The sequence below is a fragment of the Jiella sonneratiae genome (genome assembly GCF_017353515.1).
GTDB classification, from domain to species: Bacteria; Pseudomonadota; Alphaproteobacteria; order Rhizobiales; family Rhizobiaceae; genus Jiella; species Jiella sonneratiae.
The window spans coordinates 57672-113426 of sequence record NZ_JAFMPY010000012.1 but is presented as its reverse complement, the minus strand read 5'-3'; the positions used below and the strand labels follow the sequence as shown (position 1 = coordinate 113426).

General features: G+C 69.5%; 51 protein-coding genes, 2 pseudogenes and 1 riboswitch (2 of these 54 running past the window's edge). Of the genes and pseudogenes, 29 read left to right on the top strand and 24 right to left on the bottom strand.

What is annotated here, in order from left to right:
* Both J1C47_RS12890 and J1C47_RS12885 read left to right on the top strand, forming a co-directional pair.
* Positions 1-182, top strand: partial view of a response regulator gene (locus tag J1C47_RS12890; RefSeq protein ID WP_207351174.1) — the 3' end only. Its footprint begins 544 nt before the window's first position; only the last 182 of its 726 coding nucleotides appear in the window; its start codon lies beyond the left edge, outside the window; its stop codon occupies positions 180-182.
* A 307-nt stretch (positions 183-489) separates the two neighbouring features.
* Complete coding sequence (locus J1C47_RS12885; protein WP_245396546.1) at positions 490-1785, top strand: ATP-binding protein; 1296 nt, start codon at positions 490-492, stop codon at positions 1783-1785.
* 59 nt (positions 1786-1844) lie between these two features.
* On the opposite strand, the gene J1C47_RS12880 is transcribed toward J1C47_RS12885, so the two are convergent.
* Positions 1845-2861: an LLM class flavin-dependent oxidoreductase gene (locus J1C47_RS12880; RefSeq protein ID WP_207351172.1), complete on the bottom strand. Its 1017-nt coding sequence runs from the start codon at positions 2859-2861 to the stop codon at positions 1845-1847.
* 378 nt (positions 2862-3239) lie between these two features.
* Here J1C47_RS12880 and tkt point away from each other — a divergent pair, with 378 nt between their 5' ends.
* The 3 genes from tkt (at position 3240) to J1C47_RS12865 (ending at position 8512) form a co-directional block, all read left to right on the top strand.
* A complete protein-coding gene (gene tkt / locus J1C47_RS12875; RefSeq protein WP_207351171.1) occupies positions 3240-5252 on the top strand; it encodes a transketolase in 2013 nt (670 codons plus the stop codon).
* 174 nt (positions 5253-5426) lie between these two features.
* Positions 5427-6440, top strand: coding sequence for a type I glyceraldehyde-3-phosphate dehydrogenase (gene gap, locus J1C47_RS12870; RefSeq protein ID WP_207351170.1), 1014 nt, complete (start codon positions 5427-5429; stop codon positions 6438-6440).
* Positions 6441-6667: 227 nt separating this feature from the next.
* Positions 6668-8512: an autotransporter domain-containing protein gene (locus tag J1C47_RS12865; protein ID WP_207351169.1), complete on the top strand. Its 1845-nt coding sequence runs from the start codon at positions 6668-6670 to the stop codon at positions 8510-8512.
* 363 nt (positions 8513-8875) lie between these two features.
* Here the strand turns inward: J1C47_RS12865 and J1C47_RS12860 are convergent, their stop codons facing one another.
* Together J1C47_RS12860 and J1C47_RS12855 are read right to left on the bottom strand one after the other, a co-directional pair.
* Positions 8876-9868, bottom strand: a complete 993-nt coding sequence (locus J1C47_RS12860) for a L,D-transpeptidase family protein (RefSeq protein ID WP_207351168.1) — start codon at positions 9866-9868, stop codon at positions 8876-8878.
* A 303-nt stretch (positions 9869-10171) separates the two neighbouring features.
* The gene (locus J1C47_RS12855; protein WP_207351167.1) at positions 10172-11125 is read right to left on the bottom strand and encodes an acetyl-CoA carboxylase carboxyltransferase subunit alpha; all 954 of its coding nucleotides are present in this window, start codon (positions 11123-11125) and stop codon (positions 10172-10174) included.
* 243 nt (positions 11126-11368) lie between these two features.
* On the opposite strand from J1C47_RS12855, the gene J1C47_RS12850 reads away from it, so the two are divergent.
* Both J1C47_RS12850 and J1C47_RS12845 read left to right on the top strand, forming a co-directional pair.
* Positions 11369-11836 carry an Rrf2 family transcriptional regulator gene (locus J1C47_RS12850; RefSeq protein WP_207351166.1) on the top strand — a complete coding sequence of 156 codons (468 nt, stop codon included), beginning with the start codon at positions 11369-11371 and terminating at the stop codon, positions 11834-11836.
* Positions 11826-12533, top strand: coding sequence for a class I SAM-dependent methyltransferase (locus tag J1C47_RS12845; protein WP_207351165.1), 708 nt, complete (start codon positions 11826-11828; stop codon positions 12531-12533). Before J1C47_RS12850 ends, J1C47_RS12845 begins: the two co-directional genes overlap by 11 nt.
* 172 nt (positions 12534-12705) lie before the next feature.
* On the opposite strand, the gene J1C47_RS12840 is transcribed toward J1C47_RS12845, so the two are convergent.
* Positions 12706-13785, bottom strand: coding sequence for an AraC family transcriptional regulator (locus tag J1C47_RS12840; protein ID WP_207351164.1), 1080 nt, complete (start codon positions 13783-13785; stop codon positions 12706-12708).
* Between the two features lie 58 nt (positions 13786-13843).
* Between J1C47_RS12840 and J1C47_RS12835 the strand changes: the two genes are divergently transcribed.
* Positions 13844-14212, top strand: a complete 369-nt coding sequence (locus J1C47_RS12835) for a DsrE family protein (RefSeq protein WP_207351163.1) — start codon at positions 13844-13846, stop codon at positions 14210-14212.
* 350 nt (positions 14213-14562) lie between these two features.
* Here the strand turns inward: J1C47_RS12835 and xerD are convergent, their stop codons facing one another.
* Positions 14563-15516, bottom strand: coding sequence for a site-specific tyrosine recombinase XerD (xerD, locus tag J1C47_RS12830; RefSeq protein ID WP_207351162.1), 954 nt, complete (start codon positions 15514-15516; stop codon positions 14563-14565).
* A gap of 53 nt (positions 15517-15569) precedes the next feature.
* Positions 15570-15782: a hypothetical protein gene (locus J1C47_RS23750; RefSeq protein WP_245396538.1), complete on the bottom strand. Its 213-nt coding sequence runs from the start codon at positions 15780-15782 to the stop codon at positions 15570-15572.
* A gap of 164 nt (positions 15783-15946) precedes the next feature.
* Here J1C47_RS23750 and J1C47_RS12820 point away from each other — a divergent pair, with 164 nt between their 5' ends.
* From J1C47_RS12820 to J1C47_RS12790, 7 genes and pseudogenes are all read left to right on the top strand, one after another.
* The gene (locus tag J1C47_RS12820; RefSeq protein WP_207351161.1) at positions 15947-16528 is read left to right on the top strand and encodes a shikimate kinase; all 582 of its coding nucleotides are present in this window, start codon (positions 15947-15949) and stop codon (positions 16526-16528) included.
* Positions 16528-17700 (top strand): 3-dehydroquinate synthase, encoded by a 1173-nt coding sequence (gene aroB, locus J1C47_RS12815; RefSeq protein ID WP_207351160.1) that lies wholly within the window; start codon positions 16528-16530, stop codon positions 17698-17700. The genes J1C47_RS12820 and aroB overlap by 1 nt, the downstream gene beginning before the upstream one ends.
* On the top strand, positions 17697-19331 hold the full coding sequence (locus J1C47_RS12810; RefSeq protein ID WP_425354560.1) for an HlyC/CorC family transporter: 1635 nt from the start codon (positions 17697-17699) through the stop codon (positions 19329-19331). Before aroB ends, J1C47_RS12810 begins: the two co-directional genes overlap by 4 nt.
* 103 nt (positions 19332-19434) lie before the next feature.
* Positions 19435-19533: riboswitch (TPP riboswitch) on the top strand.
* Between the two features lie 53 nt (positions 19534-19586).
* Positions 19587-20633, top strand: coding sequence for a thiamine ABC transporter substrate binding subunit (gene thiB / locus J1C47_RS12805; protein WP_207351159.1), 1047 nt, complete (start codon positions 19587-19589; stop codon positions 20631-20633).
* A 262-nt stretch (positions 20634-20895) separates the two neighbouring features.
* Positions 20896-22521, top strand: a complete 1626-nt coding sequence (locus J1C47_RS12800; protein WP_207351158.1) for a thiamine/thiamine pyrophosphate ABC transporter permease ThiP — start codon at positions 20896-20898, stop codon at positions 22519-22521.
* A gap of 113 nt (positions 22522-22634) precedes the next feature.
* Positions 22635-23285, top strand: a pseudogene (locus tag J1C47_RS12795) (thiamine ABC transporter ATP-binding protein); the annotation flags it as partial.
* 190 nt (positions 23286-23475) lie between these two features.
* Positions 23476-25014, top strand: coding sequence for a M48 family metalloprotease (locus J1C47_RS12790; protein WP_207351157.1), 1539 nt, complete (start codon positions 23476-23478; stop codon positions 25012-25014).
* Here the strand turns inward: J1C47_RS12790 and J1C47_RS12785 are convergent.
* The 3 genes from J1C47_RS12785 to J1C47_RS12775 are packed head-to-tail and all read right to left on the bottom strand — an operon-like array spanning position 24993 to position 26619.
* Positions 24993-25184: a hypothetical protein gene (locus J1C47_RS12785; RefSeq protein WP_207351156.1), complete on the bottom strand. Its 192-nt coding sequence runs from the start codon at positions 25182-25184 to the stop codon at positions 24993-24995. The two genes, J1C47_RS12790 and J1C47_RS12785, sit on opposite strands and share 22 nt — an antisense overlap.
* A complete protein-coding gene (locus J1C47_RS12780) occupies positions 25181-25447 on the bottom strand; it encodes a hypothetical protein (RefSeq protein WP_207351155.1) in 267 nt (88 codons plus the stop codon). The genes J1C47_RS12785 and J1C47_RS12780 overlap by 4 nt, the downstream gene beginning before the upstream one ends.
* Positions 25448-25473: 26 nt before the next feature.
* The gene (locus J1C47_RS12775) at positions 25474-26619 is read right to left on the bottom strand and encodes a GNAT family N-acetyltransferase (RefSeq protein ID WP_207351154.1); all 1146 of its coding nucleotides are present in this window, start codon (positions 26617-26619) and stop codon (positions 25474-25476) included.
* 101 nt (positions 26620-26720) lie between these two features.
* On the opposite strand from J1C47_RS12775, the gene J1C47_RS12770 reads away from it, so the two are divergent.
* Both J1C47_RS12770 and J1C47_RS12765 read left to right on the top strand, forming a co-directional pair.
* A complete protein-coding gene (locus J1C47_RS12770) occupies positions 26721-27740 on the top strand; it encodes a LysR family transcriptional regulator (protein ID WP_207351153.1) in 1020 nt (339 codons plus the stop codon).
* 45 nt (positions 27741-27785) lie between these two features.
* The gene (locus J1C47_RS12765) at positions 27786-28136 is read left to right on the top strand and encodes a helix-turn-helix domain-containing protein (RefSeq protein WP_207351152.1); all 351 of its coding nucleotides are present in this window, start codon (positions 27786-27788) and stop codon (positions 28134-28136) included.
* 397 nt (positions 28137-28533) lie between these two features.
* On the opposite strand, the gene J1C47_RS12760 is transcribed toward J1C47_RS12765, so the two are convergent.
* The 6 genes and pseudogenes from J1C47_RS12760 to J1C47_RS12735 all read right to left on the bottom strand — a co-directional run.
* Entirely contained in the window at positions 28534-29400 is an 867-nt protein-coding gene (locus J1C47_RS12760) for an RNA polymerase factor sigma-32 (protein WP_207351151.1), read from the bottom strand.
* 297 nt (positions 29401-29697) lie between these two features.
* A complete protein-coding gene (locus J1C47_RS12755; RefSeq protein WP_207351150.1) occupies positions 29698-30309 on the bottom strand; it encodes a CarD family transcriptional regulator in 612 nt (203 codons plus the stop codon).
* A gap of 727 nt (positions 30310-31036) precedes the next feature.
* The gene (gene fdxA / locus J1C47_RS12750) at positions 31037-31375 is read right to left on the bottom strand and encodes a ferredoxin FdxA (RefSeq protein ID WP_207351149.1); all 339 of its coding nucleotides are present in this window, start codon (positions 31373-31375) and stop codon (positions 31037-31039) included.
* Positions 31376-31577: 202 nt separating this feature from the next.
* Positions 31578-32039, bottom strand: a complete 462-nt coding sequence (locus J1C47_RS12745; protein ID WP_207351148.1) for an RNA-binding S4 domain-containing protein — start codon at positions 32037-32039, stop codon at positions 31578-31580.
* On the bottom strand, positions 32029-35469 hold the full coding sequence (locus J1C47_RS12740; RefSeq protein WP_207351147.1) for a helicase-related protein: 3441 nt from the start codon (positions 35467-35469) through the stop codon (positions 32029-32031). Before J1C47_RS12740 ends, J1C47_RS12745 begins: the two co-directional genes overlap by 11 nt.
* A gap of 278 nt (positions 35470-35747) precedes the next feature.
* Positions 35748-35897, bottom strand: a pseudogene (locus tag J1C47_RS12735) (glycine--tRNA ligase subunit alpha); the annotation flags it as partial.
* A gap of 108 nt (positions 35898-36005) precedes the next feature.
* Here J1C47_RS12735 and J1C47_RS12730 point away from each other — a divergent pair.
* Together J1C47_RS12730 and J1C47_RS12725 are read left to right on the top strand one after the other, a co-directional pair.
* Positions 36006-36257: a type II toxin-antitoxin system prevent-host-death family antitoxin gene (locus J1C47_RS12730; RefSeq protein WP_207351146.1), complete on the top strand. Its 252-nt coding sequence runs from the start codon at positions 36006-36008 to the stop codon at positions 36255-36257.
* Positions 36254-36682, top strand: a complete 429-nt coding sequence (locus J1C47_RS12725) for a type II toxin-antitoxin system VapC family toxin (RefSeq protein ID WP_207351145.1) — start codon at positions 36254-36256, stop codon at positions 36680-36682. The genes J1C47_RS12730 and J1C47_RS12725 overlap by 4 nt, the downstream gene beginning before the upstream one ends.
* Here the strand turns inward: J1C47_RS12725 and J1C47_RS12720 are convergent.
* The gene (locus tag J1C47_RS12720) at positions 36679-37683 is read right to left on the bottom strand and encodes a glycine--tRNA ligase subunit alpha (protein WP_207351144.1); all 1005 of its coding nucleotides are present in this window, start codon (positions 37681-37683) and stop codon (positions 36679-36681) included. The genes J1C47_RS12725 and J1C47_RS12720 overlap by 4 nt on opposite strands.
* 253 nt (positions 37684-37936) lie before the next feature.
* Positions 37937-38809 (bottom strand): LysR family transcriptional regulator, encoded by an 873-nt coding sequence (locus tag J1C47_RS12715; RefSeq protein WP_207351143.1) that lies wholly within the window; start codon positions 38807-38809, stop codon positions 37937-37939.
* A gap of 142 nt (positions 38810-38951) precedes the next feature.
* Between J1C47_RS12715 and bla the strand changes: the two genes are divergently transcribed.
* Positions 38952-39836 (top strand): class A beta-lactamase, encoded by an 885-nt coding sequence (gene bla / locus J1C47_RS12710; protein WP_245396537.1) that lies wholly within the window; start codon positions 38952-38954, stop codon positions 39834-39836.
* A 130-nt stretch (positions 39837-39966) separates the two neighbouring features.
* Here bla and J1C47_RS12705 read toward each other — a convergent pair whose 3' ends face one another.
* The 4 genes from J1C47_RS12705 to J1C47_RS12690 form a co-directional block, all read right to left on the bottom strand.
* The gene (locus tag J1C47_RS12705) at positions 39967-40149 is read right to left on the bottom strand and encodes a hypothetical protein (protein ID WP_207351141.1); all 183 of its coding nucleotides are present in this window, start codon (positions 40147-40149) and stop codon (positions 39967-39969) included.
* Positions 40150-40312: 163 nt separating this feature from the next.
* The gene (locus J1C47_RS12700) at positions 40313-41182 is read right to left on the bottom strand and encodes a S49 family peptidase (RefSeq protein WP_207351140.1); all 870 of its coding nucleotides are present in this window, start codon (positions 41180-41182) and stop codon (positions 40313-40315) included.
* Positions 41183-41310: 128 nt separating this feature from the next.
* A complete protein-coding gene (locus J1C47_RS12695; protein ID WP_207351139.1) occupies positions 41311-42192 on the bottom strand; it encodes a tRNA1(Val) (adenine(37)-N6)-methyltransferase in 882 nt (293 codons plus the stop codon).
* 51 nt (positions 42193-42243) lie between these two features.
* Positions 42244-42471 (bottom strand): putative signal transducing protein, encoded by a 228-nt coding sequence (locus J1C47_RS12690; RefSeq protein ID WP_207351138.1) that lies wholly within the window; start codon positions 42469-42471, stop codon positions 42244-42246.
* A 325-nt stretch (positions 42472-42796) separates the two neighbouring features.
* Between J1C47_RS12690 and J1C47_RS12685 the strand changes: the two genes are divergently transcribed.
* The 4 genes from J1C47_RS12685 to moaB all read left to right on the top strand — a co-directional run bounded on the left by J1C47_RS12685 (position 42797) and on the right by moaB (position 47573).
* Positions 42797-43813 carry a polyprenyl synthetase family protein gene (locus J1C47_RS12685; protein ID WP_207351137.1) on the top strand — a complete coding sequence of 339 codons (1017 nt, stop codon included), beginning with the start codon at positions 42797-42799 and terminating at the stop codon, positions 43811-43813.
* A gap of 274 nt (positions 43814-44087) precedes the next feature.
* Positions 44088-45986: a tetratricopeptide repeat protein gene (locus tag J1C47_RS12680; protein ID WP_342591976.1), complete on the top strand. Its 1899-nt coding sequence runs from the start codon at positions 44088-44090 to the stop codon at positions 45984-45986.
* Positions 45987-46021: 35 nt separating this feature from the next.
* Complete coding sequence (locus J1C47_RS12675) at positions 46022-46981, top strand: 4-(cytidine 5'-diphospho)-2-C-methyl-D-erythritol kinase (protein ID WP_207351136.1); 960 nt, start codon at positions 46022-46024, stop codon at positions 46979-46981.
* 43 nt (positions 46982-47024) lie between these two features.
* Positions 47025-47573: a molybdenum cofactor biosynthesis protein B gene (gene moaB, locus J1C47_RS12670; protein WP_207351135.1), complete on the top strand. Its 549-nt coding sequence runs from the start codon at positions 47025-47027 to the stop codon at positions 47571-47573.
* A gap of 58 nt (positions 47574-47631) precedes the next feature.
* Here moaB and J1C47_RS12665 read toward each other — a convergent pair whose 3' ends face one another.
* Together J1C47_RS12665 and J1C47_RS12660 are read right to left on the bottom strand one after the other, a co-directional pair.
* Positions 47632-50112, bottom strand: coding sequence for a peptidoglycan DD-metalloendopeptidase family protein (locus tag J1C47_RS12665; RefSeq protein ID WP_207351134.1), 2481 nt, complete (start codon positions 50110-50112; stop codon positions 47632-47634).
* Between the two features lie 139 nt (positions 50113-50251).
* Positions 50252-50698 carry a DUF1036 domain-containing protein gene (locus tag J1C47_RS12660; RefSeq protein WP_245396536.1) on the bottom strand — a complete coding sequence of 149 codons (447 nt, stop codon included), beginning with the start codon at positions 50696-50698 and terminating at the stop codon, positions 50252-50254.
* A 131-nt stretch (positions 50699-50829) separates the two neighbouring features.
* Here J1C47_RS12660 and J1C47_RS12655 point away from each other — a divergent pair, with 131 nt between their 5' ends.
* From J1C47_RS12655 to J1C47_RS12635, 5 genes are all read left to right on the top strand, one after another.
* Complete coding sequence (locus tag J1C47_RS12655; RefSeq protein ID WP_207351133.1) at positions 50830-51360, top strand: hypothetical protein; 531 nt, start codon at positions 50830-50832, stop codon at positions 51358-51360.
* Positions 51361-51499: 139 nt separating this feature from the next.
* Entirely contained in the window at positions 51500-52216 is a 717-nt protein-coding gene (locus J1C47_RS12650; RefSeq protein WP_207351132.1) for a MotA/TolQ/ExbB proton channel family protein, read from the top strand.
* A gap of 3 nt (positions 52217-52219) precedes the next feature.
* Entirely contained in the window at positions 52220-52660 is a 441-nt protein-coding gene (locus J1C47_RS12645) for an ExbD/TolR family protein (protein WP_207351131.1), read from the top strand.
* Positions 52657-53115: a biopolymer transporter ExbD gene (locus J1C47_RS12640; protein ID WP_207351130.1), complete on the top strand. Its 459-nt coding sequence runs from the start codon at positions 52657-52659 to the stop codon at positions 53113-53115. Before J1C47_RS12645 ends, J1C47_RS12640 begins: the two co-directional genes overlap by 4 nt.
* Complete coding sequence (locus tag J1C47_RS12635; RefSeq protein ID WP_207351129.1) at positions 53112-55328, top strand: hypothetical protein; 2217 nt, start codon at positions 53112-53114, stop codon at positions 55326-55328. The genes J1C47_RS12640 and J1C47_RS12635 overlap by 4 nt, the downstream gene beginning before the upstream one ends.
* An 80-nt stretch (positions 55329-55408) precedes the next feature.
* Here J1C47_RS12635 and J1C47_RS12630 read toward each other — a convergent pair whose 3' ends face one another.
* Positions 55409-55755, bottom strand: partial view of a hypothetical protein gene (locus tag J1C47_RS12630; RefSeq protein WP_207351128.1) — the final stretch only. The gene runs 532 nt beyond the window's last position; the window shows 347 of its 879 coding nt (coding positions 533-879); its start codon lies off the right edge, out of view — the gene reads right to left on this strand; its stop codon occupies positions 55409-55411.

The window sequence follows — 55755 nt, the reverse complement described above, 5'->3', positions numbered from 1 at the left end:
TCGCCGCCAAGGCCGGCGAGACGATCCCCCGCCTGGAACTCCTCGGCGAGGAGAGCGAGGTGGGCGAACGCACCGTCGACGTGCAGATCAACCGGCTGCGGCGCAAGATCGAGGCGGACCCGACCAATCCACTGTGGCTGCAGACGGTGCGCGGCATCGGCTACCGGCTCAACATCGATTGAACGCCGTGGCCGAGGATGACGGGCTTCGCCCTCAACTTTTCAAATTCGCGCTCGCCCGGGCCGTCCCGCCCCTGACCATCAATCCAATCGGCATCGACCGATGACGCTGATCGACCGCATCTTCCGCAGTGCCCGGCGACCGCGCGGCTGGCCCGGGCTTCGGGGCCAGCGCAGCCGCCGGACGCCGGCGCCGCTCGCCCGCCTCGCCGAGGCCGCCCGCCGCCTTGCCCCCAGCCGGCTCGCCCCGAGCCGGCTCGACGTCTGGCGGGGGCCGCTGCGGCCCGTTCCGCGCATCGTCCGGCGCTTCATGCCGAAGGGCCTCTATCCGCGTTCGCTGATCATCATCATCGCGCCGATGGTGCTGCTGCAATGCGTCGTCACCGTGGTGTTCATGGAGCGGCACTGGGCGCTGGTCACCGAACGCCTGTCGCAGGGGGTCGTCCAGGACATCGCGGCGGTGGTCGACCTCATCGAGCTCGACCGCAGCGCCGGCGATCTCGACGCGATCCTCGACATCGCCCAGCGGCGGCTCGACCTCAACATCGCCCTGCTGCCGGCCGGGGAACTGCCGCCGCCGGCGCCGAAGCCGTTCTTCAACATCCTCGACGGCATCCTCTCGGAGGAGCTGACGAGGCAGATCGGCCGGCCGTTCTGGATCGACACCGTCGGCAATTCGAAGATCGTCGAGATCCGCATCCGCCTCGACGAGGGGATCCTCAGGGTCTTCGCCCCGCGCAATTCGGCCTATGCCTCCAACACCCACATCTTTCTCATCTGGATGGTCGGCACCTCGCTGGTGCTCCTGATCATCGCGGTGCTGTTCCTGCGCAACCAGATCCGCCCGATCCAGACGCTGGCGGCCGCGGCGGAGGATTTCGGCCGCGGCAAGCCGATGCCGCCGGAATTCCGCCCCCGCGGCGCCTCGGAAGTGCGCCAGGCCTCGGTCGCCTTCATCCAGATGCGCGACCGCATCGAGCGCCAGATCGAGCAGCGCACCCGCATGCTGAACGGCGTCAGCCACGACCTGCGCACGGTGCTGACGCGCTTCCGCCTGCAACTGGCGCTGCTCGGCGAAGGCGAGGACCAGGACGCGCTGAATTCCGACATCGACGAGATGCAGCGCATGCTGGAGGGCTATCTCGCCTTCGCCAAGGGCGAGGCCGGCGAGGACGTCGCGGAGATCGACCTCGAACCGCTGATGGAGCGCTACCAGGCGGAAGCGGAGCTGAAGGGCCGCAAGCTCTCCTTCGAGATCACCGGCGACACCCGGGTCACCGTGCGGCCGGACGCCTTCACCCGGATGATCTCCAACCTCGTCGCCAACGCCATCCGCCACGGCACCACGGTGCAGATGACCCTCAACCACGACTTTCGCTGGCTTTCCATCGCCATTGAGGACGACGGGCCGGGGATCGCCGCGGAGCAGCGCGAGGCGGTGTTCAAGCCCTTCGTGCGGCTCGATCCGGCGCGCAATCTCGACGCCGGCGGCACCGGGCTCGGCCTTGCCATCGCCCGCGACGTGGCGCGGGCACATGGCGGCGACATCCTCCTGTCGGACAGCGCCCTCGGCGGCCTCAGGGCGCTGATCCGCATCCCGGCGTGAGGCCGCCGCGGCGGCCGCCGTCGTTCGGCCATACCGCCGGGGAGCTTGCCGCGCCTGCCCTACCGCCAGCCCATCGCCGGCGCGACATGGCTGAGGATCGCCTCGACGACATGGGCGTTGTAGGCGACGCCGAGCTGGTTCGGCACGGTGAGAAGCAGCGTGTCGGCTTCGGCGATCGCCTCGTCCCTCTGCAATTCGTCCACCAGCCGGTCCGGTTCGCCTGCATAGGAACGGCCGAAGATCGCCCGCATGTCGTCGATGACGCCGATCTGGTCGCCCTCCTTGCCGTGGCCGAAATAGGCCCGGTCCTCGTCGTTCACCAGCGCGAAGATCGAGCGCGACACCGAGACCCGCGGCTCGCGGGCGTGCCCCGCTTCTTTCCAGGCCTCGCGATAGGCGCGGATCTGCCGCGCCTGCTGGACATGGAAGGGCTCGCCGCTCTCGTCCTGCTTCAGGGTGGAGCTCTGGAGGTTCATGCCGAGCTTGGCCGCCCAGACGGCGGTGGCGTTCGCGCCGGAACCCCACCAGATGCGCTCCCGCAGCCCCTCGGAGAAGGGCTCGAGGCGCAGGAGGCCCGGCGGGTTGGGAAACATCGGCCGGGGGTTCGGTTCGGCGAAACCCTCGCCCTTCAGGACCTGAAGCAGAACCTCGGCGTGGCGCCGCCCCATGTCGGCGTCGCTCTGGCCCTCCTCCGGCCGGTAGCCGAAATAGCGCCAGCCCTCGATCACCTGCTCGGGCGAGCCGCGCGAGATGCCGAGCTGCAGCCTGCCGCCGGCGATGAGGTCCGCCGCGCCGGCGTCCTCGGCCATGTAGAGCGGGTTTTCGTAGCGCATGTCGATGACGCCGGTGCCGATTTCGATGCGGCTGGTCTTCGCGCCGACGGCGGCAAGCAGCGGGAACGGCGAGGCGAGCTGGCGGGCGAAGTGGTGGACGCGGAAATAGGCGCCGTCGGCGCCGAGCTCCTCGGCCGCGACGGCAAGGTCGATCGACTGCAGCAGCGCGTCCTGCGCCGATCGGGTGCCCGACCGCGGCGAGGGCGACCAGTGGCCGAAGGAGAGAAAGCCGATCTTCTTCATTGCGTATTCTCCTCGTCGTTGCCGTCCGGGTCGGGCTGCTGACGGTGTCTCGGGACAGCACCGGACCGGGCAGCCTCGTTGCGGCGTAGCCCGCCTTGCGGCGGCGGTCCATGGCCTTCGGATCCGGGCGAGCGCTGCGCGATGGAGCGGCGAGCGCTTGCGCGCCGCGCGGGCTGTTCCGCCTGAAGGTCGCGGCGAGCGCTGCGGCTTCGCCCGGACGCCCCGGCGCAGCGGGCGTCCGGGCGCCGGGGCCAGGGTTTCGTTGACACGGCGGAGCGCCTATGATGCAAGCCGCGCGTCTCGGCGGCCCCGCGAGCCTGACACGGTGTGTCTTCCCGGCGGCGACGCTTGATCCGGACAAGCGGGGGGTACTCTTCGATGACGACGCCGATGCGCCAGCAGATGGCGAACGCGATCCGCTTCCTCTCCGCCGACGCGGTCGAAGCCGCCGGCTCCGGGCATCCTGGCCTGCCGATGGGCGCCGCCGACCTCGCCACGGTGCTGTTCACCCGCTTCCTCACCTTCGATCCGAAGCTGCCGGACTGGCCGGACCGCGACCGTTTCGTGTTTTCCGCCGGCCACGGCTCGATGTTGCTCTACAGCCTGCTCTATCTGCTCGGCTATCCGGACATCGACATCGACGAGATCAAGCGCTTCCGCCAGCTCGGGGCGAAGACGGCGGGACATCCGGAATTCGGCCACGCCGCCGGCATCGAGGCGACCACCGGGCCGCTCGGCCAGGGCACCGGCAACGCCGTCGGCATGGCGCTCGCCGAGCGCATCCTCAATGCGCGATTCGGCGACGAGATCGTCGATCACTTCACCTACGCCCTCGTCGGCGACGGCTGCCTGATGGAGGGGATCAGCCAGGAGACGATCTCGCTCGCCGGCCACCTGAAGCTCTCCAAGCTGGTCTTCCTGTGGGACGACAACGGCATCACCATCGACGGCAAGGTCTCGCTCGCCGACTCGACCGACCAGATGGCGCGGTTCGAGGCCTGCGGCTGGCAGGCGCTCGCCTGCGACGGCCACGACCACGATGCGATCGCCGCGGCGCTGACCAAGGCGCGCGAGAGCGACCGGCCGACCCTGATCGCGGCAAAGACCATCATCGGCTTCGGCGCGCCGTCGAAGGCCGGCACCGGCAAGGCGCACGGCGCGCCGCTCGGGGCCGAGGAGGTCGCCGCGGCGCGCGAGGCGCTCGGCTGGCCGCATCAGCCCTTCGAGGTCCCTTCGGACATTCTCGACCAGTGGCGGCTCGCCGGCCTCCGCTCCGGCTCGAAGCGCAAGGAGTGGGAGCGCCGCTTCGCCGGGGTGGACGCCGAGACCCGCGGCGAGTTCGAGCGGCGCATGCGCGGCGACCTGCCGAGCGGCTTCGCCCAGGCGCTGCAGCGCCTCAAGCGGCAGGTGAACGAGGAGCGGCCGAAGGTCTCGACCCGCCGGGCCTCCGAAATGGCGCTTGAGGAAATCAACCAGGTGGTCGAGGAGACGATCGCCGGCTCGGCCGATCTCTCCGGCTCGAACAACACCCGCACCAGCCAGACGACGCCGATCACCGCCGGTCTTTATTCCGGCCGCTACGTCCACTACGGCATCCGCGAACACGGCATGGCGGCGATCATGAACGGCATGGCGCTGCATGGCGGCCTCGTCCCCTATTCCGGCACCTTCCTGGCATTTTCGGACTATTGCCGGCCGGCGCTGAGGCTCGCCGCGCTGATGGGGATCCGCGTCGTCCACGTGATGACCCACGATTCGATCGGCCTCGGCGAGGACGGCCCGACCCACCAGCCGGTGGAACATCTCGCCGCCCTCAGGGCGATCCCCAACATGCTGGTGTTCCGCCCCGCCGACGCCGTCGAGGTGGCCGAATGCTGGCAGCTCGCGCTGGAGAACCGGGCGGCCCCCTCGATCCTCGCTCTGTCGCGCCAGAACCTTTCGACGCTGCGCCTCGACGAATACGACGAGAACAAGAGCGCCCGCGGCGCCTACGAGATCGACCCGGCCTCCGGCGAGGCGAAGGTGACGGTCTATGCGACGGGCTCGGAGGTCGAGATCGCCGTCGAGGCGCGCCGCCGGCTCGAGGCGGCGGGCATCCCGACCCGCGTCGTCTCGGTCCCGTCCTTCGAGCTGTTCCGCCGCCAGACCGCCGAATACCGCCGTGCGCTCCTCGACGACGACAGCCTCAAGATCGCCGTCGAGGCCGGCATCCGCCAGGGCTGGGACGAGATCATCGGCCGCGACGGGGCCTTCGTCGGCATGGCCGGCTTCGGGGCGTCGGGCCCGGCGCCCGAGCTCTACCGCCATTTCGGCATCACGGCGGAGGCGATCGTCGAGGCGGCCACCCGCAAGCTCGGCGAGGACGACGAAACCGATACCGCGGCCGCCTGAGCGGGATCGGGAGCGTTTCCGGCCTTCTGGCCGCCGCGCCGCGCCGGGCGAGGGAAAAATCCGGCGAGACCTTGCGACGGGCGGCGGCGTCGCCAACTTGATCGAAAGCCCCGCCGACGCTACAGCCCGCCTCGACGAGACCGTTTCCGAGCACCCTTCTGGGAGATTAAAGACATGGCAGTTCGCGTTGCAATCAACGGCTTCGGCCGCATCGGACGGAACGTCCTGCGGGCGATCGTCGAATCGGGCCGCACCGACATCGAGGTCGTCGCCATCAACGATCTCGGCCCGGTCGAGACCAACGCCCACCTGATCCGCTACGATTCCGTGCATGGCCGCTTCCCCGGCACGGTGACCGTCGACGGCGACAGCATCGACGTCGGCCGCGGACCGATCAAGGTCACCGCCGAGCGCGATCCGAAGGCCCTGCCCTGGGGCGCGATGGACATCGACGTCGCGATGGAATGCACCGGCATCTTCACCGATCCGGCGAAGGCCTCGGCGCATCTCGAGGCCGGCGCCAGGAAGGTGCTGATCTCCGGGCCGCTGTCCGGCGCGGCCGGCGCCGAGAAGACCATCGTCTTCGGCGTCAACCATCAGACGCTGACGGCCGACGACAGGATCGCCTCCAACGCCTCCTGCACCACCAACTGCCTCGCCCCGGTCGCCAAGGTGCTCAACGACGCCATCGGCATCGACAAGGGCTTCATGACGACGATCCACTCCTACACCGGCGACCAGCCGACGCTGGACACGCTGCACAAGGACCTCTACCGGGGCCGCGCCGCGGCGCTGTCGATGATCCCGACCTCGACCGGTGCGGCAAAGGCCGTCGGCCTCGTCCTGCCGGAGCTGAACGGCCGCCTCGACGGCGTCGCGATCCGCGTTCCGACCCCGAACGTCTCGGTCGTCGACTTCAAGTTCGTCGCCAGGCGCAAGACCAGCGTCGACGAGATCAAGGACGCGATCCGGACGGCGGCGAACGGCCCGCTGAAGGGCATTCTCGGCTTCACCGACGACAAGAACGTCTCCTCCGACTTCAACCACGATCCGCATTCCTCGGTCTTCCACATGGACCAGACCAAGGTGATGGAAGGAACGCTGGTGCGCGTGATGTCGTGGTACGACAACGAGTGGGGCTTCTCGAACCGCATGTCCGACACCGCAATCGCGATGCAGCAGGCCTGAGGCCGGCGAACTTCCATCATGACAGCGAGACGCGGCCGCCCTTCCGGGGCGGCCTCGTCGTATCTGCGCCCCGTCGCGGAACCGCCGCCGGGCCCCGGCACGATTGCGGCTTCCGGGTGACAGGTGGCGGGCGGAACGCGCCGACGGCCGCCATCCCGAATATTGACGCTTGCGTCAACGGCAGCGAGAGGGCTTTTTTCTTTCAGCATCATAGTTGGGGGGAAACGATGCCGAAAACACTTCTTGCGCGCCTGTCGATCACGGCGTCACTCGTCGCGCTGTCGCTCACTCCAGCCGCGGCCCGCGACATCGATGCCGTCATCTCCTTCGGCGACAGCCTGAGCGACAACGGCAATCTCTACGCTGTTACCGGCGGCACGACGCCGACCTCGCCGCCCTATTATCAGGGGCGCTACTCAAACGGTCCGGTGTTCACCGAATATCTCAACGGCGCGCTGCAGCGGGCTGGCGCCGCGGCACTCGGCGGCATCCAGATCGATCCGACGAAGAACCAGGACTATGCCTTCGGCGGCGCGCGCACCGACACGCTGCCGGCACTGACCCCGGGCATCCCCGACCAGATCGGCCTGTTTCTCAAGGAGGACGGCGTCTTCGCGCCGAACGACGTCGTGACGCTCTACGGCGGCGCCAACGACATCTTCCAGAACCCGGTCCCGACGCCGGCCGGCATCGTCGCCGTCGCGACGCAGGCCGCGCAGAACATCGGCGCGGCGGCGGGCACCCTGTCGAAGCTCGGAGCGCCGACGCTGGTCGTCGTCAATCTCCCCGATCTCGGCCTGACGCCGGCCTATAACGGCACCCCGACCACGATGGTCGCCGGCACGCTGGCTGCCGACACCTTCAACGCCGCCCTGACCCAGGCGGTCTACGCCACGGCCGCCGCCAATCCCGGCACCGACACCTTCCTCGTCGACGTCGAGCGGGTGCAGCGGGCGATCGTCGCCGATCCCGGCCGCTTCGGCTTCACCAACGTGACCGACGGCTGCGTCAACGTTCCGACCTGCGTCGCCGCCCCGCAGGACGTCCAGAACCGCTATCTCTATTGGGACGCCGTCCATCCGACGGCGGCCGCCCACCAGATCTTCGGCTCGCTGGTCCTCGACTACCTCACCGCCGGCGAGCAGGCGGTGAATGTCGGCTCGATGTCGGAGACGGCGATCCTCGACCGCTACGAGGGCGTCTCCTCGGCATACGCCCGCAGCCGCGACGTCTTGGCAGGCGGCGCGAGCGTTCCGGGCCTCTACGCCAGCGTCGGCGGCAACTGGTACGATCGCGGCGACGGCGGCCGCATGCACGGCTACGACCACGACGTCGCCACGCTGAGGCTCGGCTACGACACGATGCTCGGCGACTATCTGTTCGGCGGGGCGGTCAGCTATTCCAACGGCGCGGTCGACAATGCGCCGATCACCTACGACACCCAGGCGTTCGCCGCCGACCTCTATGCCGGAACCCGCGTCGGCGGCTTCGACGTCGGCGCCACCGCCGGCATCGCCCATGCCGACTTCAACGACATCGAGCGCGTGACCCTCGTTCCCGGCATCGTCAACGGCGGCGCCGACACCAACGCCGTCGTCTACGACGTCGGGGCGGAGATCGCCTATCCGATGGTCTTCGGCGATCTCACCGCGACGCCGAGCCTCGCCCTCACCTATCTGCATTTCGACGTCGACGGCTTCACCGAGTCGGGCCTCGCGGCCCGCATCCAGTATGACGGCTACGACCGCGACGCGCTCTTCGGCGCCGCCAATCTCGACCTCGCCTACCAGACCGAGGCCTTCGGGCGACCGGCGAAGCTCACCGGCCGCATCGGCTGGGAGGACAATCTCTCGAACGACGACGCCGGCATCGTCTCGCGGATATCGGGCAGCCCGTCGCACGATTCCTTCGCCGCCTTCGACGACCTCTCCGGGCGCGGCTTCGTTCTCGGCGCCGGAGCCGAAGCCTCGGTCACCGACGCCATCGCGGCATCGGTCAGCTATTCGGTCGGCTTCGGCGACACGATCGACGTCAGCCATGCGGCCAAGGGCATGCTGACCGTGAAGTTCTGAGGCTCGCCAGCCGGCGTCGCAAGGCGCGAATCGCTTCCGCCGAAACACGAGGGGCCGCCTGCGGGCGGCCCTTTCTTTTTTTGTGATCCCGCGGAACGGCGCGAGGGCTCCCGACCTCGCAGTCGAAGTCGCATGGGATCAGGGAGACCGTGTGCAGCGCTTTGCCCTGCCCTCCGGAGCGCGGCCGGGCTGCTGCCCTGTCCCCCGGGTCCGAAGGTCCGGAAGGAGACCTCTTCCGGCGAAACGGACGTCCTTTCCGGAGCCTGGCGCGTCGTCGCGCCTGCGAAGATCCCACGAAAAAGGGCCGGTCGAAGGACCGGCCCGTCTCTTTCGTCGGCTCGCGCCTGCGCCGCCCCGTGCGGCCTATTTGAACAGGCTGAGGATCGAGTCGGAGGAAGAGCCGCCGATGCGCCGGCCCTCGCGGTCGTAGCCGGGGCGCCGGTGCTGTTCCTGGGCGTAGGCCTCCGCGGTGATCGGATCGCCGGTGCGATAGGAGAAGGTCGAGGAGGTCGCGAACTCGCTCGGGGCCATGCTGGCGGCGAGTTCGGCGGCTTTCGCCTCGTCGGCCTGGGACTTCGCCGCGACGAGCTGCGGCATGGCGAGGCTCGGGCAGGCGCCGGACGGCGACAGGTTGGCGACGGTCTCGGCGGTCTGGTCGAAGATGTACTTCCTCTCGCAGACGCCGACATTCGGCGGCCGGCGGGTGATCTCGAAGTAGTCCGAGCCCTTCTTCAGCATCTGCCAGAAGCCGTAATGCTCGGAATTCCGATGCCGGGCCATGTTCTTCGGCGTCATGTGGAAGGGATAGGCCTGGATCTGGAAGGCGCGCTGGCCGCCGTCGAAGGAATAGCGGGCGAGTGTGTAGATCTCCTGCACCTGGTCGTCGTCCATGGCGTAGCAGCCGGACGAGTTGCAGGAGCCGTGGATCATCAGATGCTGGCCGGTGCCGCCGTTCGCCCGGTCATAGGCGTTCGGATAGCCCATGTTGATGGCGAGGTGGTAGTTCGACTTCGGGTTCAGCTGCGCCGGCGTGACGGTGTAGAAGCCCTCGGGGGCCTGCCGGTCCCCCTCCCGTCGCTTCGGCCCGAGCTTTCCCGACCAGGCGCAGATCTTGTAGGTCTTCAGAAGGCCGTAGGTGCCGTCGGTCTTCTGCTTCCACACCTCCATGTCCGACTCCTCCTTGAAGAGCCGGACGAGGATCGGCGAGTTGACGCCCATGTGGTTGGCGTTGATCGCCCGCACGAGATCGGCCGGGAGCGGCGCCTTTTCCGGCGTAAGATCTTCGTAGTTGCAGGCGGAAACGGTCATCAGCGTCGCAGCCAGAGCCGCGGCCGTCACGATACGTCGGACGAACATCCCCTCAAGTCCCCAATCGCCTGCGGCGAGCCAGTCATGGCCCGACCGCCCCTCTCGAACGGCAACCGCCGACCGGTTGCCCCTCATCACGCCCTGGACCGTCCGTACCCCCGGACGGTCGCGACGCATGCCTGCCGACAGTTTCTCACGATTGTCTTAAGCAGCCGTAAACCGTGATCCCTGCCGCCGGGGTGCACCCCTTCTGCAACCCGTCGCCGCACCATGACGCGCGACGATGGCGACATTCTGACAAATGACGGTAGGGAACGGAAGTTGAGTCCTGTGGCCTGGCTGCAACTACGCTCAGAGATTCCGACCGATGGCGAGGAACTTCTCGCGCCGCTGCCCCCGCAGCTCCTCGCCGGTGAGGCCGGCGAGCTCGGCAAGCGCCCGGCGGATGTGCTCGCCGGCCGCGTCGATCGCGGTTTCGGGGCCGCGATGCGCCCCGCCGATCGGCTCCTCGACGATGGCGTCGATGATCGAAAATCCCATCAGGTCCTGCGCCGTCATCTTCATCGCCTGGGCGACGTCGCGGGCCCGCGCCGCGTCGCGATAGAGGATCGAGGCCCCCGCCTCCGGCGCGATGACGTTGTAGATCGCGTGCTCCATCATCAGGACGCGATTCGCCGCCGCGAGCGCCATCGCGCCGCCGGAGCCGCCCTCGCCGATGACCAGCGAGACCAGCGGCACCGTCAGGTTGAGGCAGGCCTCGATGGAGCGGGCGATCGCCTCGGCCTGGCCGCGCTCCTCGGCACCGATGCCGGGATAGGCGCCGGCCGTGTCGACCAGCGTCAGCACCGGGATGCCGAAACGCTCCGCGAGCCCCATGATGCGCACCGCCTTGCGGTAGCCTTCCGGCCGGGCCATGCCGAAATTGTGCTTCAGCCGCGTCTGGGTGTCGGAGCCCTTCTCCTGGCCGATCACCGCGACGGATTGTCCCTCGAAGCGGCCGAAGCCGGCGATCACCGCATGGTCTTCGGCATAATAGCGGTCGCCCGCCAGAGGCACGAAGTCGGTGATCAACCGGCCGAGATAGTCCATGCAGTGCGGCCGGTCGGGGTGGCGCGCGACCTGGGTCTTCTGCCAGGGCGTGAGCTTCTTGTAGAGATCCTCGAGCGCGTCGCGGGAGCGCTTCTCCAGCCGCTCGACCTCCTCGCTGACGTCGACGGCGTCCTCGCCGGCCTCGATCTTCTTCAGCTCGATGATCTGGCCTTCCAGATCGGCGACCGGTTTTTCGAAGTCCAGATAGTTGTGCATGCGTCCTGCGGCTGCGGCCGTCCTGAAGGGATGAAGCGGGCGAGCGCCGGCAGGCAGGGCGACCGCGTGGCGGCACTGGCGACGCAGGGCGCCGCCCCGCCTGCGGCGGGGAATTCTTCGCGGCGGAAACTGGCGACGGGCCGGTTGAATGTCAAGCAACGGCCGCCGGCGCGATGGCGGCCCGGCCGACATGCAGCGTCGCCGCACTTGCCTCCTGCGTTCTCTCGTAATATCTAAAGTTACATGAAACGCGACAGCCGGCTCTCGGGCGTCCTGCACGTCCTCCTGCACATGGCGGAGTGCGACGGCCCCGTCACCTCCGAGACCCTCGCGCAGATGATGCGGACCAATCCGGTGGTGATCCGGCGGGTGATGGCCGGTCTGCGAGCGAAGGGCTACGTCCGGTCGGAGAAGGGCCATGGCGGGGGATGGACGCTGGCCCGCGACCTCGAGACCCTGACCCTGCTCGACATCCATCGCGCGCTCGGCTCGCCGGCTCTTCTCGCGATCGGAAACCGCGACGATGCGCCCGAATGCGCCGTGGAGCAGGCCGTCAACGCGGCGCTCGGCGCCACCTTCGACCGGGTCGAGGCGCTGCTTCTCGCCTCCTTCGGCGACATCACCCTCGCCAGCCTGAGCGAGACCTTCCATCGCCGCCTCGCCGCCTGCCGGGCGGCCACGACCGCCGGGGAGCGCCACCATGGCCACTGACGCCGCGCCGAGCCAGGAGACCTTCATCAGGAGCTTCGACGATCCCGCCGCCGTCGCCCGCTACGCGGAGGGACCGCAACGCTTCGTGCCCGGCCTCGAGGCGCTGCATCGCATGACCGTTCTGCTTCTTGCCGAACGCGCACCGCGTGACGCCAGCGTTCTGGTGCTCGGCGCCGGCGGCGGCAGCGAACTGAAAGCCATGGCGGAAGCGCAACCGGGCTGGCGCTTCGTCGGCGTCGATCCGGCCGGCGAGATGCTGAAGCTGGCGGAGCGCGTCCTCGGCCCCTTGATGGAGCGCGTCACGCTCGTCCGGGGCACGATCGACGATGCGCCCAAGGGCCCGTTCGACGCGGCAACCTGCCTGCTGACGCTGCATTTTCTCGAAGCGGCGGAGCGGACGCGCACGGCCGGCGAAATCCGCCGCCGGCTTCGGCCGGGCTCCCCCTTCGTCGCCGCCCATGCGAGCTTTCCCCAGGATCCCGGCCAGCGCGACGTCTGGCTCGACCGCTACGCCGCCTATCCCGTCGCCATGGGCGCCGATCCCGACGCGGTGGCGAAGGCCCGCGCCGCGGTCGCCGCCAGCCTGAACAGCTTTTCGCCCGACAAGGACGAAGCGATCCTTCGGGAGGCGGGGTTCAAGGACGCGTCGCTGTTCTACGCGGCCTTCACCTGGCGCGGCTGGATCGGACACGCCTGATACTGAGGTGGTCGTGGATTCCCGGACAAGCTGGCGGCTGAGTTGAGCTTGGTCCAGATGTTCGAAAGGCATACCGCGCAGACGAAGCATGATCGTAACCGCGGTTATCGCCGGGCTGTCCTGCTCGCGCGAGGCATAGCGGGTGGCGTGTCGCTCCTGGCACTTCGGCGGGTCACGGGCGCCGCGCCGTCGTCTTCGCAATCCTCACCGATGCCGATCGCGGGGCTGCGGCGCGCACAGCCGATGCTCCCGACGCCCCCAAAGCGCTCTGCGTGCGCCGCCACTCAGCGGGCGGTATGCCGAAACGTTTGGCAAAGGCCCGATTGAAGGCCGCCTCGGTTCCATATCCGGCCTCCTGCGCAATCACCACGATCGCGTCGACGGAATGCCTGAGCCGCAAGCTTGCCAGGTAGAGACGCCAATCGCGAAGATAGCGTATCGGAGAAATGCCGAGACATCCGGCAAAATGCTCCGCGAGTGCACTGCGCGACAGCCCGGAGGCGCGCGCCAGCTCGATCACGGTCCAGTCACGCGTCGGCTCGGCATGAATCAGCGATAGACAGCGGCCGAGCGCCGGATCGTGCACGGCCGCCAGCCAACCGCTCCCCTGTACATCCTCGGGAAGGAACTGGCGTCGCAGCACCTCGAGGAAGGTTACCTCGGTCAGCCGCTCGAGCACCGAGCCGCCGCCGCGTATCGGATTGTCCACCTCGATGACGATTTGGCGGATCGTCTGGGCGAGCCAGTCGTCGTGTGTGGATCCGAGCGTGCGGACATGGATGAATGTCGGCAAAACGTTGCGGAACGGAAGGAAGTCCATCGCTTCGCACTGGATGTAGCCGCAGAGCATGCGCAGTTCATGCGCACCGCGGCCATAGCGGAGGACCGGGACCTCGCCCCACGGGCCTGGCGGCAGGTCTCTGCCCGGATCGATAAGTGGTCCACCGTCGCCCACTCCGATTGCGTGACCGGTACCGAAGGGGAAAGCAGCGATGTCCCCCTCGACAAGCGTTGTGCGTTCACCCTCGAACTCAAGCCAGCACGTGCCTCCCGCCACGATGTGGAAGCCAATAGAATCGCGCGGCTTGTAGGGAGCCGGCGAGGCATCGGTCGCCCACTCGCCGCTCGGCATGAAGCAGTACTGCATCGAGCCCGTAATACGGACACGCCTCAGGGCTTCCGACAGCAGGTCCCCAACCACGCCGGTGCGTGGATTTCTGGTCAAGAGTTCGGGTGTCGCGGCCAAAGACATGACGTCAGCACTGGGCGAAGATGCGCCAGTTCAATGAAGAACAGAGGCGGAGATTATCATGTCGGACAATGCAAAGAAATTGGTCGTGCTCATCACCAAGGGAATCGACTCGGAATTGTCGTCGGTCGCGTTTACCATCGCCAATGGCGGGCTGACCGCGGGGCTCAAGGTTTTCGTCTTCCTGACGAGCTCGGCCATCGACGTCGTGCGCAAGAATGGCCAGACGTTAACTCATGTTCCGCCGCTCGACTCACTGGCGGCCCTGATCGGCGATTTCCAGAATCGCGGCGGGGTGATCTGGGCCTGTCCGCCCTGCGTCAGGTCGCGCGGATATGAGCAGGCCGATCTGCTCGACGGAGTGGTCATCGCCGGCGCCGGCGTCATGCACGCCGAGATCAAGGACGGGGCGGCCACACTGTCATTCTAGCCTCGACTATCCGGCGCGATGCGGCGAGCGGCCCTGGTCGCTCGCCGCGAAGAAAGGCCGATACTCGAGAGACGGATTTCTGCCTGCGTCTCGCCGGTGGACGCCGCCGAGAGAGGTGGTTCCAGTTGTCTGAACAGTCTCACTGGTTCCGATTAGTGGATCGGCTGCGGGTTTCAGGCCGGAGCGAGCAGCGGCCGGTTGGCAGCAAGAGGCATTGAAGACGGATTTTGTTCCGAAACTGGATTTTCACCGAGCCTCCGGATTTGCATCGAAATCCAGATGTCCTCAACGGGCGGACGCGTCAGCGGCTTCGCCCGTCGGCATGATCCGACCTTCAGCCGGCTCGACGCTCAGTCCCGGCTTGCCGGCGACAGCGGATGATGGTCGGTGACGAGGCGGATCAGCCGTTCTTCGAGGACGTGGGTGTAGATCTGCGTCGTCGAGATGTCGCTGTGGCCGAGCAGTTCCTGCACGGCCCTGAGATCCGCCCCGTGTTTCAGGAGATGGCTGGCGAAGGCGTGGCGCAGGACGTGCGGCGAAATCTTCGCGGCCGCAATGCCGGCCCGGGCCGCGAGCGCCTTGAGGTCGCGCGCGAATGCCTGGCGGGTGAGGTGACCCGCCGCGGAATCGGCGGGAAAGAGAAAGCGCTCGTTCCCCTCCGGCCTGCGCCCCGGCTCCCGCGCCACCTCGGCATAGCGGTTCATGGCGTCGCCCGCCGCCTCGCCGATCGGCACCATGCGCTCCTTGCCGCCCTTGCCCCTGACGACGATCGCCTGGCCGGTCGCCCTGAGCACCGAGCGCGGCAGGGAGACGAGTTCGGAGACGCGCATCCCGGTGGCGTAGAGCAGTTCGACGAGGGCGTGCAGCCTCGCCGCGCGCAGCCTGGCGGCCGCCGAAAGCCGGTCGTCGCCGGCCTCTGCCGCGGCGAGGTCGAGCAGCCTGTCGACCTCCTCCTCGCCCATCACCTTGGGCAGCGGCCGTTTCTTCTTCGCCCCCTCGATCGGGCCGGTCGGATCGTCGCCGCGCCGGCCCTCTGTATAGAGGAAGCGGTAGAACTGGCGGAGCGCCGAGAGCCGGCGCGCCCGGCTCGATTCGGCAAGGCCCGCGGCGGCGAGCGCGGCGACATAGGAGCGGATGGCGGCGGTGTCGGCGGCGGCGAGCGACGTGCCGCGGCCGGCGAAATGGTGGCTCGCGTCTTCGAGGTCGCGGCGATAGGCGTCGAGCGTGTTGACGGACGCCCCGCGCTCGACGGCCATCATCTCGAGGAACGCCTCCGCCTCGAAGCCGGCGCCGCGCCCGGGCATCGCGCCCTGCCCTTTCCCCGCATCGCCCGCCGGGGCTTGAGCCCGCGGCCGGCTCACGGCCGCAGCTCCGACAGCCCCTCGTCCGACGCGGCGGCGGGCGCCGCGCCCGTCGCGGGCTTCGGCGTCTCGTCGGCTTCCGGCAGGACGACGGGCACGCTGACTTCGGTGCGGGTCGGTTGCACGAAGTAGACGAGAGCGGCCATCATGCCGTAGATGAGGCCGCAAACGACGGCGAGGATCGTCAAGAGGCGTACGAGTGTCGGCATCGGCGTCTGTCGAAGTCAGTTTCGAGCCACGGCTCGCGTCCCTTTGCCCCGCTTCTAGAGGCAATGACGAAAGACGCAAGTCCGCTCGGGATCCGGCGCCCGTTACGGCGTGCCGGGTTCGACGCAATCTCAAGGTTACGCCGAACGGAGGGACGGTCGGGCTGATGGACGGCGAGACGGTGTTGGAGACGAGTGCGTCGGTCCGCGAGCGGCTGGGCGAAAGGCCGCTGGTGCTCGTCGGGCTGATGGGGGCCGGCAAGACGACCGTCGGCCGCAAGGTCGCCTCGAGCCTGTCGCTGCCCTTCGTCGACAGCGACGCCGAGATCGAAGCCGTCTCCACCATGACCGTCGCCGAACTCTTCGAAGCATACGGGGAGCCGGAGTTCCGGGCCCTGGAAGCGCGGGTCATCGCAAGGCTCGTCCAGGAGGGGCCGCGGGTGATCGCCACCGGCGGCGGCGCCTATATGAATGCCGGCACGCGGCAACTCCTCGCAGATCATGCCGTGACCGTGTGGCTGAAGGCCGATCTCGACACGCTGATGGAGCGGGTCGCCCGGCGCTCAGACCGGCCGCTGCTCAAGGCGCCGGACCCGAGAAAGGTGATGCAGGAACTGATGGACAAGCGCTATCCGGTCTATGCCGAAGCCGACCTGACGGTGACGTCGCGGCCGGTGAAACGCGAGGTGATCGCCGCCGAGATGATCGACGCGCTCGAAGCCCATCTCGACGGCGGACGGAGGCGTTGATGCCAGCCGGCGATCCTTCGGCTCCGGCGGCTCATGCCGGCCACGCCCCTGCCCGCGTCGACAAGGAGCACAGCGTCCGCGTCGAACTCGGGGCGCGTTCCTACGACATCCTGATCGGCGAGGGGCTGATCGACCGCGCCGGCACGGAGGTGGCGGCCCGGCTTCCCGGCGCGCGCGTCCTCGTCGTCACCGACGAGCGGGTGGCGAAGCTCCATCTCGGCCGCCTGGAGATCGCGCTTTCCGGAGCCGGCATCGCCAGTTCGACCCTCGTCCTGCCGGCCGGCGAGACGACCAAGTCCTTCGCCCATCTTGAGCGCAGCGTCGACGCGATCCTCGAAGCCCGGCTCGAACGCGGCGACGCGGTGGTCGCCCTCGGCGGCGGCGTCATCGGCGACCTCGCCGGCTTCGCCAGCGCCGTCGCCAAGCGCGGCATGGGCTTCGTGCAGGTTCCGACGACCCTGCTCGCCCAGGTCGATTCCTCCGTCGGCGGCAAGACCGGCATCAACACGCCGCGCGGCAAGAACCTCGTCGGCGCCTTCCACCAGCCGGCGCTCGTGCTTTCCGACGTCGCGACGCTCGACACGCTGTCGCCGCGGGAATTTGCCGCCGGCTATGCCGAGGTGGTGAAATACGGCCTGATCGACCGGCCGGACTTCTTCGACTTTTTGGAGAAGAACCGCGCGGCGATCTTTGCCGGCGGCCCGGAGCGTGCCGAGGCGATCCGCATCTCCTGCGAGGCCAAGGCGGCGGTCGTCGCCGCCGACGAGGAGGAACACGGCGCGAGGGCGCTGCTCAATCTCGGCCACACCTTCGGCCACGCGCTGGAGCGGGCGGTCGGCTACGACGCCGCGCGGCTCGTGCACGGCGAGGGCGTTTCCATCGGCATGGCGCTGGCGCACCGCTTTTCGGTAAAGCTCGGTCTCGCCACCGGCCAGGACGCCGGGCGGGTCGCGGCGCATCTGCGCGCCGCGGGGCTTCCGACCGAAATATCGGCAATCCCGGGCCCGGCGATCGGCCGCGAGACGCTGATGGAGGCGATCGCCCAGGACAAGAAGGTCTCGCGCGGCCGCCTCACCTTCATCCTCACCCGCGGCATCGGCCGGTCCTTCCTCGCCGGCGGCGTCGATCCCGCCGAGGTCGAAGGCTTCCTCGACGAAGAACTCTCCCAATGACCACGGCGCTCTGGATCTATCTCGGCATCGTCATCGTGCTGATCCTCGTCTCCGCCTTCTTCTCCGGTTCGGAGACGGCGCTGACGGCGGTCTCGCGGGCCCGGCTGATGAGCTACGAAAAGAACGGCGACCAGCGGGCCGGCGTGGTGCAGCGGCTGATCGAGAAGAAGGACCGGCTGATCGGCGCCCTCTTGATCGGCAACAACCTCGTCAACATCCTCGCCTCCTCGCTCGCCACCACCGCCTTCATCGGCCTGTTCGGCGAGACCGGCGTCGTCTATGCGACGATCGCGATGACCATCCTCGTCGTCATCTTCGCCGAGGTGCTGCCGAAATCGGCGGCGATCGCCCGGCCGGACGGCTTCGCGCTCAACGTCGCGCGGCCGGTGGCGTTCTTCGTCGCGGCGGTCGGGCCGGTGACGGCGACGGTGAACTTCGTCGTCCGGCGGATCCTCTTGCTGTTCGGCGTCGGGCTGGAATCCGGCGCCTCGCTGCTGACCGCCCACGAGGAGCTGCGCGGCGCCGTCGAGGTGCTCCACCGCGAGGGCTCCCTCGTCAACGCCGACCGCAACCGGCTGGGCGGCCTGCTCGACCTGCACGAGCTGGAAGTGTCGGACGTCATGGTCCACCGCACCTCGATGCGGCAGATCAACGCCGAGGACCCGCCGGCGGAGATCGTCCGGCAGGTGCTCGAAAGCCCCTATACCCGCATGCCGGTCTGGCGCGGCCACTACGACAACATCGTCGGCGTCATCCACGCCAAGGACGTGCTGCGGGCGCTGCACGAGGTCGACAACGACCCTTCGAGGGTCAACGTCCCGAAGATCTGCATCCGGCCCTGGTTCGTGCCCGAGACGACGACGCTGCAGGACCAGCTCAACGCCTTCCTGCGGCGCAAGTCGCATTTCGCCATCGTCGTCGACGAATATGGCGAGGTCGAAGGGCTGATCACCCTCGAGGACATCCTCGAGGAGATCGTCGGCAACATCGCCGACGAGCACGACGTCGACATGCAGGGCGTCAAGATCGAGGCGGACGGCTCGGTGGTGGTCGACGGCCAGGTGCCGATCCGCGACCTCAACCGCGCCCTCGACTGGAACCTGCCGGACGAGGAGGCGGTGACCATCGCCGGCCTGGTGATCCACGAGACCCAGACGATTCCCGAAGAGCGCCAGGCCTTCACCTTCTTCAACAAGCGCTTCACCGTCTTGAAGCGCGAGAAGAACCGCATCGCCAAGCTGCGGATCCGCCCGGCGACCGTGCTGGTGCCGCCGAAGAAGCCGGCCTTCGCCCATGCCGCGGCAGGGCTCGCCGAACCGATCGCCGAGCCGCAGGAGACCGATCCGGAGGTGCTCGACGCCGCGATCGAGGAGATGGAGGAGGTCGAGGCCGGAACCACCGGCGAGGCGCGATCCGCGACGCGCGAACGCTGGCACGACGACGGGCTGAACGACGAGGGCTGGCATGCGAACGGCGACGCCGAGCCCGGCCATGGCGGGCGCTGGCGGCCCGACGGCGACGACGAGCGCGAAGCCGACGACGGACGCGAGGCTGAGGAGCCCGGCGAAGCCGGCGCCGGGCGCGACATCCGCACCGCCGGCGGGGGCGGCCGCGACGACGAGCGGCACTGAAGCATCCTCAGGCAATCCCGTCCCGGCGTCCGGCGCTCCTCCGGCGCTTTCCCCGCGGCGAAGATCCCCCTTGCAATTGCCCCGCGGACCGTTACCTCTCGGCACAGCTCACACGGGGTGCCGACAAGGCTGAGAGGCGAGAGCCAACCCGTCGAACCTGATCCGGATCATGCCGGCGGAGGGATTGCGGGCTCAGGCCGAATCGAACCTGACGCGCCTCGCCCTCCCGCTTCCGGCGAAACGAAAGCGCGCTTCATGGCCTCGACCCCATCCATCGCCCGACGGACCGTCCTCGGCCTGCTGGCCGGCCTCGCCGGATCCGCCGCTGCGATCGTGACGCCTGCCCTCGCCGCGGAGGGCGGCCAGAAGCCCACCCTCACCGTCTACACCTACGACAGCTTCTCGGCCGACTGGGGCCCGGGGCCGAAGCTGAAGCAGGCCTTCGAAGCGGGCTGCGGCTGCAACCTCGTCTTCGTCGGCCTCGAGGATGGCGTCGCGATCCTCAACCGGCTGAAGCTCGAGGGCGCCTCGACCAAGGCCGACGTCGCCCTCGGCCTGACCAGCGATCTCATTCCCGAGGCGAAGGCGACGGGCATGTTCGCAAAGAGCGGCGTCGACACCTCCGGCCTGACGGTTCCGACGGGCTTTTCCGACGAGGTGTTCGTGCCCTACGACTATTCCTACCTCGCCTTCGTCTACGACAGCGACACCGTGAAATCGCCGCCCGCGAGCCTCGACGATCTCGTCTCCGGCGATCCGGATCAGAAGATCGTCATCGAGGATCCCCGAACCTCCACCCCCGGCCTCGGCTTCCTGCTCTGGATGAAGGCGGTCTACGGCGAAGAGGCCGCGGCGAAATGGCAGGCGCTGAAGCCGCGCATCCTCACCGTCACGCCCGGCTGGAGCGAGGCCTACGGCCTGTTCACCAAGGGCGAGGTGCCGATCGTCCTGTCCTACACGACTTCGCCCGCCTATCACGAGATCGAGGAAGACACCCGGCGCTACAAGGCGGCGGGCTTCAAGGAGGGGCAGTATCTTCAGATCGAGGTGGCCGGCATCCTGAAGGACAGCCCGCATGCCGACCTCGCCGCGCGTTTTCTCGGTTTCCTCGTCGGCCGCGAGGCGCAGGAGATCCTGCCGACCACCAACTGGACGCTGCCGGTGCGCGGCGACGTCGCCCTGCCGGAGGCGTTCTCGCATCTCGTCGATGTCGAAAAGCCGATCATGATCGACCCCGAAACCGTCGCCAAGAACCGCCGCGCCTGGACCGACGAATGGCTCGAGGCCGTCGGGGCGCGGTGAGAGCGGGCGTGTTGGTGTGCGGAGGGAAGCCTGTGCCGGTGCGGCTGGGCGCCCCCCTCTGCCTGCCGGCATCTCCCCCGCCAGGGGGGAGATCAGGCAGCGTCGGGCGCAGCTCCAATCCCTCAACGGTTGCGGCGGCAGAAACGCTGCCGAGGAGGCGCCGCCACTCCCGCTTCGATCTCCCCCCTTGTGGGGGAGATGCCGGCAGGCAGAGGGGGGTATCTCGTAGAGCGCCGACCCGACCTGCGGACCGCGACGTCCCATGAACACCCGCACCGATCGCCGGATCCGAATCGGCGCCGGGATCATCGCCGCCCTCCTCGCCCTCGGCTTTCTCCTCGGCGGCATTCTCGTCCTCCTCGTCGCCACCGACCAGGCGCCGGACGTCGTGGCGCTTCTGGGCGATCCCTACGTCCGGTCGATCCTCGGCTTCACCCTCACGCAGGCCGGGCTTTCCACTCTCTTCTCGGTCATCCTGGCGATCCCCCTCGCCCTCGCTCTCCATCGGGCTCGCTTTCCGGGCAAGCGGCCGATCCTTCGGCTGTTCCTTCTGCCGCAGGCGCTGCCGGTCCTCGTCGGCGCCCTCGCCGTCATCACCATCTGGGGCCGCAACGGCATCGTTTCCGACGCCCTGGCGTTTCTCGGGCTGCCGCGGCTCGAGGTCTACGGCCTTTCCGGCATCCTGATCGCCCATGTGTTCTTCAACATGCCGCTGGCGGCCCGGCTGTTCGTCGCGGCTCTCGATCGGATCCCGGCGGAACGCTGGAAGCTTTCGGGCCAGCTCGCGCTGCCGCCCCTCACCGTCCTCGCGACCGTCGAATGGCCGGCGCTGCGCACGGCGCTTCCCGGCGCCGCGGCGCTGGTCTTCATGCTCTGCGTCACGAGCTTCACCATCGTCCTCGTCCTCGGCGGCGGCCCCGCCGCGACGACGCTGGAAGTCGCCGTCTACCAGGCGCTGCGCTACGACTTCGACCCCGGCCGGGCGATCGGCCTGTCGGCGATCCAGATCGTGCTGACGGCGCTGGTTCTCCTTTCGACCTTCCTCCTCGGCCGCGATCCCGCCGGCGGCTTCGGCACGGGCGCCGCGGCCCGGCGCTTCGACGCGCAGAGCCCGGTGCGGGCCGGCTTCGACGGCCTCGTCGTCCTCTGCGGTACGCTCTTCGTCGCGAGCCCCTTTGCCGCGATCCTCGTCTCCGGCCTCGCCGCCGACCTTTACCGCCTCGCCGGCGACGCGGCCGTCCTCGAGGCGGCGCTGACCAGCCTTTGCGTCGCCGGCGCCGCCGCCTCGCTCTCCGTCGTCCTCTCTGCCCTGGTGCTGATGGCGATCGAGGCGCTGCGCTTCGGGGACCGGAAAGGCCCCGTCCGCAGATCCCTGCGCATCGGCCTCGAAACCGCGACGAGCCTCGTCCTCGTCGTCTCTCCGGTGATCGTCGGGGCCGGCTGGTTCCTGCTCCTGCGCAACGTCACCGACGTCCTCGCCGCCGCACCCTACGTCGTCGTCGCGACGAACGCGGTGATGGCGATGCCCTTCATCGTGCGGATCGTCGGGCCGGCCCTCAGCGAGGCGAGCGACGAGACCGGCCGCCTCGCCGAGAGCCTCGGCCTCGCCGGCCTCGCGCGGCTCGCCTTCGTCGACTGGCCGGCGATGCGGCGGCCGCTCGCCCTCGCCTTCGCCTTCGCGCTGGCGCTCTCCTTCGGCGATCTCGGTGCGATCGCCCTGTTCGGCTCGAACGACTTCGTGACGCTGCCCTATCTCCTGCTGCAGCGGATGGGGAGCTATCGCAGCGCCGATGCGGCCGGGCTCGCGCTCATCCTTGCGCTGATCACCATCGTCCTGATGGGCTTCGTCGAGCGCGGCTTCGCCGGACGCCGGGAGGCCGGAACGTGACCGGCCGACAGCCCAATCCCGCGTCCGAGGCGGCCCCCGCGGCGCTCGTCCTCGACGGGGTGCGTTTCGCCCATGGCGAAATGCCGATGCGCTTCGACCTTGCGGTCGAGGCCGGCGAGTGGCTGGCGCTGATCGGCCCGAGCGGGGCGGGCAAGTCGACCCTCCTCGATCTCGCCGCCGGCTTCCTGCGGCCGACCGCCGGACGGATCTTCATGGCGGGGCGCGACGTCACCGGGCTTTCACCGGCGGAGCGGCCGCTCTCGATGCTGTTCCAGGAGAACAACCTCTTTCCCGGCCTCGACGTCTTCCGCAACGTCGCGCTCGGTCTGTCGCCGCGTCATCGGGTCTCGAAGGCCGACCGGAAGCGGGTCGAGGCGGCGCTCGCCGCCGTCGGCCTCGAAGGCTACGGGCGGCGGCGGCCGGCGGAGATGTCGGGCGGCGAGCGCCAGCGCGTCGCCCTGGCGCGCGCCTTCCTGCGCCGGCGGCCGCTGATTTTGCTCGACGAGCCCTTCGCGGCACTCGGCCCGGCGCTGCGGCGGGACATGCTGGCGCTTCTGGCGCGGCTCAGACGGGAGGGTGGCGAGCCGCCGGCGACGGTCGTGATGGTCACCCATCATCCGGAGGACGCGGCCCGCGACGCCGACCGCGTCGCCTATCTCGAGGCCGGCTCCGTCGCGGCGATCGGGGCGACCGGTCCGATGCTCTCCGGACAGGCGGATGCGCGGGTCGCGCGTTATCTCGGCCTCGCCGAGCGGCCGGGCTGACGCATTTCCGGCGGAATTCCTGTCTAGCCCTTAGCAAAATGGGGTCGGGGGATTCCTATCCGCGAAATGATCGGCGATGTTGCCATTCCGGGCTTTCGGAACGGCAACCGATTCGATTAGTTGCTGGGCGGCAATCGAGGGCGGCGAAGGCGAGATCGCGGTCGGGATGGACGAGGCGTCAATCGCGTCAATGGCAGCTATTTGGCATGAACTGAAGATCGGGCCGACATTGCGGGCGCTTCTAAGCGGCGCCGCACTGGCAGGGCTCGCGCTCTCTACCGGCTGCACGACGGTCGAGGCGGGCCTCGACAGCTTCTCCGGCGCCAAGACCGACGACAGCCTGCAGGCCGGCTATACCTCGACACGCCAGCCGATCACCTTCGAGACCGCCCAGCAGAGCGACCCGCAGTCGGTGATCGGCAAGAGCCAGCATCCGAAGATCCTCGCCGCCTATGGCGGGGCCTATTCCGATCCGAAGCTCGAACAGGCTCTGGCCGGCATTGTCGGGCGGCTGGCGGCGGCGACCGACGACCCGAATCGGGCCTATCGGATCACCATCCTCAACTCGCCCAACATCAACGCTTTCGCCCTGCCGGGCGGTTACGTCTACATCACGCGCGGCCTGCTCGCGCTGGCCAACGATTCCTCCGAGGTCGCCGCGGTGATCGGCCACGAGATGGGCCACATCACCGCCAATCACGGCATCCAGCGCCAGCAGCGCGAACAGGCGGCCGAGCTCGCGAGCCGCGTCGTCTCGGAAGTGCTCGAAAACGAATCGGCCGGGCAGATCGCGCTCGCCAAGGGCAAGCTCAGCCTCGCCCAGTTCTCGCGGCAGCAGGAGCTGCAGGCCGACAGCCTCGGCATCGCCCACATCGCCCGGGCCGGCTACGATCCCTTCGCCGCGTCGCGCTTCCTCAAGGCGATGGACGCCTATGCCAACATGCGCAACGCCTTCCAGGCGAAGGATCCCAATCTCGACTTCCTCGCCTCGCACCCCTCGGCGCCGCAGCGCATCGAGCTCGCCGAGCGCCTCGCCCGCAATGTCGGGCCGGCGGGAAGCACCGGCACGCGCGACCGCGACCGCTATCTCGACGGGATCGACGGCATGCTGTTCGGCGATTCCGCCGCCGAGGGCTACGTGCGCGAGCGGACCTTCCTGCATCCAGGCCTCGGCATCAGCTTCACGGTGCCGAAGGGCTTCGTCCTCGACAACACCGCCGAGGCTGTGATGGCGACCGGGCCGGACGATACGGCGATCCGCTTCGACGGCGTCGCTCTGCCGCCGAACCGCAGCCTCGTCGACTACGTCAATTCCGGCTGGATCGGCGGGCTCGAGCCGGGCAGCGTGCGCCAGCGCCAGATCCACGGGCTCGAGGCGGTCTCGGCCAAGGCGCTCGGCGGCGAATACAGCTTCGACGTCACGGTGGTGCGGCTCGGCGGGCAGGTGTACCGCTTCCTGACCGCGGTGCCGGCCAAGGCCTCGGTGGATGCGACCCAGATCGCCTCGCAGACCGCCGACACGTTCCACCAGCTGACGCCGGAGGAGCAGGCGGCGCTGAAGCCGCTGCGCATCCGCATCGTCGAGGCGAAGGCCGGCGAGACGGCGGACACGCTCTCGTCCCGCATGATCGGGGTGGACGGCAAGGAGCGGCTGTTCCGCCTGCTCAACGAGCTCGGCCCGGACGATGCCGTGAAGGCCGGCGAGCGCTACAAGATCGTCGCCGAATAGACGCCGGGCGGGGGCCGCGCGGCCGCTTCGATCCCGCCCCACCGGTCCGGAACTCGGCGCGGTTCGCCGAAAGGCATCGTGCGGAAAATCGACACCACCCGGTCCCCGGCATGGCCGGCGCCGCGCACCGTCATCCCGGGCATCCCGGGCATCCGGTCGGCAAAGATCATTCGCCGCCGGAAGGGTCCTGTGGCCGTTGCCGCGACGAGCCGACGCTGACCGCTTTGTTCCTGCCGGTCATCGCGACCTTCAGCTTGGAGCGGAGCAGCACGATCAGCATCTCCTCGTCGCCGAGCGGCTGGGTGCGCCCACGGCCTTCCCACTCCATCGCCACCTCCAGGAGGCACATGTCGAGAAGCCGCGAGGCGAAGTGGAGATTCGCGCGCTCGGCAAGGTCCTTGCAATGCGCGATCTCGTGAATGAGGCTTGCCATTTGCAGATCCAGATCGTCGGTAACGTTCAAAGCCATGGGCTTTTTCCAGACCGCTCGAGCACGCCCGGATAGGCCCACTGGCCCTCGGGGCGGATCAGCTTGTAGGGACCGTCGTCGATCGAGATCGCCGATGCGGGGGGAGCGGCTTCGTCGACCATCTCGACGAAGGTGTGGCCGGAGAAGTCGAAGGGCGCGCCGTTGTGCTTCACCTTGAAGCCGAAGCGCTGCCAGAACGGCAGATAGTCCTCCCGCGCGTGGCCGTAGAGCTTGCGAAAGCCCTTGTCACGGCAGAGATCGACACTCGCCCGCACCAGTTCGAAGGCGATGGTCGAGCGGCGGAACTCCTTGCGCACCGCGAGCCGCTCCATCTTCGCGAAGTCGCCGAAGAAGCGGATGCGCATGCAGCCCGCCGGCTCGCCCTTGACCGAATAGAGCAGATGCGTCGCCGCGAAGTCGTTGCCGTCGAACTCCTCGTCGAAGGGACAGGACTGCTCGCCGATATAGACGGCGCTGCGGACCGCGGCGACCCGGAACAGGTCGTCGAGGCCGTGGACGACGGTGATGCCGGTGCCGCCGTTCGTCGCCACCGGCTGGTCGTAGCGCGGCCGCGGGAAGAAGCGGGAATTCTGCGCCCGGCGCTTGATGAAGAGGTTGGGCCGGAAGGTCCCGCGCCATTCGACGCCCTCCTCGAAGCCGAGGCGCAGCATCGCCCGGCGGCCGCGTTCGGTCGCGACGTTGGCGATCATGTCGGCGCCGGCGTAGCGCGGCGAGGAGAAGTGATCGACGACCAGGGTGATCGCATTGGCGAGGATGCCCGGCGTGTAGGAAGCCCAGCTGTAGACGGCGGCCGGCGTCTCGGCCTGGCTGACGAGATAGCGGTCCTGCGGATCGGCGAGGTCCATGCGGTCGTCGAGCAGCGCCTCGTAGCCTTCCTCGTTGAGGAGGAGGACGGTGACGAAGCCCTCCGGCCGGGCCGCGCCGCGGCGGGCGGCGAGCCAGATCGTGTCGGGATTGGTCCGCGTCAGCCGCTCGATCGTCTCCGGCCGGGCCAGCGGGCCGATCGCGGCCTCCGCCTTGGGCAGCAGGGCTTCGATGGCCTCGCGGGTGACCGCGTTGCGGACCTCGATCAAACGGGCGGCACGCGCGGCGCCGGTCTCTGCATGATTGCCCATGTGCATTCCCGTCAAATGGCTTAGAATGGCTGGATTGCCGGCAATCTATGCGATCTCTTCCCGGGTATGTTTTGCGAATTTGAAAGGGGGGCGTTCCGTCGATGGAACACACATGGCGTGGTGTCGACTGGGACAGCGTCCGCATCTTTCTGGTGGTGGAGCGCAACCGCAGCTTCCGTTCGGCGGCCGAGGAACTCGGCGTCGGCGTCAACACCGTCCGCAACGCCGTCGCCCGGCTGGAGGACCAGCTCGGCTACAGGCTGTTCTACCGCGAGGTCGCCGGCGTCACCCTGACGCCGGAGGGCCGCCGGGTGATCACCTCGGCGCGCGACGTCGAGCAGTCGATGTCGGACATGTGGCGGGTGGCGCAGACATCCGCCGCGACCCGCGCCGGCCCGGTGTTCCTCGCCATCACCGAAGGGCTCGGCAGCTTCTGGCTGACGCCGCGCCTCGCCGAATTCATGGAGACCGAGGACGGGCGCGACATCCAGATCAACCTGCAATGCGCGATGCGCTCGGTCGACGTGCTGCGGCTCGAGGCGGACATCTCGGTGCAGCTCACCGAGCCGACCGCGCCGGAACTGGTGAAGAAGCAGCTGGGGCGGCTCCATACCATGCCCTTTGCCAGCCGCGCCTATCTGGAGAAATACGGCACCCCCCGCTCGATCGCCGACCTCGTCCACCACCGCATCGTCGTGCAGCAGACCGAGCAGCTCCAGCACATCGACTTTTCGGCGGTGTTCGGCCTCGAGCTCGGCGAGCGGATGGTGAAGCTCAACACCAATTTCGCCAGCGCCCATTACTGGGCGATCGCCAAGGGCGCCGGGATCGGCCTCCTCCCGAACTACGCGATCGCCATCGGCGCCGACGTGGTTCCCGTCGACATCGACCTCGTCTTCAGCCTCGACATCTGGATGGCGGTGCATCCCGAGGTCCGCAAGACGATCCGGCACCGGGCCTTCATCGACTGGCTGGCGGAATCGTTCTCCTCGCACCGTTTTCCCTGGTTCGGCGATTCCTTCATGCCCCCCCATGAAATTGCCGCACGTTTCAGTGAAGAAGACCTCGCAACCTATTTCTGCGGCCTCACGCCCCACTACAATTCGTCGACGAAAATATGATATATGCGACCATCGAGACATTCGTCCTGCAGGAGTGACCCGAGCGTGCCAGCCCCCATTGACGTCCATGTCGGAGCGCGGTTGCGAGAGGCCAGGATCGCGGCTGGGCTGTCCATGGAGGAGTTGGGTCTCGCGCTCAGCGTCAGCGGCGACCAGCTCGACCGGTTCGAGCGCGGCGCCGAGCGCATCGGGGCAAGTCGGCTCTATCTCGCCTGCCAGCGCCTGCGCGTTCAGCCGACCTATTTCTTCGAAGGTCTCGGCGAGTTCGGCCCCGACGGGGCGGACGGCGACGTCGTGGCGACATCCCATTCGAACGGCCATGCCGCCGGGATCGCCGTCGACCGGCTGATCGAATCCATCATGCAGCGCATCCGCACGGAACGGGCACGGGACTGATCCCGAAGCACCCGGAAGGTTCCGTTTCCGCCGCCCGCCGTCCACCGGTCCCGAAACCCGACCGGCGGCGAGCCCGCGGCCAGCCTTGAGACCGCCGAATTGCGTGCGGCGGTCCCCGCCGGCCAGAGGCGGCGAACGGCCGCCTCTTTCACCCGGCAGAGAGGAAACCCCATCCTTGCGGCGTCGTGGGCCGCGATGGATGCAAATCCCTCCATTTCGGACTCGGCCGAAGGCGGCCGGCACAAGCGCCCGTCCGCCGCCGCGGCATTGCGGATTCGACGCGGCGACACGGGCGGTGAAACGGCACGGCGCCGAGATTTGCGCCATCCGGCCAGAGCCGGCGCCTGAGCCGGCTCCTGAGCCGGCCGGCAGAACCGGCCCGGCCGGGCGCTCGCCGTCAGCTCACATAGGCGGCGCGGTCGGCGTTGGTCTCGAGCAGGGCCACGCGCAGCTTTTCGAGTGCCCGGGTTTCGATCTGCCGCACCCGCTCCTTGGAGATGCCGAGCTTCAGGCCGAGCGCCTCGAGCGTCGCGCCGTCGTCCTGCAGCCGGCGCTCGCGGATGATCTTGAGTTCGCGTTCGGAGAGGACGTCGAGGGCGCTGTTCAGCCAGGTGACCCGGCGCTCGTCGTCGATCGAGCTCGACACCATCTCGTCGGGAAGCGGCGCGTCGGAAACGAGGAAGTCCTGGCGATCGGCGGATCCGGACTCGTCCTCGATCAGCGGCGCGTTGAGCGAGGAATCCGGGCCGGAAAGGCGCGAATCCATCAGCGCGACGTCGCCTTCCGAAACCTTCAGCGCGGTCGCGATCTCGCGATACATGTCGGTGCCGGACAGGCTTTCCGAGCCCTGGCTCAGGCGGGCGCGCAGGCGGCGCAGGTTGAAGAACAGCGCCTTCTGGGCGGACGAGGTTCCGCCGCGCACGATCGACCAGTTGCGCAGGATGTAGTCCTGGATCGAGGCGCGGATCCACCAGGTAGCATAGGTCGAGAAGCGCACTTCGCGCTCGGGCTCGAAGCGGGCGGCCGCCTCCAGGAGCCCGACATGGCCTTCCTGGATGAGATCGCTCATCGCCAGGCCGAAATGGCGGAACTTCGAGGCCATGGAAATCACCAGGCGCATGTGGGCGGAGGTGATCTTGTGAAGTGCCTCCTGGTCGCCCTGCTCCTTCCAGCGTACGGCCAGCTCGTACTCCTCCTCCCTCTGCAGATAAGGGGCGGCCATTGCGGCGCGGATCATGGTGCGACGAGCGGACTGTGACTTCATGGGACCCTCCGGTCGGTCAGAACGGCTTTTGATGCCTCTGGCGTGCGAAACACACGCTCCGGGTCCTCGATTAACGCGGCGACGAGCCAAACGTTCCCAAAAGGGCAAACTTTTTGGTGCGAGATAGGGGAGAGGGGGAAAAGGTCAAGCGCATCATCGTGATAACGCTTTCTTTCCTTTTGTGTAGCACCGGCGCGCGACAAAAAAAAGACCGGCCCGGTGTTGAAACCGGGCCGATCTCGTTGGTCGGGTCTTTTTCGAACGCTGTCGCGCCTCGCGACGGCGGGTGGGTGCGGCTCAGGCGGCCTGTTCCTGCTCCTCGTCGCCCTCTTCGGCATCCGCATCGGAATCGGCGTCGGCTTCTGCCTCGGTCGAAGCCTTGGGACCGCGCTTCGGCCCCTTGTTGAGGTTGACCTCGATGAGCCTGACGGCCTCGGTCTCGGAGACCTCGTTCACGGCGGCGAGTTCCCGCGCCATGCGGCCGAGCGCCGCCTCGTAGAGCTGCCGCTCGGAATAGGACTGCTCGGGCTGGCTCTCGGCGCGGTAGAGGTCGCGGACCACCTCGGCGATCTGGATCAGGTCGCCGGAATTGATCTTGGCGTCGTATTCCTGGGCGCGACGGCTCCACATCGTCTTCTTCACGCGCGCACGGCCCTGGACCACCTTCAGCGCACGCTCCACGAAATCCGTCTCCGACAGCTTGCGCATGCCGACGGACTTCGCTTTGGCAACAGGAACCTTGAGCCGCATCTTGTCCTTCTCGAAGTCGATGACGAACAGCTCGAGCGTCATGCCCGCCACCACCTGTTCCTCGATCGCGACGATCTGGCCGACACCGTGCGCAGGGTAGACGATGCTCTCGCCGGTCTTGAACCCCTGGCTAGCCGTTGCCTTCTTCTGACTGCTCATACGCTTTTTCCAACTCCCTATTGTGCCGGGCCGAGACAGCCGCTAGACACGGGCGGTGGCCTCAGAGCCACCGGTTTCGCGACGATCCCTCCAGAAGGATCGACAGATCGCAGCCGCGGTACGGCAGGAAGTTGCCCGGATCTCGCGCATGTCACGTGGCGAAACCGGTTCCTCACGAAGAACCGTCGCAGTGGCCGCGCTGGGGGAAACATCCTTTCGGAAAACGATCCGTTCCTGACATGGAACGGGACGCTGCAGTGCCTTGGCACCCGACTGTGCCTGGGACACTACTATATCCTGCCGGAAAATTCAAGAAATTCGGGGGGATGCCGCAATTGTGCGGCGCACAGGGCGAATCGCCTGTCTGCGCACGGGGATCGCCGCCCCGCGGCGCCCGGATCTTAACCAAGCGCGCAATCGGCTCGGGAAAGAATGATCCCGAAAAGCCGCCGCCGGTCTTCGGAAAAGATCATGCGGCGACGAGAAGAATGGGCGAGGTGACGGGTAAAGCCCGTCGCATCCCGCGCTTCATGTCGGCACGTCCGATCCTGGCATCGTGCTCCGATCGCCGGCATCGCCGCGCCCCGGTCGGCCCGAGCGGCCCGGCCGAACACCCTGCCCTCCCCGGCCGAACTCGCGCCGGTTCCGGGCAGACGATAGATCGGCTGAAGGCCGCTTTCGACGATCCTCGCATGCCGTGAGCCGCGCCGCGCCTCCGGCGCTGCGGTCAGTCGCCCTGGCCGGGTTCGGACGAGAAGTATTTTTCGAACTTGCCGGCTTCGCCGTCGAATTTCTCGGCATCGGCCGGCGCGTCGCGCTTGATCGTGATGTTCGGCCACTTGTCGGCATATTCGGCATTGACCGTCAGCCACTTCTCGAGGTCCGGCTCGGTATCCGGCTTGATCGCCTCGGCGGGACACTCAGGCTCGCAGACGCCGCAGTCGATGCATTCGTCCGGATGAATGACGAGCATGTTGTCGCCTTCGTAGAAGCAGTCGACCGGGCAGACTTCGACGCAGTCCATATATTTGCAGCGAATGCAGTTGTCGGTCACGACATAGGTCATCGGTCATCCTCATGCGGCGGGCCGTCCTTGCCCGCCAGGTCGCCCGGCATGCCACTGGCCGGGAAAAATACGTCGAAACAGGACCTATCCACTCGCCAATTGGCTTGCAAGCGCAAAGCTTGTCGCCTGGAAGCCCCATTCCGGAATGTCATTTCACCGCGGGCGCGAGGGTTTCGAAATCATCCAAGGAGGCTTCGCCGAGCTAGCCTGGCTCCCCGCCCTTCAGCCGTGCGAGCGCCCGGCGATCCTTCTTCGAGGGACGCGGCGTCCCCGCCTCCGGCGCGGCAGGCGGCGGCACCGGCTTGTCGCTCGCCTCTCCGGCGGCGCCGGTTTCCCGCGTCGGCGGCGACAGGTCCTCGTAGAGCGTCGCGGCCTCGCTCGCCGGCCCGCGTCTTGCGCCGGGCAGGCGCACCGTCAGCACCCGGACGGTCCTTGCAAGGGAAATCGTCAGCGTGTCGCCGGGGCGAAGCTGCCGGGCCGGATTGTCGACCTTCTCCCGATTGACCCGGACGCCGCCGGACAGGACGAGCTTCTGGGCGAGCGTGCGGGACTTCACGATCCGGGCGAAGAAGAGCCACTTGTCGAGGCGCTGCGCGCCGGCGCTGCCGCCCGGCCCTGCTAGCGGCCGCCCCTCCTGCGGCCGCGGCTCGTCGTCAGCGGCCAAGCTTTTCCTTCAAAGCGGCGAGTTTGGCGAAGGGCGAATCCGGATCGATCCGTTGCGGGCCCTTGTCGCGTCGTCCGCCACCGTCGCCCTTGCCGGGATGCTGGCCGCGGTTCTGGCCGCGCTCGGCGGCATCGCCGGCAAAATCCCGGCGCTCGCGCCCCTTGCCCTTCGGCCCGCTTTTGCCGTGGCGCTGCGGGCGTTCGTCGCCCTCGCCGCGCTGCTCGCGCCCCGGGCCACGGCCGAAACGCTGCGGCCTCTCGCCGGCCGCCTCGCCGCGCTGTCCGCGCCCCTCTCCCGGCTGATCGGCGCGGCCGGCCGCCTGCTGGTCGGGTCCGGACCTGCGGCCGCGGCGCCCGTGGCGGTTCTGCCCGGCATTGCGATCGCCGCGATGCGGACGCCAGACCTGGACGATGCGCGGCTCGGCCGGCGCTTCCTTGCTGGCAGCTTCGCTGGAAGCCGCGGCGGCTTCGCCCGGCGCGGGCGCAGCAGGACCGCCAGCCGTGGTCTCGGCGGCAGCCTCGGCCTGCGTCGCTGCAGCGGCCTGAGGCTCCGCCGTCGCGACGGCCGCCTCGGGCGTCGAATCCGTTTCGGCAATGGAGGTTTCGGGGGTTTCCGTCTCGCCGGCTTCGAGAACGAGACCGCCACTCGCATCGCCGGCCGCGTCCGCCGTCTCGTCCGCGATTTCGCCGGCATCCGCCTCGCTCGCGGCGGCATCCGGCTCTTCCGCCGGCGACGAAGCGGCGTCGGCGGATGCATCCGCCGCGGCGGCGCTCTCCGTCTCCTGATCCGTTGCGGTCGCGGCCTCTTCGCCCTCCGCTGCGGGCTCGGCGGCTTCGTCCGGCACCTGCGGCGCGGCGGCGCTCGCCGCGGCTTCCGCTGCCTTGCGCGCCGCCTCGGCCCGCTCGGCCGCCTCGCGCTCCGCCATTTCCGTGTCGAGCCGCTTCACCTCGGCCTCGACGGCGTCGGCGTCCATCGGCTGCGGGCGGTAGCCGAGCCCCTTGAGGATTTCGTCCATGTCGTCGGCCGTCGCGCCGAGGATCGACATCATCGCCGGCGTGACGAGGAACTGCGCGCCGTTGTAGCCGCCTTCCGGGCGGCGGCCGCTGCCCGGCTTCCAGGAAAGCGCCGGGCGGATCAGGTCGGCGAGGCGTTCGAGGATGTCGACGCGCACGGCCCTGCGCCCGAGCAGCCGGTAGCCGGCGAGCTTGTAGAACACCGGATCGAAGCTCTGGTCCGCGACGGCGGAGGTGCGGCCGGTGGAAAGAAGATGCGTCACGTCGCCGAAGCCCGGGCGCTCGCGGCCGTCCTTGGCGATCGCCCAGAGCAGCGTCAGGAGGCTCGCCGGGGCCGGTTTGATCAGCGTCGGCACGAAGATGTGATAGGCCCCGAAGCGGACGCCGAGCCGCCGCAGCGCGGCCCGTGCCGACTGGTCGAGCGAGCGCACCTCCTCGGCGACGTCGCGGCGCTGCAGGATGCCGTAGTCCTCGACCAGCCGGTAGGCGAGGCCGCGGGCGACGCCCTCGAGCCCCTCCGCCTGCTTGAGATCGGCGAGCGGCTTGAGGATCGTCGAGACCTGATAGGTGACGAAGCGATCGGCCCGGCCGGCGACCATGTCGCGCATCGGGCCGGTCAGCTGTTCGTCGGCGAGCAGCACGATCCGCGGCTTCAACGGGTCCTCGCCTGCCGTCAGCATCGCCACCGGCGCGCCGAGCCAGCGCACCAGACCGTCGGAGCCGAGGGCGAGATCGCCGTTCGGCGCGTTGGCGAAACGCTCCGCCCGCTTCTCGAACTCGCCGGCCAGCGCCTTCTGGGCGGCCGTGCGCAACGCGCGGCCGTCCGGCCCGTCCGCCTTGGTGTCGGGCGAGAACCGGAAACCCTGCAGTTCGCCCACGGCGTGGCCTTCGACCGACACCGTTCCGTCGCTGGCGATCTCTGCTTCCATGAACGCGTTCTCTCTCAGCCGCTTCATCAAGACGCTTGTCCTGCGATCTACGAACCGTTTCGTCAACCGCTCGTGCAACGCGTCGGACAGGCGATCCTCGATGTCGCGTGTCTTTTCCTGCCAGTGTGTCGGATCGGCCAGCCAGTCCGGCCGGTGCGAAATATAGGTCCAGGTGCGGATCTCGGCGATGCGCTGGGAGAGGGTGTCGAGGTCGCCCTCCGTGCGGTCGGCGCGGCGCACCTGGGCGGCCATGTAGTCCTCCGAGACGTGGCCGTTCTCGTCGATGTCGGCGAAGATCGAGGCAATGATCTCGGCATGCTGGGCCGGGGCGATGCGGCGATAGTCCGGCAGCTTGCAGGTCTCCCACAACAGCTCGACCCGTTTCGCCCCCTTCGCCCGGGCCGCGATGTCCGGAACCCGCGACAGGAATTCCAGCGCCCGCTGGTCGACGGCGGGGAGCGCCCGCGTCAGCGTCTCGTCCGGCGGCGGGCGCTCGAGGCTCTGCTTCAGCGTGTCGAGCGAGGCGAAGTCGAGATCGCCGCTGCGCCACTGCAGGACCTTCACCGGGGCGAAGGCATGAGCTTCCAGGGCCTCGACGAGTTCGTCGGGCAGCGGATCGACCTGGCCCGTCACGCCGAAGGTGCCGTCGCGCAGGTGGCGGCCGGCGCGGCCGGCGATCTGGCCGTATTCGGCGGCGGAAAGCTGGCGGTACTGGAAGCCGTCGAATTTCCAGTCCTGGGCGAAGGCGACGTGGTCGACGTCGAGATTGAGCCCCATGCCGATGGCGTCGGTGGCGACGAGATAGTCGACCTCGCCGGCCTGGTAGAGCTCGACCTGGGCGTTGCGGGTGCGCGGCGAGAGCGCGCCGAGGACGACGGCGGCCCCGCCCCGCTGCCGGCGGATCAGCTCGGCGATGCCGTAGACCTCCTCGGCCGAGAAGGCGACGATCGCCGAGCGGCGCGGCAGCCGGGTGATCTTCTTCGAGCCGGCATAGACGAGGTTCGACAGGCGGGGCCGGGTCTGGGTCGAAAGGCCTGGGATCAGCCGGGTGAGGACGCCCTGCATGGTGCCGGCGCCGAGCAGCAGCGTCTCCTGAAAGCCGCGGGCCGTGAGGATGCGGTCGGTGAAGACGTGGCCGCGCTCGAGGTCGCCGGAAAGCTGCACCTCGTCGATGGCGACGAAGGCGGTGCCCGGCTTCCGCGGCATCGCCTCGACGGTGCAGACGAAGTAGCGGGCGCCCGGCGGCCGGATCTTCTCCTCGCCGGTGATCAGCGCCACGGCGCCGGCCCCGACCCGGTCGCAGATCTTCTGGTAGACCTCGCGGGCGAGCAGCCGGAGCGGCAGGCCGATGGTGCCGGAGCCGTGGGCGATCATCCGCTCGATGGCGAGATGCGTCTTGCCGGTGTTGGTCGGGCCGAGGACGGCCGTGACGCTGGCGTCGCTGGGGCGGGTCTGGCTCGTCGTTTGGGGAAAGGTCGGTCGGCTCATGAGCCCGTCGATTGGCGGCGATCGCGGCGGGGCAGCGGGGGGGGCACTCCCGCTGCGTTTTCACCTACCTAGTGCGTGGGCGGCGATTGCGAAAGGATCGCGGATCGGGAGAGATGGCTTCTTCCCTGACATCGCACCGACGCGGACAGTCGATCGAGATCGGGTCGCGCTGGCGATCGAGCGCCTGTCCGTCACTACGATTCTGGAATCCTATGTGCAGACGGTGCTGAACCAGGATCGGCGTTGAGGCCGGTTTCGCGCGACCTCGGAAAGGGCGATCAGCCCTTCGAATTCGCCCCGCCCGCCTCGGTCAGCAGGAACGCCTCGCCGCAGGCCTTGGCGAGGTTGCGGACGCGCAGGATGTAGCTCTGGCGCTGAGTCGCCGAGCTAACGCCGCGGGCGTCGAGCAGGTTGAAGACACAGCTCGCCCACAAGGGTGCCGTCGTCCCAAGCTGTTAGATCACCAACCCGTGGATTGAACGACTTGACCGGCTCCTTGTAGTAACCTATTTTTTCGTTACTACACGGAGACGGTCATGGCCACGATCTCGTCACGCGAACTCAATCAGGACATCGGGGCGGCGAAGCGTGCCGCCGCCGTGGCGCCGGTCGTCGTCACCGATCGGGGCAAGCCGGCCTTCGTCCTGATGACCTACGAAGAATACCGGCGGATGAGCGGAGATAAGGCCGGCCCCACCATGCTCGATCTCCTTGCCAGCGAGGACGCCGCCCGCATCGACATCGACTTCGAGCGCCCTGCCCAATCTGGCCGGGACGTCACATTTTGACGACATACCTCGTCGACACGAACGTCCTTTCCGAAGCGCGCAAGGGGCGTCGGGCCGATCCGCTCGTGCAGCGGTGGTTCGAGGAGGTGCCGCAGCGCGCCTTCTTCCTGTCGGCGATCACCATCATGGAGATCCGTCGGGGCATCCTGCGGCTCAAGCGCCGCGCACCCGACGATGCCGTCGCCCTGGACCGCTGGCTGACCGGCAACGTCCTGCCTGCCTATGACGGCCGCATCCTGCCATTCGGTGGGACGGAGGCGATGCTCTGCGGTGCCATGCAGGCCGAGGCAGGCACCGAGAGCTATGACAGCCTCTTGGCCGCGACGGCAGCAGTCCACGGCCTCGTGGTGCTTACCAGGAACACGCGGGATTTCCGCTTTCCCGAGATCACGGTCATCGATCCCTTCGCGCAGGGTCCGGGCTAGGCGTCTGGCATTGCCGGAACACGGCCCGGGCGCGCTACTCGATCTGCTTCCCTTTCATCTCGGCCCTTCCAATTCGCCCCGCCCGCCTCGGTCAGCAGGAACGCCTCGCCGCAGGCCTTGGCGAGGTTGCGGACGCGCAGGATGTAGCTCTGGCGCTCGGTCACCGAGATGACGCCGCGCGCGTCGAGCAGGTTGAAGACGTGGGACGCCTTGATGCACTGGTCGTAGGCCGGCAGCACGCATTTGTGCAGCCCCCCCGCCTCGGTCGGAGCACCCGCCGCGAGGATCGCCTTGCACTCGGTTTCGGCGTCGATGAAGTGCTGGTGCAGGATCCCGGTGTCGGCGATCTCGAAGTTGAAGCGGGAATATTCCTGCTCGGCCTGCAGGAAGACGTCGCCATAGGTGACCTTCTCGTCGCCCTTGCGGCCGTTGAAGTTGAGGTCGTAGACGTTGTCGACGTTCTGGACGTACATCGCCAGGCGCTCGAGGCCGTAGGTGAGTTCGCCCGCCACTGGGGCGCATTCGATGCCGCAGACCTGCTGAAAGTAGGTGAACTGCGAGACCTCCATGCCGTCGCACCAGCATTCCCAGCCGAGACCCCAGGCGCCGAGGGTCGGGCTCTCCCAGTCGTCCTCGACGAAGCGGATGTCGTGCAGGCCGGTGTCGATGCCGATCGCCTTCAGCGAGCCAAGATAGAGCTCCTGCAGGTTCGACGGATTCGGCTTCAGGATCACCTGATACTGATAGTAATGCTGCAGCCGGTTGGGGTTCTCGCCGTAGCGTCCGTCCTTCGGCCGGCGCGAGGGCTGCACATAGGCGGCGTTCCACGGCCGCGGGCCCAAGGCTCGAAGGGTCGTCGCCGGATGGAAGGTGCCGGCGCCGACTTCCATGTCGTAGGGCTGGAGCACGACGCAGCCGTAATCGGCCCAGTAGCGGTGCAGCGTCAGGATCAGCGCCTGGAAGGAGCGGCGCGGGTCCATGTGGGGGGCAATGTCTGACATGATGGGCGGTCCGGCATGAGCCCGCGGGATGGTCGCAGGCGGGCGAAAAGGGTCGGCCGCGAGTTGCCACGCCGCCGCGCGGCCGGTCAAGGCGGCACCTGCAGCAGCGCCCGCCGCGGCTCGCAATTCCGGATTGTCGTTCGAGGCAAGAGGACGACCTTGCTTTGGGAGGCAAGGATGGCAGACAGGAGCGCCGGCCGCCTCGGCCCGCATCTCACGGCGGCCGGCGTTCCGGCCTGATCTGGCAGCGCCGCTATGCGGCCAGCGCCGCCTCCGCCAGCCAGTTCGCAAAGCTCGCCATGGCCCGCGTCTGCACCCGCTCCGACGGCCAGGCGAGGAAATAGCGTCCGAGCGTGATCGCGGCGCCGAAGGGCTGGACGAGACGGCCGTCGGCGGTGAAGCGGTCGAACATTTCGACCGGCAGCAGCGCGACGCCCGCCCCGCCGGCGGCGAGTTCCGCCTGGGCGACGGAACTGTCGAGGACCGGCCCGGCGATCGGCGGACAGGGCGTATGGACGGACTCGAACCACAGCGGCCACTCGGTGCTGCGATAGCTGCGGAGCAGCACTTCGCGGCCGAGATCAGCCGGGTGGGTGAGGCGCGCGGCAGCGACCGGGGCACAAAGCGGCGAAAACGGCGTTTCCACGATCGTCACCACCTCGTGGCCGGTCCAGCCGCCGATCCCGAAACGAATGGCCATGTCGAGCCCTTCGCGCAGGATCTCGACCCGGTTGTTGTTGGTGAATATCCGAAGGTCGACCTCGGGATAGGCGGCCTCGAACGCCGCAAGGCGCGGCATCAGCCAGCCGAGCGCGAAGGTGGTGTTCACTCCCACCTTCAGGACCTCGCCGTAGCGTCGCCCCTTCAGCCGGTCGAGAGCCCGGGCGATCGCGTCGAAGCCATGTTCGAGAACCGGGAAGAGCACCCGTCCCTCGTCCGTCGCGATCAGTCCCTGGGCAGTGCGCAGGAACAGCGTGCAGCCGAGGAGATCCTCGAGCCTCGCGATCTGATGGCTGACCGCCGCCTGAGTCACCCGCAATTCGATTGCCGCCTTGGTGAAACTCCCCTGCCGCATGGCCACCTCGAACACCCGAAGCGCATTGAGGGGAATGTCGGGACGATCCATAGGTATGAGCTCACCTAATATTGCAGCCGACAATTTGTCGTTTGTCTCTATCGCTAGCGGCCGATAGAGACCTTATGGTGACTTGAAGTCATACCCGAGGCCGCGAGCCGGGAAATTCCTCCTCTCCTCAAAGGACTTGAACATGCGGATCATCGCATCCGTCATGCCGCCCGTCGCGGCATGGCTCGCCCTCGGTCTGTTCATCGCGACGAGCGCCCGAGCCGAGACGCCCGAGAGCCGTCTCGAGGCTGTCGTCGCCCGTGTCGAGAAGACGCTCGACGCCCGCGTCGGCGTCGCCCTCACCGATACGGGGGCCGACCGGACCTGGACGCATCGCGCAAACGAGCGCTTCCTGATGAACAGCACCGTCAAGGCGGCGATCTGCGGAACGGCTCTCTGGCAATCGGAGGAGGGCAGACTCGATCTTGCGGACGAGCTTGCCGTGCGCGCCGCCGACATCCTCGACTATGCCCCGGTGACCGAGACGAAGGTCGGCGGGAAGATGGCGATCGACGATCTCTGCCTCGCGGCGCTCGACATGAGCGACAACACCGCGGCCAACCTCCTCGTCCGGCGGCTCGGCGGCCCGAAGGTCGTGACGGCCTTCATGCGCCGGCTGGACGACGAGGTCAGCCGCCTCGACAGGCTGGAGCCGGAGCTCAACACCTTCTCGCCCGGCGATCCGCGCGACACCACCACCCCGGCGGCCATGGCCGCGCAATGGCAGGAGATGCTCCTCGGCGACACGCTGAACGAAGCTTCGCGCAAACGGCTTGCCGACTGGATGAGCCATGGCGGCGTGACCAAAGCGCTGCTGCGCCGCAACGTGCCCGACGGATGGTCCGTCTCGGACAAGTCCGGCGCCGGCGACCACACCCGCAACCTCGTAGCGATGGTCACGCCTCCGAACCGGGCTCCCTGGATCGTCGCCATCTTCATTTCAGACGGGAATGCCGACTTCGCCACGCGCAACGCGGCGCTTCAGGAGATCGGGGCGGCAGCGATGGCTCTTGTCGCCGCGCCGTAACCATCCTCCCGCAAGGCGCATCCCCGTCGAAACGGCCGGGTGCTGCGCGGCATTTCGGTGCAGCGATCGATGCTGTCGCAGAGGGCTTCGAGCAGACGGGCGCCGGTGTCGCCCGCCCACGAGCGCGGGCTCAGTCCTTGCGGACGCGGTAGACGCCGTCGGGGCCGCGCACCAGCGTCCCGTTGGCGCCGTTGCGCACTTCCGCTTCGGTCTGCCGGTTGCGCTCCGACACCTTCTCGGCATCCTTCGCCATCTGCTTGTAACCGAGCCAGGCGGCGGCTCCGACGAGGCCCAGAAGTATGAGCTGGGGCATCGCTTCGATCATCTCCAATACGCAGCTTCCACCGCCATTATGCGCCGCCGCGCCGATCGCGGCAATTCACCATCTGCGGCGCGCGGCGGCGGCGACCGGCCTGATGCCTGCCCGCAACCACCCCCGCCGGCACAAGGGCGGCCGGGAGAGGTCAGGTTCCCGCTCAAAGGCCGAACCGGGCCCAGACCGCGCGCTCCTCGAGATTCGCGATGATCCGGTCGGCGAGCCCCTCGCCGATCGCCGCAAGGCCGCCCTCCGCCCCGGCGCTGATGCCCCGCGGCTTACGGCCGAACAGCGTGCGCCCCTGCGCGATCAGTTCCAGCTTGACGGTCTCGCCGTAGCGCAGCCGCAGCGTCTCGCGGATGTCGCCGAGCGCATCGACCAGGCCGAGTTCGCGCCCGCGCTTTCCCGACCAGAAGAGACCGGAGAAGAGCTGGTCGTCCTCGACGAGCCGGGCGCCGCGGCGCGTCCTGACGAGGTCGATGAAGGTCTCGTGGACCTCGAGCTGCAGTTCCTTCAGATGCGCGACGTCCTCCGGCTTCTCGGGCTGAAAGGGATCGAGCGTCGCCTTGTTCTGGCCGGCGGTGTGGACGCGGCGCTCGATGCCGAGCTTCTGGATCGCCTCGACGAAGCCGAAGGAGCCGGAGACGACGCCGATCGAGCCGACGATGGAGGACGGGTCGGCGATGATCTCGTCGCCGGCGCAGGCGATCATGTAGCCGCCCGAGGCGGCGACGTCCTCGACGAAGACGAGGACATGCTTCTCCTTCTCCGCGGCGAGGTCGCGGATCCGCTTGAAGATCAGCCGCGACTGCACCGGCGAGCCACCGGGCGAGTTGACGACGATGGCGACGGCCGGCGCGTTCTTGTCGCCGAAGGCCTTTTCCAGCAGCGGCGCCGCCGAGGCGATCGACAGCCCCTGCCGGAAGGCCGAGCCAGAGGCCATGATCGTGCCGGAGAGCTTGACGACCGGGATCGTCACGCCGTCGCGGCGAAAGCGCTTCGGGATGAATTTCTTGAGCGGGTTGGCCAAGCGGGTGCCCTCGTGGTCTGGATGCGGTTTCGGCAGGATGTAAGCACGCGCACCGGCTTCGCAAATGGCGACGCGGGGGGCAGGCTGACGAAGCGGAGGACGGCCGCCCCGGCCGCGCCCCTCCCGGCTCAGCGGGCGGCGAGGGCGAGCGTCGCCCTGCCGCCGGCGATCGCGTCCGACAGCAGCGTCGGGCGGCCGGCGGCATCGTTGAGGACGATCGCCTCGATCAGCGTCAGCGGCGCCCGCGAGTCCTTGGCGGCGGCGATCAGGATCCGCTCGGCCGGCGCCCCGGCGCGGGTGTGGACCGGCAGCACCGTCACGCCGCCGAGCCGGCCGCCCGAGCGCCCGTCGAGCGCCGCGATCGCCGGGCCAAGGCAGTCGGTGCGCAGCACCGCGACGAGACGCCCCTTGCCCGAAAGAAGCGCCGCGGCGACCGCGAACCAGCGCGCCAGCGGCAGGTCGTCGGACGCAAACAGCGCGCGGTCGCGGACCGGATCCGGCGGCCGGCGATCGCCCGGCGCATGGAACGGCGGGTTGGTGAGGACGAGGTCGAAGCCGGCATCGGCGAGCCCCGCCGCCTCCCGGCTGCCGCGGGCGGTACGCAGATCGACCTCGGCGACCGCGATCCGCGATGCGACGGCGGCGTTTCCTGCAAAAGTGAGCGACCTGCGGCAGAGTGCCGCCATGGTCGGCTGAACCTCGGCGAGCGTCACGCGGGCCGCCGGGGCGCGATGCGCGGCGGCGAAGCCGGCGGCGCCGGAGCCCGCTCCGAGATCGGCGATGCGGCCGTCGAAACCTTCTGCGACGCAGGCGGCGAGCAGCATGGCGTCGAGGCCGGAGCGGTAGCCCCAGCCCTTCGGCTGATAGAGCGAGAAGCCGCCGCCGCAGAAGGCATCGAGCCGCACGGGCCTGTCGCCGATCACGGCATCGTCGGCTTTATCGGCAACGTCGGCGTCGCGGGCGTCGGGGGCCTCGCCGGCCGCATCATCGCCCGCCGCATCACTGCCCATGGCCCACCCGCCTCGCCGCCTTTCGCCTGTCGCTCGACACCCCTTCTGCGATCAGTCCGCCGCCGAAAGCTCGTGGCCGAGATCGGCGTCGCGCAGGATGCGGCGGGCCTGGTCGAGCCGCTCGGGATCCACCATGACGCGGCGGGGCAGGACGCCGAGCGAGCCGTCGAGGATGCTCATATGGACGTCGGCGACGAAATGCTCGATGTCGGCGTCGTTGAGCAGTGCATCGACGAAAGAGATCAGCACCGCGTCGTTCGATCGCATCAGTTCCTTCATGAATGCTCCTTTTCCCGCAACTTTTCGGTCACGGCCGCCGCACGGGCAACATCTTTTCGACGGCGCGGCGAATTGTCGAGGCCGAAAGCGTCCGGAGAGGTCGGCCGAAAGCTCCCGGGGACGGCTCGCCGGCCGCCGCGCCGGGCGCTGCCCCGCAGCCGACGGGCCGCGGCCGCGATGGACGTCGGCGGCCGCCGTGCCATGTTCGGGGGACGGCCGGGCCGCACGGCCCGCGACCGCGCCGCCGCGGGCCGGCCTTGCCGGAGGATGCCTCGAAGCTCTAAGGCAGCGCAGCAGCGCCGCCCCAGCAAGCAAACGGAGAATCATGGTGAGCCTGGCCATCCGCACCGCACAGCGGCAGACATCCGGGTCGATCGATCCGATCCTCGCGCTGACCAGGGCCGACATGGCGCGCGTCAACGATCTCATCCTCGCCATGGCCGGATCGAACGTGACGTTGATTCCCGAAATCGCCGAACACCTGATCTCCTCCGGCGGCAAGCGGCTGCGGCCGATGCTCACCATCGCCTCCGCCCTCGCCCACGGCTACGACGGCCAGAACCACGTCAAGCTCGCCGCGAGCGTCGAATTCATGCACACGGCGACGCTGCTCCACGACGACGTCGTCGACGAAAGCGACATGCGGCGGGGCAAGCGCACGGCCCGGACGATCTGGGGCAACCAGGCGAGCGTCCTCGTCGGCGACTTCCTGCTCGGCCAGGCCTTCAAGACGATGGTCGAGGTCGGCTCGCTCGATGCGCTGGCGATTCTCTCTGCGGCCTCCGCGGTCATCGCCGAGGGCGAGGTGTGGCAGCTCGCCGCGGCCAAGCAGATGACGACGAGCGAAAAGGACTATCTCGCCGTCATCGACGCCAAGACGGCCGCCCTGTTCTCCGCGGCGACCGAGGTCGGCCCGGTGCTCGCCGGCAAGGGCGAGACCGAGCGCAGGGCGATGCGCGACTACGGCCGGTCGCTCGGCCTCGCCTTCCAACTCGTCGACGACGTGCTCGACTACGGCGGCTCGCTGGCCGAACTCGGCAAGAACACCGGCGACGACTTCCGCGAGGGCAAGATCACCCTGCCGGTGATCTTCGCCTATGCCAGGGGCGACGCCTCCGAGAAGGCGTTCTGGCAGGCGGCGATGGAAAAGGGCGAGAACGACGACGCCGCGCTCGCCCGCGCCACCGAGCTGATGCAGCGGCACGGCGCCCTCGAGGCGACGGTCGGGCGGGCCCGCCACTATGGCGAAGAAGCGCTGGCCGCCGGCGCCAGCCTGCCGCCCTCGCCGGCACGCGAGGCGATGCTCGGCGTGGTCGAGTTCTGCATCGACCGGCTGAATTGACCCCGCACCGGGCGCCGGACGCATCGGGACCGCCGGTGGCGGCCGTGCGTCGCAATGCGGTCAAGGTCTTTGTGCAACACGCCGGAGAGACTTGCAAAATGCGCCCGCTTCGCTTCACCTCGGCCGCGGCCGGGCTTGCCGGAATCGCGGCACCCGGCGAGGCGGCACTCGATGCCGGCGTCGACGGCCGGTCTGCGAATGGCGACGGCAATTGCCGCAATCGGCCTGCTCGCAAGGACAACCGCACCGGCCGTGCCGGAGAAAAGGATCGATCGTGACGCTTTCACGCCTCTTCACCATCCTGTCGGCCTCGGCTCTCTTCGCGGTCGCGGGCGTCGTGCCCGCGCTGTCGGCGGGCCAGGACGCGATGCCGGCGGTGCCGAAGCCTCCGGTCGAGAGCGCGGGCTCGCTCTCGGGCGCCTATCTCGCCGCCAAGACCGCCCAGGCGGCGGGCGACCTCGACACGGCGACCGACTATTACACCCAGGCGCTGGCGATCGATCCGACCTCGGCGATGCTGCAGCAGGACGCGATGTTCGCCTATCTGGCGGACGGCCGCTTCAAGGAGGGCGTCGACCTCGCGGCGAAGCTGCACGACGACGAGACCGTCGCCAAGGTCGCGCGCATCACCCTCGGCGTCGATGCCCTGACGAAGGGCGACTACGAAGCGGCGATCGCCGAATTCGCCATCCCCAATCCCAGCGATCTCGACGCCCTGCTGCTCGCCCAGATGACCGCTTGGGCGAAGGCCGGCGCCGGCCATGTCGACGAGGCGCTGTCGCAGATCGACCAGACCAAGGGCGCTCCGTGGTACGGGGTGTTCAACGGCTATCAGAAGGGCCTCGTCGCCTCGCTCGCCGGGCGGCCGCAGGTCGCGCGCGCCGCCTTCGGCGACGTCGTCAAGGACCAGACGCTCGCCCGCACCTCGCCGGACGCCTATCTCGGCGCCGCCGACGCGCTGGCGAGGCTGGAGGCCCGGGAGGGCGACAAGGACGCGGCGCTGAAGGCGGTCGACGCCGGGCTCGCGGTCGCTCCGAACTACACGCCGCTGTCGTTCCTGCGCGAGCGGATCGAGCGCGGCGAGACCATCGAGCCGGCCGTGGCGCGGGTGCAGGAAGGCGCCGCCGAGACGCTCTACGTCCTCGGCCAGGCGATCAACCGCGGCGACGGCCGCGACGTCGCGCTGCTCTATTTCCAGCTTGCGCGGGCGCTGCATCCGCGCAGCCCGGCCCTGCTGACGGCGCTTGCCGGCATCGCCGAGCAGGCCGACCAGCTCGACCTCGCGATCTCCTACTACAAGGCGGTGCCGGAGAACTCGGCCTTCCGCCACACCGCCGACCTGCAGATCGGGCTCGACCTCTGGTATGCCGACAAGAAGGACGAGGCCAAGCGGCATCTCGAGCGGGCGGTGCGCGACTATCCGGACGACGTGCGCGCCCACACCGCCCTTGCCGACGTCCTCTCGGCGGACAAGGACTATGCCCGGGCGGCCGATGCGCTGAACAAGGCGATCGAGCTCGCCAAGGCCGACAAGACCGACAACTGGAACCTCTACTACCAGCGCGGCATCGCCTATGAGCGCCAGAAGATGTGGGACAAGGCCGAGCCGGACTTCAAGAAGGCGCTCGAACTGTCTCCCGACCAGCCGCAGGTCCTGAACTATCTCGGCTATTCCTGGGTCGACATGGACCGCCATCTCGACGAAGGCCTCGACATGATCAAGCGGGCCGTCGATCTCAGGCCGAACGACGGCTACATCATCGACAGCCTCGGCTGGGCCTATTATCGGCTCGGCCGCTACGAGGACGCCGTCGACCAGCTCGAACGGGCTGTGCTGATCACGCCGATGGATCCGACCATCAACGACCACCTCGGCGACGCCTACTGGAAAGTCGACCGCAAGCGCGAGGCGAAGTTCCAGTGGCAGCGCGCCCTCGTCGGCAAGCCCGAGCCCGACGCCGACCAGCGCAAGGAAATCGAGGCGAAGCTGAAGAACGGGCTTTCGGCCGGCGCTGACACCGAGAAGGCCGAGACCAAAAGCAGCGAGACGGCGCCCCGCGCCGAGGCGGAGGCGAAGGGCGCCGCGAGCGATCTTACCGTCGCCCCGGCGGCCGGGTCGACCGGCTCGACCGCGGCGCCGGGCGGCGGCGAGGCGCCGAAGTCGGCCGACTGACGCCGCTTGGACGGGAGATCGGCCGGGCGACCGCGATGCAAGCCGCAGCCATTGCCCATTCGCGCCGCATGGCGCCCGCGAAGGTCAATCTCGCCCTCCATGTCGTCGGGCGGCGCGACGACGGCTATCACCTCCTCGAGAGCCTCGTCGTCTTCGACGATTCGGCCGCCGACGAGATCGGGCTTTGCCCGCTCGACCGTGCACTCGGCTCAGGCGAGGACGAAGCCGGCGAAGAATCGGCGGCGTCAGTCGGCGGCCCGGCCGACCGGCTGACGGTCTCCGGGCGCTTCGCGGCGGGCGTTCCGGCGCTGAAGGGCAACCTCGTCCTCGCGGCGATCGAGCTGGCGCGCGAGGAGTTCGCCCGCTTTGACCTGCACCTGCCGCTTCTCGACGTCGCGCTGACCAAGAACCTGCCGGTCGCGGCCGGGATCGGCGGCGGATCGGCCGATGCCGCGGCGCTTCTCGCCCTCCTCGCCGAGGCCGCTCCGCACGAGATCGGCCCCGAGGTCGGCAAAGCCCTCGCCGCCGCCTCGCTGCGTCTCGGCGCCGACGTGCCGATGTGTCTTGCCGGCCGTCCGGCGCTGGTCACCGGCATCGGCGAAGCGATCCGCCCGCTTCCGGCGATGCCGCCGCTCCCGATGCTCCTGGTCAATCCGGGGATCGCGGTGGAAACCGCGGCGGTGTTCCGCATGCTCGGCCGCCGCGACAATCCGCCGATGCCGCCCGTCCCGGCCGATGGTTTTTCGAGCCTCGGCGACCTCCTCGGCTTCCTGGCCGAGACCCGCAACGATCTGGCGCTCGCCGCCGGCGCGCTGGCGCCGGAAGTCGAGATCGCGCGGGCGCGGCTGCTTGCGGCGGGGGCGGCCTTCGCCCGCATGTCGGGCTCCGGCGCCACGGTCTTCGGCCTCTTCGGCGACGACGACGAAAGGGATGAAGCGGCGCGGCGGATCGCCGCCGCAGAACCCGGCTGGTGGCTGTCGCGGAGCCCCGCCTGAGCCTTCCGCCCGGCCCGTCCGCAAAGAGAGGAAAAAGAACCCCATGAGCGAGACCGAACGCGCCTTCGTGCCGCTGTCGATCGCGGTGCTCACCGTCTCCGACACGCGCCGGATCGAGGACGACCGCTCCGGGCAGACGCTGATCGACCGGCTGGAGGCGGCCGGCCACCGCCTCGCCTATCGCCGGATCGTGCCGGACGACGTCGGCGCGATCCGCGGGGCGGTGAAGGCCTGGTGCGAGGATCCGGCGGTCGACGTGGTGATCACCACCGGCGGCACCGGCTTCACCGGCCGCGACGTCACGCCGGAGGCGCTGGAGCCCCTGTTCGAAAAGCGCATGGACGGCTTTTCCGCGATCTTCCACCGCATCTCCTTCGAGAAGATCGGCGTCTCGACGATCCAGTCCCGGGCGACCGGCGGCGTCCTCGACGCGACCTTCGTCTTCGTCCTGCCGGGCTCGCCGGGCGCCTGCCGCGACGCCTGGGACGCGATCCTGAAGGATCAGCTCGACTATCGCCACAAGCCCTGCAACTTCGTCGAGATCATGCCGCGCCTCGACGAGCATCTGCGCCGCGGCGGCCGCAGCGCCTGATCGGCCGCTTCCCGAGGCACCACAAAACCCGCAAGGCCGGGGGCGTGTCCCGGCCCGGTCAGGAGCCGACGCCGTTTTCCGCCAAAAGATCCCGGATCGCCTTTCGGTAGGCGAGGAAGCCGGGATCCGGCGCGCTCGCCGGTCGCGGCGGCTCGGGCACCGCCGGCGCGGCGGACTTGCCGGCCGCCCTGTCCCGGGCCGGCACGCCGGCGCCGCCCCGCGCCGTGCGCATCTTCCGCTCCGCCCAGTCGATGACGTAGCGGACCTTCTGGCCGGCGAGGAACGGGTTCGCCTTGACGACGCCCGGGCCGAGGACGCTGACGACGGCGGCATCCGGATCGGCGGAAAGCACCGTGTGGGCGCCGTCCATCCCGAGAAAATGCGCGAGATAGAGCCGGCCGGCGGTGATCTGGTGGCCGCGGCGGGAGAGATAGGCCTCGCCTTCCCGCGCGAGGTTGCGGATCATTTCCCGCGACAGCGTCGGATCGTAGCGAAGGTCGAGGATCTCGCGCTCCGACAGGCTGGAGGCGAGATCCGGCCGATAGGTGCGGATCATCCGCAGCCAGGTCGAGGAGATGAACTGGCCGAGGCCGGCGGCGCTGGAAAGCGGGTTCTTCGCCCGGGCGTTGCCGCCGCTCTCGACATGGACGATCCAGCCGACGAGCCGATCCACCGCCCCGCTCGCAGGGCCCGCCGCGGGAGGATCGTCCCCCGCCGCGACGAGGGGCGCTGCAGCGCGGCGCGCCGCCGGCGCGAGCGGGTCGGTCGCCTTGCCGTCGACATAGAGCTCGAAATGCAGATGCGGCCCCGTCGACAGGCCGGTGGTGCCGACATAGCCGATCAGTTGTCCCGCCGCGATCGCCTGCCCCGCCTTCAGGCCGGGCGCGAAGCGGCTGAGATGGGCGTAGCGGGTCTCGCGGCCGCCGCCGTGACCGATCCGGACGAGATTGCCGTAGCCCTTGCCGTCGCCGGCATAGGCGAGGGTTCCGGCGAAGGCGGCATGGACCTCGGTTCCGACCGGCGCCGCCCAGTCGACGCCCTTGTGGATGCGGACGGTCTTCAGGATCGGATGGAGGCGCGGCCCGAAGGTGGAGGTCATCACGCCCTTCACCGGCACGACCATGCCCTCGGGCGTTGCGGCATCGCGCCCGCCGCTTGCGGTGCCCGGAGCGGTGCCGTCGGCGCAGGCGGGCGTCTCGTCGGCAGGGCGGAACACGAAGCAGGCGACCGGCCCGTCGGAGCGCGTCAGCGCGGCATAGCGGATGCGGGGTGCGGCGGCAGCGGCGTCGCCGGCCTCGAAGAGGAGGTCGAAGCGGTCTTCGGCCGTCGCGAGCGCATCGAGATCGTTGTCCTTCGACAGGAGCATGATCGCTTCGCCGACCACCGTCATCGGGACACCGTTGCGGATGCCGGTGGAATAGATCGCGTCGAGCAGGCGGAACTGGCGTCCGCCCGTCGACGGGCGCGCGGCCGCGGTCGCGAGGTCCTCGCCGGCGAAGGGATCGGCGCCTTCGACGAAGCCGTCGGCGGCGCCGCCCTCGCCGCCCGGCCCGTCGCTCCGTGCCAGGGTCCCGAGAAAGCGGCCGCCGGAATAGATCGACATCTGGGCGACGGTCAGCTTGTCGCCCGGCCCCGATCGCAGGCCCCTGACGCCGACCACCATGCCCGGCGCGAGATCCGTCACCTTGAACAGACGTTCCGCCGCCGCCGCGGCGGCCCCTGCACTTTCGGGCGCAAAGCCCCGCTCGGCCAGGAAACCGGCGATCGCCGTCGGCGCCAGAATGCGTTCGCCGAGATCCTCCGTCTCGGCAAAGCGCTCGCTCTCCGGCCGCAGCCGCGCGAGGCTGGTCGTATCCTCGATGCGGGTCTTCTGAAATTCCGGCAGCGGCGCCTCGCCCCGATCGACGGTCTCGCCCCAGCCGGCGGCCTCGGCATCGTCCAGCCCGGCCTCGGCCGCCCCCGCATCTCCCTCGAAAGCTGCCGAGGCGAAGCCGTCGCCGGCCGTCGCCGGCGCTTCTGTAGGGGCTTCCGCCGCCGCGTCGGCGCCGGTCCGCTGGGTCTGGAAAAAGGCGAAATCCGCCTGGCTCGACGGCAGTTGGACCATCAGCCGCTCGCCGCCGCTCACCAGCCGGTCGGAGAGCAGCGTCAGTTCGGCGGCGGGAATCGCGGCCGCCAGCGCCTCCGGCCGCTCGACGCGCTTCAGCCGCGACGCCGCGCCGGCGCTGCTGCCGAGGGTGACGATCAAGGGGTCGCCGGGCAGGTCCAGCATCATCGGCCGGGCGATCGCGGCCTCCGCGAGGTCCGCCTCGACCTCGGCGACGGCGGAGGCATCCTCCGCGACCGGCACGAGTTCGGCGTCGAGCGGGATCGGCTCGCCGGCGGGCAGCAGCAGGTAGCCGGCGGCCGCTGCGACGACGAGCAGCATCGCGAATGCCAGACGGGCCTTCAGCCGGCGCGCCCGCCGCCTGCGCTGCCGTTCGGCGCGGTCGGCGCGGAAGGCCGGGTCGATGCCGTGGGTCTGCGCTTGGTCTTTCAGCACCTTGCCACCACTTTGCGGCGGAGCGCCGCCGAGCCCGCCATCGCCGGAGCGATGCTAGCGCAGCGCGAAGATGATCTCTACCTCCGATTGCGGCGCGCCTGAAGGATCGCCCGGCCGGCCTGCTTGCCGACGACGGCCGTCAGGGCCGCTGCGACAAGAACAGCGTCCAGCGCGACACCGCCTTGGTGTCGACCTCGAGAAATTTCGCCGGGCGATAGCCACGGGCGAAACAGTCCCCGACGCCGGTGATCCGGAACCGCCGGGCGCCGACGCACATCGGCGTCGAGCCGTAGAGCACCGGCCGGCCGAAGACGTCGCTGGCATGGACGTAGACGTAGCGTGCTGAAAGCTCCTCGCGGATCGTGGTGGCGCATCGGTTGGCACCGACGATCCACCAGCCCTCGGTCGCGAAGCCTTCCGGGGTGTCGCGGCCGATCGCGACGTTGACGACGTCGAGGGACTGGTTACAAACGACGAACTGGGCAAGAGCGGGCGCGGGCATGGCGACGACGCAGAAGAGCAGGGCGGCAGGTATGAGCCGGCGGCAGGACGGCCGGCGGATGCCGGCGGCCGGGCCTTTTCGCAAGCCTTCCCCTCCTCCGCTCATTCTGCCCGCACCCGCGCCATGGGCGACCTGTACCGTGTCCGTTGGCCGTGTTAGGTCTTCTATCAAGGGTTGATGAGAGTTTCCAGCAAGGGGGCAAGGACGGCATGAGGGTGAGCGGCGTCGGATCGGGTGGCCATTTCCGCGAAGGGTCTGCAGCGGCGGCGGCGCGGCGGAGCGACGGCTCCCGCCGGCGGGCGGCGACGGCGATCGTCCTCGGCGCAGGCCTCGCGCTCTCGGCGGCCGGCCCCGGCGCTCTTGCCGAGGAGGCCGCAGCCCAGGCGGCGAAGGCCGAGGCCGGGCTCAGCCTCGAGCTCAACAACGCCGTCGACGACGCCGGCGTCTGCCGGCTCTCCTACGTCGCGGTGAACCGCACCGGACAACAGCTGGAAAAGCTGTCCTACGACGTCGTCGTGTTCGACAAGGACGAACGCGTCTCGCGCTTCCTCGTGCTGCAGTTCGGCCAGCTTCCGGCGGGCAAGACCAAGGTCGTCCAGTTCGATCTCGCCGACCAGGCCTGCGGGGCGATCTCGCGCATCCTCGTCAACGACGTTTCGGAATGCGACACGGGCGCCGGCGCCTCGACGCTGTGCATGGACGCGCTGCGCCCGACCTCGCGGACCGCGATCACCTTCGACACGTGAGGGACGGCGTTCCGGCCATGATCGCCCCCGGCCCGCGGGCGGGGCCGGGCGGCGAGGCCGGGGCGGCGGATCGCCTTCGGTCGCGGGCATCGGCGGCGCGGCGGCAATGCGGCCGCCGCCGCGAAGGCATTGGCCGGAATTGGAAACCGCAGGAGCCGGGCTGAACGTCATGTGGGAGATCGTCGCATCGCAGCTTCGCTCCAGCGCCGGACCGATCCTGATCGTGCTCCTGGCGCTGTCGGTCGCCGGCGTCGCCGTGACGATCGTCAAGGCGGCGGAATTCAGGGCCGCAAGCGTCGGGCGGATCGGCACGCCCCGTTCCGGCCGCCGGCGCCAGGCGACGCTGCGGGACATCGTGCTTGCAGCCGCCCGGAGCGCCCTTGCCGACATGCCGCCCGGCCGGGAAGCCCGCGAGCGGGCGAGCGCGCTCGCCGAGGAGGCGGCCATCGACGGCCTCGCCCGGCTGTCGCGGCACCTGCCGCTTCTCGACGCGATCGTCCAGGCCGCCCCGATGCTCGGCCTGCTCGGCACGGTGTTCGGCATGATCCAGGTGTTCTTCACCATGTCCGGCAGCGAGGGGGCGATCGATCCGGCGCTGCTCTCGGGCGGCATCTTCGCCGCCCTGATCACCACGGCGGCGGGCCTCGTCGTCGCAATCCCGTTCTTCTTCGCCGCCGCCTATTTCGACGCCGCCCTCGATGCCGAAACGCGGGCGATCGAGGGGCTGATCATCCGCACCGTCCATGGCGAGCGGGGCCGGGCGTCGCGGGCCGCCCCGGCCGGCGAGGCGGAGACGGCGGCCGATTCCCGCGCCGGGGGCGGCCTGCTCGAGCGGGCGCTCGCCCGGCCGCGCTGAGCGATGCGCGCGCCGCGGCAAAGGGCCGTCAGACGCTTCGTCCTCACCCCGCTCGTCGACGTCATCTTCCTGCTCGTCATCTTCTTCGCGCTTTCCTCGCGGATTGCACCGTTCGGCCTCATCCCCGTCACCGGCCACGGCGTCGCGGCGGGAGATCGCCCGTCCGGCGTCGCGGCGCCCGCCCCGGCGGCCGGCCCTGAACCGGAGGCGACGCTCGTCCTTTCGCGCGGCAGCGTCAGGATCGACGCCCGCCGCCTGCCGCTCGGCGACCTCGCCGCAGAGGCCGCCCGCCTCGAGGCGGAGGGCATCGAAACGGTGCTCGTCGTCACCGCCCGCAGCGCGAGCGCGGAAGACGTTGCCGCGGCGCTGGACGCGCTGCGCGGCGCCGGCATCGCCGCGGTCAGGCTGATCGCGGGACCCGGCGGCGGGGCGGACCCGTCATGATCGCGGACCGGCCCCGCCTCGGAGGCACCGTCCTGCGCCGGCGCGGCCGGCGGCCGCGGGCCGACGCGGCGATCCCGACGATCAACGTCGTCTTCCTGCTTCTTCTCTTTTTCCTCGTCGCCGGCACGCTGGCAGCGCCGGAGGAGGCCGACATCGATCCGGCCCATGTTGGCACGGGAGCCGGCGAGCGGCTGCCGCGGCCGCTGCTGTCGATCGCGCGCGACGGCTCGCTCGGCCTCAATGGCAAGGCTCTCTCCCGCGAGGCGCTCGCCGGTGCCGTCGCGGCGCTCCGCCGACCGGAGGAGGGGCGCGGCGCGACGCTCTACGTCCTGCCGGCGCGCGATCTTCCGGCGAGCACCCTCGTCGCGATCCTCGGCGAGGCCGCCGCCGCCGGCGCCGCGACGACGCTCGTCGTCATGAAGACCGGCCAGCGGGATGCCGGAGCCTCGCCATGAGGCCGGGACGCCGCCTCTGGATCGTCGCCGGCGCCGGCTCGCTGGCGTTCCACGCCGCCGGCCTGGCGCTTCTCCTGGCGCTGCTGCCGCAGGCCGAACGCCACGAACGCCGGGAGACGACGGTCACCGTCGAGGCGGTTCCCGAGACGCGTGAGGAGGCCGGGCGACCGACTGCTACGGTCGCCGAACCGGTCGAGGCGCACCGCGCCGCCCGCGCCGCGCCCGCCGCCGCAACGCCGCAGGCGGTCGTTCCGACGGACCGGATCGCCGGACGGACGGCGACGCCCCTCGAAGCGGCGGAAGACCCCGCCGCCGCACCGCTCGCCCCGGAGGCGGCCCGGGAACGGCTGGATCCGGCGGACGACGAGGGCACCCCCGCACGGCTCGTTCCGGCGGAGGAAGCGCGCCCGCCGGCAGAGCGGCCGGCAGCGCTGGCGGAGGCAGAGCCGGAATCGGGCGTCGCGACGAAGCATTTCCAGCCGGAGTTCGCGGCAAGGGTCGCGCCGCTGCGGACCGGGCCGTCCGAGACCGAAACGGCATTGTCCGCGGCGGCCGCGGATACGACCCTCTCCCCCCGGGCGGCGGAGCGCGAAGCCGCGTCGACGTCCGCCGCGATCCTTGAGCCGTCAGCTCAGCGGGAGCAGGTGCCCGAGCTGCGCGAGCGCAGCGAAATCGCGCCGGCAGCGCCGCACCCTGCGCGACGGCGCGCCCCGGAGGCCGCGGCGGCGGTCGTCGCGTCGTCGGAACGGCCGGCGCCGGTGGCACCAAGCGTCGCCGCCAGCGAGCGGCAGGCCTTCGAGCCGTTGCAGGCGATCCCTGCCGCGGTGGCGACCCGCGGCGAGCCGACGCCCGAAACGGCGACGACGCGCTTCGCCGCGCCCGACGCCGTGCCCGACGGCATCGCCGTGCCACGGGCCGCGCCGGCGAGCGTCGTCGCTGCCCGGCGGGCGGAGGCGACCGGGTCGGGCGCCGCCATCGTGGTGCCCGGGATCGCCCGACGATCGGAGATTGCCGGCCTCGTGCCGCCCGCCGCGGCAGCGGCGGTCGCCGAGATCGACCCTGCTGCGGAAACCGTTGCGGCGCGTCGAAAGCCCACCGGCGCCGATGTCGTCGTCGAACGCGCCGCGCCGCAGCCGGCCGACCGGTCCGGAGCCGGCGAGGAAGCGCCGAGGCTTGCCGAAGCGACGCCGCTCGCGCCGACCTCGTCGGCACGGCCGGTGCTCCCGGCGCGGCAGGGCGCCGTCATCGAGGCCGGTAACCGCCCCGACCCCGCACGCATCGCTCCTTCGGGATCAGGCGGCGGTCTCGTCGTCTCAGCAAGATCCCCAGACACGACCGCCGGCGGGGCGACGGGATCGGACGGCTCCGCGCCCCGTTTCTCGGCCGCCGAGCGGGTCGCGCCGCAGGCGCTTTCCGGAAGCGAGCGCGCGGGCCCGGTCGCGCCGGCCGGCCGCGCCGGTCCGGCCGCCGTCGCGACGCTCGAACCCCGCCGTCCCGAGCGCCAGACGATCGTGCCGAGCGAGGCGCCGCTCGGCAGCGGCGACCGCGCTGCCGAGGCCTCGGCCAATGCCGCCCGGCTGCTTCTGTCGCGGCTCGTCTCGGACTATTCCGGCGGCGACTGTTTCGCGGCGCTCACCAACGGCGATCCGTCGCCGGCCGGCACCCGGCTGTCGGCCCTGTCTGACGATCCCGAACGGATCGACGACTTCGCGACGGTTCTTTTGGAAAAGTCGCCGGACGCGTTCCGCAAGCTGCTCATCGACGTCGGCGAGGTCGGGAGCGCGCAATGCAGCGCCCTCGCCTTCCTGGCCGAGCGTCCCGGCTATCCGGACTACCGTCTGCGGCTGAGGCTCGACGATCGGAGGATCGCGGATGGCGGCAGGCTCGCCGGCAGCGTCGAGGGCCTCGGCGCGACCGACGCTCTCGATCTCCTCCTCGTCGACGACGAGGGGACGGTCCTGCCGCTGTCGGCCTTTGTCGAGCGCGACGGCGCCGCCGCGCGCTTCTCCGTTCCGGTCAGCCTTTCCGGCGCACCGGCCAAGAGCGCCCAGCTGGTCATCGCGATGGCGCTGCCCGAAAGCCTCGTCCATCCGGACGAGGGCGAGCCGGGCGAGCCGGCCGGGCGGTTCTTCCCTTCGCTGGCCGACGCCCTCCGGTCGAAAGGCTTCAGGGGCGAATTCGCCGTCGACCATTTCTTCGTCAAGGATCGGTGAGGGCTTGCCGGCCGAGACCGTGCCAGACCGGGCGGCCGGCCGCCCGCCCGACGTCCTGACCCCTTTATCCCGCCGGACGCTCAGTGCCGCGCGGAGCGTCCCTCGCCGGCGCCGCGTCCCGGCCGGCCGATGACGCCGCCGGCGGCGCCGACCGCCATGCCGAGCAGCATCGCGACGAAAGCCGAAAACGACGCCCGCGCCAGCCGGCTCGCCGCCGCCTGCCGGTCCGCCTCGCCGGCGGCCTGCGCCTTGCCGTAGCGTTCGGCGAAGGCGTCGAAGCGGCGCTCGGCCTCGGCCCTTCCGACGCCCGCCGTCCGGGCGATCGCGGAAATCGCCGTGTTGCGCGCCTCGCCGTCGCCCTTCGCCGCCGCGGCGTCGAGGACCTCCGAATAGGCCGCGTCGCGGTCCTGCGGCGTCGCGGCACCCT

Bases quoted from the DNA above. Each gene is read 5' to 3' on its own strand.
- J1C47_RS12860 (WP_207351168.1), bottom strand. From the start codon at position 9,868: ATGTTCGTCCGACGTATCGTGACGGCCGCGGCTCTGGCTGCGACGCTG.
- J1C47_RS12635 (WP_207351129.1), top strand. From the start codon at position 53,112: ATGAGGCCGGGACGCCGCCTCTGGATCGTCGCCGGCGCCGGCTCGCTG.
- J1C47_RS12880 (WP_207351172.1), bottom strand. From the start codon at position 2,861: ATGAAGAAGATCGGCTTTCTCTCCTTCGGCCACTGGTCGCCCTCGCCG.
- J1C47_RS12840 (WP_207351164.1), bottom strand. From the start codon at position 13,785: ATGTCTTTGGCCGCGACACCCGAACTCTTGACCAGAAATCCACGCACC.
- J1C47_RS12885 (WP_245396546.1), top strand. From the start codon at position 490: ATGCCGAAGGGCCTCTATCCGCGTTCGCTGATCATCATCATCGCGCCG.
- J1C47_RS12820 (WP_207351161.1), top strand. From the start codon at position 15,947: ATGGACGGCGAGACGGTGTTGGAGACGAGTGCGTCGGTCCGCGAGCGG.
- J1C47_RS12845 (WP_207351165.1), top strand. From the start codon at position 11,826: ATGGCCACTGACGCCGCGCCGAGCCAGGAGACCTTCATCAGGAGCTTC.
- J1C47_RS12760 (WP_207351151.1), bottom strand. From the start codon at position 29,400: ATGAAGTCACAGTCCGCTCGTCGCACCATGATCCGCGCCGCAATGGCC.
- bla (WP_245396537.1), top strand. From the start codon at position 38,952: ATGCGGATCATCGCATCCGTCATGCCGCCCGTCGCGGCATGGCTCGCC.
- J1C47_RS12780 (WP_207351155.1), bottom strand. From the start codon at position 25,447: ATGGCAAGCCTCATTCACGAGATCGCGCATTGCAAGGACCTTGCCGAG.
- J1C47_RS12865 (WP_207351169.1), top strand. From the start codon at position 6,668: ATGCCGAAAACACTTCTTGCGCGCCTGTCGATCACGGCGTCACTCGTC.
- gap (WP_207351170.1), top strand. From the start codon at position 5,427: ATGGCAGTTCGCGTTGCAATCAACGGCTTCGGCCGCATCGGACGGAAC.
- J1C47_RS12835 (WP_207351163.1), top strand. From the start codon at position 13,844: ATGTCGGACAATGCAAAGAAATTGGTCGTGCTCATCACCAAGGGAATC.
- J1C47_RS12715 (WP_207351143.1), bottom strand. From the start codon at position 38,809: ATGGATCGTCCCGACATTCCCCTCAATGCGCTTCGGGTGTTCGAGGTG.
- J1C47_RS12810 (WP_425354560.1), top strand. From the start codon at position 17,697: ATGACCACGGCGCTCTGGATCTATCTCGGCATCGTCATCGTGCTGATC.
- J1C47_RS23750 (WP_245396538.1), bottom strand. From the start codon at position 15,782: ATGCCGACACTCGTACGCCTCTTGACGATCCTCGCCGTCGTTTGCGGC.
- moaB (WP_207351135.1), top strand. From the start codon at position 47,025: ATGAGCGAGACCGAACGCGCCTTCGTGCCGCTGTCGATCGCGGTGCTC.
- J1C47_RS12770 (WP_207351153.1), top strand. From the start codon at position 26,721: ATGGAACACACATGGCGTGGTGTCGACTGGGACAGCGTCCGCATCTTT.
- tkt (WP_207351171.1), top strand. From the start codon at position 3,240: ATGACGACGCCGATGCGCCAGCAGATGGCGAACGCGATCCGCTTCCTC.
- J1C47_RS12855 (WP_207351167.1), bottom strand. From the start codon at position 11,125: ATGCACAACTATCTGGACTTCGAAAAACCGGTCGCCGATCTGGAAGGC.
- J1C47_RS12730 (WP_207351146.1), top strand. From the start codon at position 36,006: ATGGCCACGATCTCGTCACGCGAACTCAATCAGGACATCGGGGCGGCG.
- J1C47_RS12690 (WP_207351138.1), bottom strand. From the start codon at position 42,471: ATGAAGGAACTGATGCGATCGAACGACGCGGTGCTGATCTCTTTCGTC.
- fdxA (WP_207351149.1), bottom strand. From the start codon at position 31,375: ATGACCTATGTCGTGACCGACAACTGCATTCGCTGCAAATATATGGAC.
- J1C47_RS12755 (WP_207351150.1), bottom strand. From the start codon at position 30,309: ATGAGCAGTCAGAAGAAGGCAACGGCTAGCCAGGGGTTCAAGACCGGC.
- J1C47_RS12645 (WP_207351131.1), top strand. From the start codon at position 52,220: ATGCGCGCGCCGCGGCAAAGGGCCGTCAGACGCTTCGTCCTCACCCCG.
- J1C47_RS12740 (WP_207351147.1), bottom strand. From the start codon at position 35,469: ATGAGCCGACCGACCTTTCCCCAAACGACGAGCCAGACCCGCCCCAGC.
- J1C47_RS12675 (WP_207351136.1), top strand. From the start codon at position 46,022: ATGCAAGCCGCAGCCATTGCCCATTCGCGCCGCATGGCGCCCGCGAAG.
- thiB (WP_207351159.1), top strand. From the start codon at position 19,587: ATGGCCTCGACCCCATCCATCGCCCGACGGACCGTCCTCGGCCTGCTG.
- J1C47_RS12785 (WP_207351156.1), bottom strand. From the start codon at position 25,184: ATGATCTTTGCCGACCGGATGCCCGGGATGCCCGGGATGACGGTGCGC.
- J1C47_RS12705 (WP_207351141.1), bottom strand. From the start codon at position 40,149: ATGCCCCAGCTCATACTTCTGGGCCTCGTCGGAGCCGCCGCCTGGCTC.
- J1C47_RS12640 (WP_207351130.1), top strand. From the start codon at position 52,657: ATGATCGCGGACCGGCCCCGCCTCGGAGGCACCGTCCTGCGCCGGCGC.
- J1C47_RS12775 (WP_207351154.1), bottom strand. From the start codon at position 26,619: ATGGGCAATCATGCAGAGACCGGCGCCGCGCGTGCCGCCCGTTTGATC.
- aroB (WP_207351160.1), top strand. From the start codon at position 16,528: ATGCCAGCCGGCGATCCTTCGGCTCCGGCGGCTCATGCCGGCCACGCC.
- J1C47_RS12800 (WP_207351158.1), top strand. From the start codon at position 20,896: ATGAACACCCGCACCGATCGCCGGATCCGAATCGGCGCCGGGATCATC.
- J1C47_RS12685 (WP_207351137.1), top strand. From the start codon at position 42,797: ATGGTGAGCCTGGCCATCCGCACCGCACAGCGGCAGACATCCGGGTCG.
- xerD (WP_207351162.1), bottom strand. From the start codon at position 15,516: ATGCCCGGGCGCGGCGCCGGCTTCGAGGCGGAGGCGTTCCTCGAGATG.
- J1C47_RS12790 (WP_207351157.1), top strand. From the start codon at position 23,476: ATGGCAGCTATTTGGCATGAACTGAAGATCGGGCCGACATTGCGGGCG.
- J1C47_RS12720 (WP_207351144.1), bottom strand. From the start codon at position 37,683: ATGTCAGACATTGCCCCCCACATGGACCCGCGCCGCTCCTTCCAGGCG.
- J1C47_RS12850 (WP_207351166.1), top strand. From the start codon at position 11,369: ATGAAACGCGACAGCCGGCTCTCGGGCGTCCTGCACGTCCTCCTGCAC.
- J1C47_RS12695 (WP_207351139.1), bottom strand. From the start codon at position 42,192: ATGGGCAGTGATGCGGCGGGCGATGATGCGGCCGGCGAGGCCCCCGAC.